Source organism: Burkholderia sp. 22088 (assembly GCF_052045915.1).
GTDB lineage: Bacteria > Pseudomonadota > Gammaproteobacteria > Burkholderiales > Burkholderiaceae > Burkholderia > Burkholderia cepacia.
In genome coordinates, this window is the sequence record NZ_JBQEPY010000031.1 from 1 (window position 1) to 57,144 (window position 57,144).

The window sequence follows — 57,144 nt, forward strand, 5'->3', positions numbered from 1 at the left end:
CGATCCATCGACTTTTCGGTGATGGTTTCCGCGTGATCGAAGAACCAGTTCAGCCCTTCGAGCGGGATGTCCTTGTTCACCTTCTCGAACACGTCGAGCGCGCGGCTGATCGTTTCGTCGTACGTCGCATGCATGCGCCACGGCCAGCGGTTCTGCGCGAGCACGCGCACGACGCCCTCGAGATCGTCTTCCATCTGCGCCGGCAGGTCCGGACGCGCGACGCGGAAGTCCTCGAAGTCGGCCGCCGAGAACACCAGCATTTCGCCCGCGCCGTTGTTGCGGAAGTAGTCGGTGCCGTCGTGATACTTCGTGCTCTTCGTCCAGTTCACGAAGTCTTCCTTCTCGGCGTTCGGCTTCTGCGTGAACAGGTTGTACGCGATCCGGATCGTCATCTCGCCCGCGTCGTGCAGCTTGCGGATCACCTCGTAGTCGTCCGGATAGTTCTGCGAACCGCCGCCCGCATCGATCACGCCGGTCACGCCGAGACGGTTCAGTTCGCGCATGAAGTGGCGCGTCGAGTTGTACTGGTATTCGAACGGCAGCTTCGGCCCCTTCGCGAGCGTCGCGTACAGGATCGTCGCGTTCGGGTTCGCGAGCAGCAGCCCGGTCGGGTTGCCCGCGGCATCGCGCAGGATCGTGCCGCCCGGCGGCTCCGGCGTGTCCTTCGTGTAGCCGACCACGCGCAGCGCGGCCGCGTTCAGCAGCGCGCGATCGTACAGGTGCAGGATGAACACCGGCGTATCGGGCGCGGCCGCGTTGAGTTCGTCGATCGTCGGCAGGCGCTTCTCGGCGAACTGGTGCTCGGTGAAGCCGCCGACCACGCGCACCCATTGCGGCGCGGGCGTGATCGCCACCTGCCGCTTGAGCATGTCCATTGCAACCGCGAGCGACGGCACGCCGTCCCAACGCAGTTCCATGTTGTAGTTCAGGCCGCCGCGAATCACGTGGCAGTGGTTGTCGATCAGGCCCGGCAGCGCGCCGCGGCCCTCGAGATCGACGACCTTCGTCGCGCGGCCCGCGAGCGGCATCACGTCCGCGTCGTGGCCGACGGCGACGAAGCGGCCGTCCTTGATTGCGACGGCGGTCGCGACGGGGTTCGCGCGGTCGAGGGTCGTGAACCTTCCGTTGTGAAGGATCAGATCCGGTTGGGACTCGGTTGCGGTCATGTGCGTCACCTCGTATCGATCAGAAGCCAAAAAGCTGTTTGACGGCGGGAATGGCCTGCACGCCGATCACCATGCCGAGCAACCCGACAAGGGCAATCAGCGGCGGCGCCGGAGAACGGACCTTGATCGCGCTGTAGATCACGCCGATCAGCAAACCCGCGCCAAGGGAAACCAGATAAGGTTCCATACGATCAATGTCCCGGTCAGGTTGAAATGCAGGCTTTACGTCCTGGAAAACAGGCGCGGGCGACATCCGTGAGGCAGTCACGGCAGCCGCCCGCGATTTTCATGGAGCCGATGGCGCGTATTCGTGCAGAACACGCGGCATCGGCACGGGCAGTCGCAACTGCCCGCGATTACTTCGCCGGAACCGGCGGAATCGACTCGTGCGGCGTCGCCGTGCGCGGTGCAGTCTTGTGGACCATCGTGTACGCGTAGTCGACACCCATCCCGTACGCGCCCGAGTGTTCCTTCGCGATCGCCATCACCGCGTCATAAGTTTCGCGGTGCGCCCAGTCGCGCTGCCATTCGAGCAGCACCTGCTGCCAGGTCACCGGCACGACGCCGGCCTGCACCATCCGCTGCATCGCGAAGTCGTGCGCGTCCTTCGACGTGCCGCCCGACGCATCGGCGACCATGTAGATCTCGTAGTCGCCTTCGAGCATCGCGCAGAGCGCGAACGTCGTATTGCAGACTTCCGTCCACAGGCCCGACACGACCACCTTCTTGCGGCCGTTCGCGGCCAGCGCGTCGCGCACCTTCTGGTCGTCCCACGAGTTCATCGACGTACGTTCGAGCGTCTTCTGGTTCGGGAACACGTCGAGCAGTTCGGGGTAGGTGTAACCCGAGAAGCTGTCGCTCTCGACCGTCGTGATCGTGGTCGGGATGTTGAACACCTTCGCGGCCTTCGCGAGCCCGACGACGTTGTTCTTCAGTACCTGGCGGTCGATCGACTGCACGCCGAACGCCATCTGCGGCTGCTGATCGATGAAGATGATCTGGCTGTTGTGGGGAGTGAGAACTTCAAGTTTCGGATTGCTCATGGCGGTCATATCCTTTGACGCGGGAAAAGAGAGAGCCAGCCTCACCGGCCAACCGGGAGGCGCCCACTGCGCTGTGACGGGAGGTTCGCCTACCAGCCGGTGTCATTCAACACGCGAATTCATCGTAGCGCCAATTAATCGATTTGATTAATAAAAACCCTAAATTCAGGCCTTAAAAGATCTTAAAACCGCCGAATTAAATACGCGCCTCCGGAGCAGACCTGCTACGCTCCAAATTGATTTTCCGATCATCGACCGATCGGTATTTATCCGTATTTTTCACACGGTTGTCATTTCCCTTATTCGAATCATGACGTCCTATATTGCATCGTTATTGGCCGGCATCCTCGCGGGCGTCGTCTACGCGCTGATCGGGGTTGCATCGCCGGCGCCGCCCACCGTCGCATTGGCCGGCCTGCTGGGCATCCTCGCCGGCGAACAGATCCTGCCGGTCGCACGCCGCGTGCTGTCCGGGATCCAGCTGAAAACCGCGTGGAGCGACGCGAAGTGCGGCCAGCACATGTTCGGCACGCTGCCCGGTGCGCAGGCCACCCGGGCCGCCGCGAAGAAAGGGCCGTCGACGCCAGCCTGATGCGCGCCGATCGAGGGCGCTCCGATCGCGTACGCGGCTGAATTGTCGTGAATCGTGTTGGAGCCGGGCGTGCTTGGCGATAACATGACAGCCCGATGCCCCCGTGGAATTCATCATGAAGCTGTCATTCGAAGCGCTTGAGGCACTGGACGCGATCGACCGCACCGGCACGTTCGCCGAGGCCGCCGAGTTGCTGCACCGCGTACCGTCCGCGCTGACCTATCTCGTGCAAAAGCTCGAAAGCGATCTCGGCGTCGCGCTGTTCGACCGCAGCGGACGCCGCGCGAAGCTCACGCACGCGGGGCGCGTGGTCGTCGAGGAAGGCCGCCGGCTCCTGCATGCGGCCGAGCAGCTCGAACTGAAAGCGCAGCGCGCGCAGCAAGGCTGGGAAACCGAGGTGCGCATCTGCATCGACGAGATCCTGCCCTTCGAGGCATTGTGGCCATACGTGCATGCGTTCTACGGGCTCGAGATGGACACGCGGCTGCGCCTGTCCACCGAAGTCCTCGGCGGCACCTGGGATGCGCTGATTTCGCGGCGCGCGGATCTCGTCGTCGGCGCGGCAGGCGAGCCGCCTGAACTGCCGGACATCGTCGCACGGCCGATCGGCTCGCTCCGTCATGTATTCGCCGTCGCGCCCACCCATCCGCTCGCGGCATTGCCCGAGCCGCTGTCGATGGCGTCCGTCGTCGAGTATCGCGGCGCCGTGATCAGCGATACATCGCGCGAGCTGCAGCCGCGCTCGGTCGCGATCGATGCCGGGCAGCCGTATCTCGCGGTCCCCACTCTCGCCGCAAAACTGGCCGCGCAGTGCGAAGGGCTCGCGGTGGGCACGCTCCCGGATTGCATCGCGGCACGCGCGATCGCGCAGGGCAAGCTCGTCGCACGCGAGGTGACCGGCATGCGCGACACGACGCAGTGCTATCTCGCGTGGCGTGGCGACGAAGCCGGACGCGCGCTGCACTGGTGGGTCGACCAGCTCGATCAACCCGATCTCGTCGACCGGTTTACCGCGCTCGTCTGATGCCGCCGCCCGCCGCCCGCCGCCCGCGGCCCGCGTTGGCCCCCGGCCGCAGGCAACCGCCCCGCATCAGCCGAACGAATCGTGCAGGCGCTTCATCTCCTTCTCGAGCCACTCGATCAGTTTGAACGACGCATGCGCACTCGCGGCCGGCGGGATCATCATCTTCTCCTCGGTCGCGATGTGTTCGGACAGCGATTCGCACATCAGCCGCCCGAGCTCGGGCTTGCGCGCGATCAGCGGCGACAGGTCGCCGCTGCTCAGCTGAAACGCCGTCACCGTCGTCACCGCATGGACGCTCGCATGCAGTTGCGTGCCGGCCAGCACGACGGACTGGCCGATCGCGTCGCCCGGCGCCATCCGCCTGACCTCGATGTCCCCCGCCGCGCCCGGCACGAACACCGACGCGACGCCGGCCCCGACGATCGTCAGCAGGCGCGTATCGGCATTCGACGCATAGATCACGTCCCCTTTGTGAAACACGCGTGACGCGAGCGCATCGGCGAGCACCGCCAGATCGTCGTCGCCGAGCTGCCGGAAGAGTTCGACCGCGCGCAGCAGCCGTTGCCCGCGCGATACCGGCCGGTGCGTCGCGGCCGTCCCGCCCAGCGGGCGCAACGCGATGTCCGCGGCGGCCAGGTGCCGGTGGGCCAGGTCGTAGAGTTGGTTGCGCACGGCGATCTTCTTCTGCAGCGCATCGACGTAGCAGACGAGCTCGTATTCGACGGAATTGGTACGGAACGCCTTGACGACCGAAACCGGTGCGGGACGGGGCAGCACGTCCAGCGAGCTGGCGGCGGCGCGGTCGAGCGCATCGACGACGATGGCCGGCCGCACTTCCGGATCGATCTCGATCGTCAACGTCACGCCGTGCACGTTCTCGGGTTCGCTCAGGTTGACGATCGTCGTCTTCGCCGCCGTGCTGTTCGGCACGACGACCAGATTGCCGAGGCCGTCGATCAGCTTGGTCGCGCGCCAGTTGCTTTCGACGATGCGCCCTTCCAGCTCGCCGATGGCCACCGTGTCGCCGAGCCGGAACGGCTGGGTGGTATTCAGCACGAGGCCGGAGAACACGTCGTTCAGCGTGTTCTGGACGGCCAGCCCGAGGATCACGGCCACCGCACCCGACGTCGCGACCAGCCCGCTCAGCGGCAGGCCCAGCACATAGCCGAGCGCGGCCACCGCGGCCGCGCCGAACACGGCGCCGGCGGCGATGTCGTGAAACAGCCGTTGGGTGCGCCACGCGCGCGGCAGCAGCAGATGGTCGAGCATCAGGCTGAACACGAGCGCGCACTGCAGCCACCACGCGACCCCGATCACCTGGATCGCCAGCCGGTCGAGCCGGTCGGGCGACGGCGGCACCGCGAGCGGGCTCACGCCGGTCGCGAACAGCACATAGGTCAGCGCGGCGAACGACGCGCAGCGCCCTATCGCCTTCGCCGTCGAACGGCCGGGCCCGAGCAATCGCCATGCGACGAGATCGGCAATGACGATCGGTGCGCCGTAAGCGACGGTGGCGGAAAGGTTCAGCATGATGGAGCGGGCGGCAAGCGTGACAAGCGACGCGCGCGGAACCCGCGCGCGCACATCGCCCACGGCCCGATCCGGCGTGTGGCCGCGGGCGGTGAATCGTGGCGCGAAAGGTCGGACTGGACAGGTTTCATGCGGTAGTCGTTCGATGACGCGCGAAGCCGCCGCGGCCGCACGTGTGGCGACCGCCGCCCCGCGCCGGCGTTCAGCGGCGTCGCGACCGCGCGTCGCCGCAGCGCGAGCCGGTGGCGTGCCCGCCTGCCCGCGTATCGCCGACGATCCGTGCGTCCGATCAATGTAGACGCACCGGCCGGCCCGGTCATGTGTTCAGCCTGAAACGTTCTGAAGCCGCGACGGCCGCGCGCCGCTACGATTCGCGCGGCGGCAGCTCGCTCTCGCCTGTGTCGAACCCGAGCGCGTGCACTTCCGACCACGCGTCGTGCGCGACCTGCGTCGACCCGGCGGTATGGGCAAGCGCGGCCGCATACGCGGCGAGCAGACGCACGCGCGCGTCGTCGCGCGTGCGCGTCTCGTCCATGTCGCGCATCGAATCGAGCGCCGCGCGCGCGCGTTCGCGACATTCGTCGACCAGCGACAGGTCGAACAGGCATGGCACCGCCACGGCCGCCAGCGCGATGCCGATCTCCGCATCGCCGTTCGGCGAAAACGCCCAGTCGAGCGCCGCGCGCAGGTTGCCGAGCTCGCGCCGGATCACGTCGAGCCGCGATTCGGCGAGCGGCCCGCCGTCGTCGACCGGCGCGAGCCGGAACAGCGCGTGGAAGTAGTTCGCGTGAGCGCGGGCGGCGGCCGCGCATTCGCCGTTGTTCTCGAGCTGCTGCAGCGCGTACGCACGCGTCGTCGTCAGCAGACGGTAACGCGGTGCGCCGTGCGCGCTTTCGAGACTCAGCAGCGACTTCGATACGAGGCCGGCGATCGTGTCGAGCAGGTCCGCATCGGCCAGCCGCGTGGCCCCGACGATCTCCCGCACCGCGTCGATCGAGAAGGTGTCGCGGAATACGCCGAGCCATCGCAACAGCAGACGCTCCGCATCGCCGAGCAGGCGGTAGCTCCAGTCGTACATCGCCTGCAGCGTCTGATGACGCGGCAGCGCCGTGCGAAACCCGCCGGTCAGCAACCGGAAATGGTCGTCGAGATGCGCGGCCAGCACGTCGATGCCGAGCACGGCCGCGCGGGCCGCGGCCAGTTCGATCGCGAGCGGCAGGCCGTCGAGGCGCCGGCACACCGACGCCATCAGCGACACGCTGCGTTCGTCGAGCGGGAAACGCGGATCGGCGGCCTGCACACGCGCCGAGAACAGCTGCACCGCGCTCGCGCCCAGCGTTTCGGCATCGTCGGCACCTTCGCGCGGCACCTCGAGCGGCGGGATCGGACACAGCCGCTCGCCCTGGATACGCAGCGCCTCGCGGCTGGTCGCGAGGACGCGCAAGCCGGCGTCGGATTCGGTCAGCGCGCTCGCGATCCGCGCGGCCGCGTCGAGCAGATGCTCGCAATTGTCCAGCACCAGCAACATCCGGCGGTTCGCGACGCTGGCCAGCACCGCCTCGAGCGTCAGCGATCCGGCGGACTGTGCGATGCCGAACGCCGCCGCCAGTGCGTCGGGCACGAATTGCGGACAGGCGACCGTGGCCAGCGACACGAACGCGGCGCCGTCCGGAAAACTGGCTTCGGCGCGCATGGCCGCTTCGAGCGCAACCCGCGTCTTGCCGATGCCGCCCGCCCCGACCAGCGTCACGACGCGCGCGGTGTCGAGCGCCGCCAGCACCTCGGCGACGGTCTGCTCGCGGCCGACGAGCGCGGTCGGCGCGGCCGTCAGCCGCGATGTCACAGCGCGCACGGGGGCCGCGACTTCCGCCCGGCCGCCGACCAGCCGATAGCCGCGCCCCGGCACCGTCACGATCAGGTTGCGATCGTCGGCGAGCGCCTTGCGCAACGCGGCGACGTGCACCTGCAGGTTGTTTTCCTCCACGACCGTGTGCGGCCACACGCGCTGCATGATCTCGTCTTTCGAGACCAGGGCGCCGTTTGCCCGAATCAGGAGTTCGAGAATTTCGAATGCGCGACTGCCGATACGCAGCAGTTTGCCGTTCGAGCGAATTTCACGCCTGTCAAGAAATACGTGTAGCGTTCCAATTCGGATCATGAGAATTTTCAATCGATAGCGTGCATCGATGCCCTGTCAAAAATGACATCGATTGGACGCTCATGCTACGGCATTTGCCTCTTGAGATGATTCAAATTATCAGAAGCTATTGAGCAAATTTTTTGAATCGATGAAAACCACGATTTCCCCGGCGTCTCCGCGTACGGGCGCCACTGCCCCAGTGCGGTGCGGCATCCCGCGCTCACTGCACGCGAAACAGTGATTCATCCATGAATCTGTTTCGTAGGATAAAACCTGCAATTTGCCGGAATTAACTTCTTCGACTCATCAATTAAATATAACCGCACGCCGGATTTGCGGATAAGACCGGGAAAAAAAAGACATGCCGGACGTGGTGTAACCGATTTCGCGGGCGGCGGTCGGTCGGATTTTCCGTTCATAACGATTCAGGCGCCGCTCAGGACATTCAGCGGCGCGGCGCGCAACGATGGGTCGATGGCGCCAGCGTCGAGCGACTTTCACCACGCCGTGAGGAACACGACCATGGGCAACCGTATCGCCGGCATCAGGATTCCCGACGCCCCGCTCGCACGGGACGCCGCCGACACCGTACGCGCGTGCGAACCGGAACTGCTGTTCCGGCACGCGATGCGCGTGTTCGCGTTTGCATCGATCATCGGGCTGCGTCGCGGCATCGCGTTCAACGCCGAGCTGCTGTACGTCGCCGCGCTGTTCCATCACTTCGGCTTGACGGAGCGCTACCGGCATTCGCGCCGGCGCTTCGAGATCGACGGCGCGAATGCGGCGCACGCATTCCTCCGAGGATACGGCGTCGCCGACGACGACGCGGCGGAGGTCTGGCGCGCGATCGCGCTGCATGCGACGTTCGGGATCCACCCGTACATGACGCCGTTGACGGCGTTGCTCGGCGCCGGCGTCGAGACCGACCTCTTCGCGCATCACTTCGACGAGGTGAGCCTGTCCGAACGCGATGCGATCGTGCGCGCATGGCCGCGCGGCCCTTGCTTCAAGGACCTGTTTCTCGAAGCGCTCGCCGCGGGCACCGCGCATCGCCCCGCTGCCGCGTTCGGCAACGTGTCCGCCGACGTGCTCGATCGTTGCGACCCGGACTATCGTCGGACGAATTTCTGCGGACTGGTGCTCGGGTCGAAATGGGCAGAGTGAGCCGGCCGTCCGGCCGGCCCCGTGCGGCCGCGTCACCGCCGCCATCGCCGGATCATGCGCGCGCGAACGCCAGCAGTTCGTCGTTCAGGCGTTGCGCATGCGTCAGGTACAACGCGTGCGGGCCGCCCTCGTAGATGCTCAGCGTCGCATGCGGCACGCGCCGCGCCGTGACGGCGCCCGTGAGCGCGAGCGGTGCCGTCTGGTCGTCGTCGCCGTGAATCACGAGCGTCGGCACGTCGAACTTGTCGAGATCCGCACGGAAATCGGTTTCGGAAAACGCGCCGACGCAGTCGAGTGTCCCCTTCAACCCGGCCTGCAGCGCCATGAACGACGTCCAGTCGAGCGCGGCGCGCGAGATCGTCGAAGCGGCCCGGTTCGACCCGGTGAACAGCGGCCAGAATTGCTCGAAGAACGCCGCGCGATCGGCCACGATACCCGCGCGAATCCCGTCGAACACGGCGACGTCGACGCCGTCCGGATGATCGTCGCGCCGCGCGACCAGCGGCGTCACCGAGCCGATCAGCACGGCTTTCGCGATGTGCCGCGTGCCGTGCCGGCCGATGTAGCGGGCCAGCTCGCCGCCGCCCATCGAGAAGCCGACGAGCGTCACGTCGTGCAGCCCGAGCGTGTCGATCAGCGTCGCGAGATCGTCCGCCAGCGTGTCGTAGTCGTATCCCGTCCACGGCTGGCCGGAGCGGCCGAAGCCGCGCCGGTCATAGGCGATGCCGCGCAGGCCGTTCGACGCGAGGTGATGCATCTGGACGTCCCACATGTCCGCGTTCAGCGGCCAGCCGTGAATGAACACGACCGGGCGCCCGGCGCCCCAGTCCTTGTAGTGAATCGACACGCCGTCGCGGGTCGTGAACGTGCTCATACGGATTCCTCAGTGGTGAAAAAGCAGCGCGCGCCGGCGTCGGCCGGCGGACGGGGTATCGCGTCCGCAGTCACGACCGGGACAGCCGGCCGATGAACCGGTCCATCTCGGACGCGAGGATCACTTCCCGGTAGTTCGCGGGACGCTTGGCCCCGCGCCATTGCGGCTTGTAGATCGCGTCGCCGGGACGAATCGTCGTGCCGGTCAGCGCGCAGCGCGCGAGTGCGCGCGACTTCGCGCTGATCCAGCGCTGCTCGTCGTAGCGGCAGCGCGTCGGGTCGCTCCACGACACCAGGACCGACGAATCGGTCTGCCGCTCGGCGGCGATGATCGCGCAACGACGGCGCACGCCGCCGCTCGACGCGGCCGATGCGTCGTTGCAATGGCGGCGGCGCGCGGTGTCCGGGTCGCGCACAAGCGACGGCGCGCAATGGCGTGCGGCCGGCGACGGGTCGAGCAGCGTCATCACGTGCTCCCAGCGATCGAATGCGTCCATGGCAGATCCAGGCAGGTGAGGCGGGCCGGATGCCTTGCACCCGCCCGCTACGCGATCGTCATCCGCCGCGCGAGCCGGCACCGGCCCGCGACGGGATGACCTGACACTGACGATAGCGGGCCGCCGCTGAAGAGTCTTGATGCGAGACTTAATTTTTCTGGCCGGTGCGCACACGCGTCGCGCGGCGTGCACCACATACGGCTTCACGAAAATTCAGCGCGATTTCAGTACAGCGCGCATGGCCGCGGGATAGGCTCCTGTCGGCTTTCGTTCACGACGTTCGCGCGCCGGCCTGCGCGCGGCCGCTCGAACGCACGCCGGCTGCCCGCGGGATTGCCGCCTGCGGGCAGATCCGAACCCACCATCCAACGCGGCATCGTTGTACCGCACGTTCAAGGAGACTTCATGCGTCCCGCAGATACCGACGCCGTTCCCTCGGCACGCCGCCGAGACATGCTGCTCGCCGGCGCGACCGCCGTTGCAGCCGCCGCGCTGCCGGCAGCCGCCGCGGCTGCCCCCAAGCATGCCGCTTCCACCCATCCAGGAGCCCATACGATGAATACGATCACCACGAAAGACGGTACCCAGATTTACTACAAGGACTGGGGCAGCGGCCGTCCGGTCGTGTTCTCGCACGGCTGGCCGCTGTGCGCCGACGCGTGGGATTCGCAGATGCTGTTCCTCGTGCAGCACGGCTTCCGTGTGATCGCGCACGACCGCCGCGGTCACGGCCGCTCGAGCCAGCCGTCGCAGGGCAACGACATGGACACGTATGCCGACGATCTCGCCGCGCTGATGAACGCGCTCGACCTGCACGAAGCCACGCTCGTCGGCCATTCCACCGGCGGCGGTGAAGTCGCGCACTACATCGGCCGGCACGGCACGAAGCGCGTCGCGAAGGCCGTGCTGATCGGCGCCGTACCGCCGCAGATGGTGAAGTCGGCGACCAATCCCGGCGGCCTGCCGATGGACGTGTTCGACGGGATCCGCAAGAACGTCGCGGAAAACCGCTCGCAGTTCTACAAGGATCTCGCGGTGCCGTTCTTCGGCTTCAACCGGCCGCAGGCAAAGGTGTCGCAAGGCACGATCGATGCGTTCTGGGCGCAGGGCATGATGGGTGGCGTGCACGGCCAGTACCTGTGCGTGAAGGAATTCTCCGAGGTCGACTACACGGAAGACCTGAAGAAGATCGACGTGCCGACGCTGATCCTGCACGGCGACGACGACCAGATCGTGCCGATCGACGATTCGGCCCGGCTGTCCGCGAAGATCGTGAAGCACGCGGAACTCAAGGTGATCCCGGGCGGCTCGCACGGCATGTGCGTCGTCGATGCCGCACGGATCAACGCCGAACTGCTCGCATTCCTGAAGGCGTAAGCCGCGCGACACGGCGCGCCTGGCCGTCATACCGTCACGCCGGCGCGCCCTTCAGCATTTTTCAGGAATTTTCAGGCCGACGCGATTCCGCATGCCGCATGCGCCGTCGCCAGGATCGCCGCCGCGGCGGCGGGCGCTCACGGCGTGCGCGCCGGCCTGAGCAGCAAGCCGATCAACGCACCCGCGATCGCGAACGCCATCGCCACCCTGAAGTTGTCGGCCAGCGCGAGCGTGGTCGCCTGGACGCGAACCGCCCGGTCGAGCAGCGCGTAAGTCGCCTGGTCGCCGGCCGCGAAGGTCGCACCGTGCGCGACCAGCGACGCCGCGCCGGCCCGCAGCCGCTCCAGCGTTTGCGGATCCGACAGCGTGACATGCAGACCGACGAGATTCGAATGGGTAGCCTCCATGATGCGCTGGATCACCGCGATCGACGTCGTGCCGAGCTGCCCGCTCAGCAGGCGCGTCGTCTGCACGACCGCGCCGAACGTCAGCGCGTGCTCGGCCGTCACGTGCTTGCCGAAAAAGAAGATCACCGACGTGAGCGCCATCGTCTGGCCCAGTGCCTGCAGCAGCTGCGACGGGATGAAATCGGGTTCGGCCCACACGGGCGTGAGGCGCGCGCCGAGTGCGAACGCGAACGCCACCATCACGAAGCCGGTGACGATCAGCCGGCGCGGATCGACGCGTTGCAGCAGCCATGCGACGCATGGCGCGAACAGCAGCTGCGGGATCGCGATCCAGCGCAGCGTGTCGCCGATCTGCAGCGGGCGCAGCCCGTAGGTGCTCGCGAGAAACGCCGACGGAATGAAGCTCGTGTTGAGCACGGTGAAGCGCACGAGGCCGACCAGCACGATCAGCCACGCGATGTTGGGCCGCGCGAGGTAACCGAGATCGAGCCCGGCGCTGCGCGACGCCAGCTCGTGGATCAGGAACGCGGCCACCATCACGATGCCGACACACAGCAACGTGACGATCAGCGGCGACTGGAACCAGAACAGCCGTTCGCCCTGGTCGAGCGCGACGCACAGGCACGCGCACCCGCCGGCGCCGAGCACCATGCCGCGCGTGTCGATACCGGACGCGAAGCGCTTGACCGGTTCGTTGGACAGCGACAGCATCAGGCACACGATGAACGGCACGGTCAGCAGCGCGTTCTGCCAGAACAGCCAGCGCCAGCTCAGGTGTTCGCTGTACCACCCTTCGAGCGTCGCCGACAGGTTCAGCGACATCTCGAGGTTCATCGCATACGCGGCGATGCCGAACGGAATGAGCCGCGGCGGCAGCGTGCGGACGACGAACCCGACGGTCAACGGCACGAACACGCCGGACGCGAAACCGGCTACGCTCTGCAGTGCGATGAACGTGCCGAAGTCGGTGCACAGCGGCAGCATGCTTTCGACGACCAGGAATACCGCGGCGCCCGCCAGCAGCACGCGGCGCGTGCCGAACACGAAGGCCGCCGCGATCGCGAGCGGCCCGACGAACATCTGCGACGCGGTGAACGCGGTGTTGATCCACGCACCCTCGTCGAAGCCGACGCCGAGCGCGCCGCGTACGTCGGCGAGCCCGAGCGACGTGATGCGCGAGGTCAGCGTCGAGATGATCGCGCCGAGCAGTACGGCCGCGATCGCGGCGATGGAACGAAACGTCGGTATGTCGGTGGTCGGCGCGGCCGGCCCCGGTGTCGCGCCACCGGGGGCGAACGTGGTATTCATCGTCGTGCTGCTCCCGTATTTGAGGCTCGCGCAAGCATAGCGCGATGTGAAGAAACCTGTCCGTTCGATGGAGTTACCCGATTGTGAGCACGAACCCGACGAACGCGTCGAACCCGCCGCCCGCCTCCCCCGCACGCTCGCGCAAATGGCCGATCGTCCTGATCGCCGGCGCCGCGTTGGGGCTCGTCGCGCTGCTGGTCTACGAATACGATGCGCATGAACGCGGCACCGACGATGCGTACGTGACGGGCCACCTGCACGTGATCTCGCCGCGCGTGGCCGGTACCGTCGAGCGCGTGCTGGTGGACGACAACCAGTTCGTGCATGCGGGCGACCCGCTCGTGCGGCTCGACCCGCGCGATTTCGACGTGCGCGTCGCGCTGCAGCGTGCGCGCGTCGCGCAGGCGCGCGCCGATGCGATGCGCGCGAAGGCGCTGGTCGAGCAGGCCGACGCGACGCTCGTGTCCGCGCACGCCGACGCCGAGAAGGCCGAACTCGACTACGCACGGGCGCGCGAGCTGACCCGCGAGACGCCGCGCGGGTTGTCGCAACAGGAATTCGATGCGGCCAACGCGGCGCGCAAGTCCGCGCGTGCCCGCATCGACGCGGCGCAAGCGCAGCAGCGCAGCGCGCAGGCCGCATGGCAGGCGGCCGACGCCGTGTCGCACCAGGGCGACGCCGACTTGCGCGATGCGGAGTTGCAGCTGCAGTACACGACCGTCGTCGCGCCGACGGACGGCCGCGTCGGGAAGAAGACCGTCGAGACCGGCGAGCACGTCGCGCCGGGCCAGGCGCTGCTCACGCTGGTCGAACCGCACCCGTGGGTCGTCGCGAACTTCCGCGAAACGCAGCTCAAGCACGTGCGCGCCGGCGATGCCGTGCGGCTGCGTTTCGACGCGCTGCCGGACCTGACCTTCAACGGGCACGTCGACAGCCTGTCGCCCGCGACCGGCGGGCAGTTCGCGCTGTTGCCGCCCGACAACGCGACCGGCAACTTCACGAAGGTCACGCAGCGGGTGCCGGTCAAGATCCTGCTCGACGGGCAGGCGTCGACCGAGCCGCGCATCCGGCCCGGCCTGTCGGTCGTCGTCACGCTGCAAGCCGGCCGGGAACAGCCATGAGCCGCCTCGTCGCGCTGCTCGCCGCCGGCCTGCTGGGCGCCTGCACGATCGCGCCGCAGCCGCTCGCGCCCGTCCCGGTCGGCACCGACCGGTTCCGCCACGCGGATGCGCCCGGCGAACCGGCCGCGTCGCTCGCGGGATGGACCGCGTCGTTCGGCGATGCGCCGCTCGTCGCGCTCGTCGATGCGGCGCTCGCCGGCAACTTCGACATCCGTGCGGCCGCCGCGCGCGTCGACCAGGCGCAGGCGCTGCTCGGCGTGCGCGAAGCCGTGCTTTCACCCACCGTCGGCGTCGATCCGTCGTTCAACCGTTCGCGGGTGTCCGGCACGGTCGACAATGCGTTGCCGAAGCGTCTGATGCACAACTGGTCGGTGCCGTTCAACGCGAGCTATGAAGTCGATCTGTGGGGCCGCCTGCGCGGCGACGCGGAAATCGGCAGGCAGAACGTGCTGCAGGCCGACGCCGATCGCGCGGCCGTGCGGCTGCGCGTCGCGACCGAGGTCGCGAGCGACTACCTGACGCTGCATTTCGTCGAGGAAGATCTGGCGACGCTCGCCCGCGCGATCGAGCTGCGCCGCACCGCGCTCGACGTGATCGCCGCGCGCGTGCGGGCCGGCGCGGCGAGCGATCTCGACGCGCTGCGCGCGGCGGCCGATCTCGATACCGCGCGCGCCGATCTCGCGGACAGCCGGCGGCTGCGCGAAAACCTCGTCGATGCACTCGCGGTGCTGACCGGCGTGTCGCCGACCGGCTTCACGGTCGCGCCGACCGCCGCCGCGATTCGCGTGCCGGCGGTGCCGCCCGGCCTGCCGTCCGTGCTGCTCGCGCAGCGGCCGGACGTCTACGCGGCGGCACGCCGTGTCGACGCGGCATCGCTCGAAACCGGCGTTGCCCGCACCGCATGGCTGCCGACGCTGACGCTGACGGCCCAGGGCGGGTTCGCGAGCCGCGACCTCGGCTCGTTTCTCGAGCGCAACAGTTCGCTGTGGGGCCTCGGGGCGAGCGTGGCCGAAACGCTGTTCGACGGCGGCAAGCGCGACGCCGCGGTAGCCGCCGCGACGGCCGGCACGGCGCTCGCCGACGCGAACTATCGGGCGACCGCGCTGGGCGCGCTGCGCGAGGTGCAGGACGCGCTCAACGACATCGCCGCGCAGAACGAGCGGATCGTGCGCTACGACAGCGCGGCGCGCTCGACCGAAGCGGCCGCGCGGCTGTCGCTGAGCCGCTACGCACATGGCTACGTCAGCTATCTCGAGGTCATCGACGCGGACCGCGACGCATTGAACGCGCAACGCCAGTTGATCCACAGCCGCCAGGCGCTCGCGATTGCGACGGTCGATCTGGTGCGCGCGCTGGGCGGCGGGTGGACGCCGCCCTCCGTCGCACCGCAAAACGTCGCGCAACGCGACGACCGGCTTTGAAAGATACCCGTCGTGCGGCCGACCGGTCATTCTGGCGGCCTCACGAATTTTCAAGTTGCTCTTAAGCTTACCTAACGTTTTTTGTGTTGCCCGGTGCCGGCGCACTGCCTACATTGAGCGTATCGAATTCACCGGAGCGAGACCCGTCATGGATCGCCTGAAAACGCTCGAGATACTCAAGACGGTTGCCGAGCACGGCAGCTTCACGAAAGCCGCCGAGCTTCACGGGCTCGGCGTTCCCTGCGTCAGCCGCTCGATCCAGTGCCTCGAAACGTCGCTCGGCGTGCTGCTGTTTCACCGCACGACGCGCAAGGTGACGCTGACCCGCGTTGGCCACGACGTGCTCGAACAGGCGCTCGCGCTGCTGGAGCAATACGAGCACTTTTCCGTCTGCTGTCACGCCAATGCAAGCGAGATGCAGGGCGAGATCTCGATCGAGGTGTCGAACCTGTTCGGCGCCGACCGGCTGGTGCCGGCGCTCGCCGATTTCAACCGGCAACATCCGCTCGTACGGGTCCGGATCGACTGGACCGATCATCCGAGCGCGGCGTTGAACGGCGCGACGGACCTGTCGATCGTCACCTCACGCACGTCGAGCCTCACGTGCGTCGAGCGGCGCCTAGGGCGCATCCCGATGGGCCTGTACGCAAGCCCGCGGTATCGCGCCGCCTGCGGCGACGCGCTCACGCCGCAGGCGCTCGAACGCATGGCCCCGCACGGTGGCAAGACGGGCGCCGCCGGGTCGGCATGGCCGCTGCGGCATCGGCGCAGCGGCGCGATCGCCGAGATCCGTCTTGCCGGCGCGATCAGCTCGAACTGCCTCGACACGCTGATTCTCGCGACGGCCCGCGGCACCGGTTTCGCGGTACTGCCCGAGCATCTTGCCCGGCCGCTCGAGCGCGACGGCGCGCTCGTTCGCCTGCTGCCCGACTGGCAGGTCGGCGATCTCGATGCATCGCTGCTCTATCACTCGCGCCGCAACCTGCCCGCGCGCATCCGTGCACTCGCCGACCATCTCGTTGCCGCGTTCGACGATGCGCCCGCCGCGCGGCCGGCCGTGCAACGCGACGTGCGTGCGGTCACGCAAGCCACGGTCGCAGGCAACACGGTGGCCGCGTGAGCACCGTCGTCGTCGCCGTCGTCATCGTCGCGACGCGGCCCGCCACATCGAAGCCCGCACCGTTGCGCCGCCAGGCCGGGCCCGCGCGCTCAGTCGCGCGCGCCGGCCGGGCGCACGCCCAGCGCATCGGCCTGCCGCACGAGATCCGGCAGCGTGCGCACCCGCATCTTCTTCATCACCTGGGCCCGATGCACCTTCACCGTGATTTCCTGAAGGCCGAGATTCGCGGCAATCTGCTTGTTCATCAGGCCCGCGACGACCTGGCTCATCACTTCGCGCTCGCGCGGCGTCAACGACGCATAGGCGCCGCGCACCGCGTGAAGCGTGCGGTCGCGCTCCAGCGCGCGGCCGACGGCATCGAGCATCGCCTCGTCGTCGAACGGCTTCGTCAGGAAATCGAGCGCGCCGCCCTTCATCGCCTTGACCGTCGTGGCCACGTCGCCGTAACCCGTCATGAACAGGATCGGCACGTTCAGGCCCGCGCGCACCGCCGCCTCCTGGACAGCCAGCCCGCTCTCGTCGGCGAGCCGCACGTCGAGGATCAGGCAGCTCGGCACGTCGGGCCGCTCGAACGCGAGAAACGCACGCGACGACGCGAAGGTCTCCACGCGAAATCCCGCCGAACGCAACAGCGCGCTCAACGCGCGCCGCAACGTTTCGTCGTCGTCGACCACATAGACGATCGGCGCGGGCTCTCCCGCGCCGCCGTTGCCGCTCGACGTCATGTCCGGCGTACTCGCCATTGCATTCCCTGTGTAGGCATCCGCTTCATTATCAAATGATAAACTAACAAAATGCCGGGCGGAACCGCCACGCTTCGGACGGCGCGGCCGGCCGGTGGAGCGCCGTTCACGCGGGCGGCGTACCGGATGCGATCTGGTCGATCAGGTTGAGCATGTCGTCTGACGGAAACGGCTTGCGCAGGAACGCGATCGCGCCTTGCGCCAGCGCGCGGCGGATCGATTCGTCGTCGCCGTGCGCCGACATGAAGATGACCGGCAGCGTCGCGTTGCGCTGAATCAGCTGACGCTGGACGTCGAGCCCGCTCATCCCTTTCATCTTCAGGTCGACCAGCACGCAAATCGCGCCGGCCGGCGCATCGGCCGCCAGGAATTCCTCGCCCGACGCAAACGGCAATGCAGTATGGCCAGCCGATTTCAGCAGGCTGGCGAGACTCTTACGGACCGACGCATCGTCATCGATGATGCAAACAATGGCCATGAAATGAGAACCTGAAAATTGTGTCAATCCAGTACAGCGTGATGCAACGCGGGGCCGCGTCGACGGGCGTCGCCCCGCCCCCGCGATCCGTGCGTCATGCCCACGGCGCCGCGGCCAGCCGCGGCTGCGCGGGCGCGGCCGGCGCCGGCGGACGCGAATCCGCGCGTTCGGCGGCGGTGAACGACGCGCACCGCGCATGCACGCGGCCCGCTTCCCCCGATTCCGCCAGCTTCTCGAGCGCGTACGCGCGCACGACCCCGAGCAGCGAATAACGCTTCGACAGCCCGACCGAATGAACGACCAGCAACGATTTCGACGCGAGACTGACGAGACAGTCGAGCACGCGTGCGCCGCCGAGTTCGTCGCACGCGGCGAGCGCGCACGCCGCGTCGAGCGGGAACGCATCCGGAAACACCGCGAGGCGGCACAGCACGGTGCGTTCCGCGTCGTCGAGCAGCCGGTAGCTCCACTCGATCGTGGCCCGCAGCGTCTGCTGGCGCGGATGGGCGGTCCGCAGGCCGCCGGACAACGACAGCACCGACTTGTCGAGATCGGCGGCCAGCCCCTGGATCCCGAGCAGCGCGACGCGTGCCGCGCCGAGTTCGAGCGCGAGCGGCAGGCCGCTCAGGCGCCGGCAGACGGTCGCGATCGCGTCCAGCGTCTTCGCATCCGCGGGCACGTCGGTGCCCATCGCGCGCGCCCGCGCCAGGAACATGCGGACGGCCCCGCACGCGACGATCTCGCCTTCGGTCGCGCCGGCCGGCGGCACGGGCAGCGGCCCGACGCGATACACGCGCTCGCCGGCGACCCGCAGCGGCTCGCGGCTGGTCACGACGAGGATCGCGCCGGCATTCTCGTCGGCGATCGCTTCGCACAGGTCCGCCAGTTCGCCGACATGCTGCTCCGCGTTGTCGAACACCAGCATCACGCGCTGCCCGCCGATCGCGCGCACGACGTCCGCCTGCCCGGCGGCCGGGGCGCCCGGCAGGCCGAGCGCGCCCAGCACCGCGGACTCCAGCGTCGCGCCTCCCGGCCAGCCGGCCAGGTCGATCCGGACCATCTCGATGCCGCGCACGGCCGACCACGCGGCGGCGACCTCCAGCGCAAGATGCGTCTTGCCGACGCCACCGGGGCCGACCAGCGTGACGAACGCCTCGCGTTCGAGCAGCGCGTGCAGCTCGGCCGCTTCCGGCTCGCGGCCGATCAGCGGACACTTGCGCGGTGCGGCACCCGTGCGGACGCCGCGCACCGGCTCGAGCGCGTCCGGCACGCGGCCGGCATGGGCTGCATGGGTGGCATCGACCGGCGGCGCGAGCCGGTAGCCGCGGCCCGACTCGGTCCGGATCCAGCCGTGCTTGCCGCCGAACAGCTTGCGCAGCGTCGAGATGTGCACCTGGATGTTGTTCTCGACGACGATCGTGTCCGGCCACACGGCCTCCATGATCTCGTCCTTCGACACAAGCTTGCCGGCCGCCTTCACCAGCAGCTCGAGAATCTCGAATGCCCGGGCACCGATATACCGGGGCTGCCCGTCGACGCAGACTTCGCGGCACTCAAGGGAAACCGTCACCCGCCCGAACGTATACATGATCCGCACCCGCCTTATGCTGCTCCGCATCGTGCGCCGCCCAGCGAGGCGACACCCCCTGTTCCGCCCGTCCGGTCGCATCGATGCGGGCCGGCAGGCATGACCCTATCGTATGGGGTGGCGCGCGTGCCGGCCATTATCTATTGGTTTAGTGGGACGCTACCCGCGCGCCGGCAACCCCGGGAGGGGGTACTGCAGATTTCCGCGGGCTGTCGGACAATGCCCGGGCATGCCGCGCGTGCGATCGTGCCCGGCCGCTGCCTGCCGACATGCCGTTGCGTCCCGTTCCATCCAGCCTGCCCTCATCGTGAACCAACCCTTGCGTAAGCCCGACGACACGAACCGAATGGATGCCGACTGGCTGGCACGCGCCCGCCTGTCGAACGCAGTCCGTGCAGACGACGTGCTGTACTTCGACCTGACCGACGCCGAGACCGGACGCGTGTGGTCCGCGTGCCGGACCGGCTGGGAATCCGACGGGCGCTGCCGGCAATTCGAGCGCGAGTACGCATTGAACGGCGTGCTGGATCCGGCATGGGCGCTGCTGCCGGCCGCGCTGATCCGCGCGGCGGACGGCCCGGTGCTCGTCTTTCCGCGTGTCGACGGACGCGCGTTCGACACGCTCGCCGGCGCGCAGCTGCCGCTCGACGCGTTTCTCGACACGGCGATCCACGCGGTGCGCACGCTCGGCGCGCTGCATCGGCTCGGCTGGCTGCACGGCGACCTGCAACCGGCCAGTTTCGTCGCCCTGCCCGACGGCACGGTCATGCTGCGCGCGTTCGCGCATGCGCGAAATCGTCGGACGGAACACGCCGCGGCGGAGCCGCTGCGCGCGGAATTCGCCGCGTATGCGGCCCCCGAAGTCTCCGAGGGGGCGGACATCGACGAGCGCTCCGACCTGTATGCGCTCGGCATCACGCTGTTCCGCCTGCTGACGGGTGCACTCCCGTACAAGGCGGCGTCGACGTCCGAATGGGTGCACGCGCACGTCGCGATGCAGCCGTCGCCGGCCACGGGGCTGCGCAACGACCTGCCCGCGATCCTGAGCGACCTGCTGCTGAAGCTGATCGCAAAGGAGCCGGCCGAGCGCTACCCGTCCTGCGACGCGGTACAGCACGATCTCGAACGCATCCGGCGCGACTGGCTGGCAGCCGGCCGGGTCGAGCCGTTCACGCTCGGCGGCAGCGATCCGCTCGCCGGTTTGCGCACGCCCGACCGGCTGGTCGGCCGGGAAGCCGAATCGCGCCGGCTCGCGGCCGCGCTGGCCGCGGTCCTGCAGACCGGCGAGGCGGCCATCGTCCTGGTGGACGGGCCGCCCGGCGTCGGCAAGACCGCGCTGACCGAGGACTTCATGCGCGCGTCGCGCGCGACATCGCGTACGGCCTGGTGCACGTCGGCGAAGGTCGACCAATTCCAGCCGGCCCGGCCCTACGCGCCGGTGCTGGCGGCGCTGCGCGCACTGTTCGGCAGCGTGCTCGCCCGGCGCGACGACGAAATCGCCGCGATCGTCGCACGGCTGCGCGCGTGCATCGGCGCCCAGGCCAGCCTGCTGTCCCGCATCTTTCCGGAGATCGCGTGGCTGCTCGATGTCGAGCCCGTCGCGTTCGGCCATACCGACGCGATCCCGGAGTTTCATCTGTGCCGGATCGTCGTGAACGCGTTCCGCGCCTTCGCGACACCGGCCGAGCCGCTGGTGATGACGCTCGATGACGTCCAGTGGGCCGACGACGCGACGCTCGCGTTCCTCGCGTCGGTCGCGCTCGATCCGCCGCCCCACGTCTGCATCGTCGCCGGTTATCGCAGCGGGTCGCAGCACGATCACCCGCCGGCGTTCCGCCGCTTCCTGCAGCAGCTCGCCCCCGCGCGCGTGTCGGCGCTGACGCTGGCGCCGCTCGACGCGCCCGGCGTCACGCACATGCTGGCCGGCCTGCTCGGTGAAGCGCCGGACCGGCTGTCCGTGCTCGGCGACATCGTGACGCGGCGGACCGGCGGCAATCCGTTCTACGTACAGCAGTTCGTGCGCACGCTGATCGACGAGCAACTGCTCGCCTACGACCCGGTGCGGCGGACATGGCAGTGGCAGCCGGCCGACCTCGACGCGCACCACCTCGCCGAGAATGTCGTGAGCCTGCTTGCCGTCCGCATCCAGCGGCTGCCGCACGAATCCAGAACGCTGCTGTCGCTGCTGGCCTGCATCGGCACCGATGCCGACGTCGCGCTGTTGTGTGCCGCCGCCGGGAAGACGCGCGCCGAACTCGCGTTCTGGATGGACCCCGTGCGCCACGCCGGCCTCGCGTCGCACGCCGATGACCGCTGGCGTTGCGTGCACGACCGCGTCATCGAGTCCGTTCACGCGCTCGCCGGGCGGGCGGAGCGCGCGCAGTGCCACGCCCGGATCGCCGCCGCGATGCTGGCGCGCCCGGGTGCCCGAGCGACCGAAGCGCTGCTGGAACTGGCCGCCCAGATCGAGCAGGCGCGCACCGCGCCGCTCGACCGCACGCTCGCGCTCGCCTTCGCGGACGCGCTGGTCGCAGCCGCGGAAGCGGCGGCCACGGTCGCCGCGCGCGATCGCGCGCTGTCGTTTCTCGCGTGCGCGCAGACGCTGCTCGGCCCGCATGCGTGGGCGCAGCATTACGGCCTCGCGAGCCGCATCGGCATGCTGCGCGGCGGCCTGCTGCTCGCGACCGGCGCGACCGCGCAGGCATCGAGCACGATCGACGAGCTGATGGCGCGCACGCGCACGCCGGCCGACCGCGCCGAGGCCCACCGGCTGAAGGCCGCGCAGCTCACGGTCGAGTCGCGCTACCGGCAGGCGGTCGACGTCGCGCTCCAGGGGCTGGCGCTGCTCGGCGTGACGCTGCCGGCCGCGCCGACCGCCGCCGATCTCGCGGCGGCCGGCGACGCCGTGCGCGACGCGCTCGCCGGCCGTGCGATCGGCGATCTGGTCGGGCTGCCCGTGATGACGGACTCGCGCGTCGAAGCGACGATGGCCCTGCTGACCGCGCTCGAAGCCGCGATGTTCTACCCGAGCGGCGGGCTGCCGCTGCTGCATTTCGCGACGATGGTCCGGCTGACGCTGCAGCACGGCGTCACCGCCGCATCGGTGCAGGGGCTCGCGTGGTACGGCGTGAGCATCGCCGAGCATCACGGCGCGTATGAAGACGGCTTCGAATTCGCGAAGGTCGCGCTCGCGCTGGTCGATCGCCACGGCTTCGAGCGTTACCGCTCGGCGACGCTGATCGCGCTCGACCAGGTGAGCGTGTGGACCCAGCCGCTGTCTTACGCGCTCGAACGCGCACGCGAAGCGAAAGCGGCCGGCAATGCGAGCGCCGAGCTGCGCTGGATGTGCTACAGCTGCAACCACATCGTCAGCGACCTGCTGTCGATGGGCGAAGCGCTGCCGGCGATTCGCGACGAGATCGATCCGTTGCTCGCGATCGCGCGCGGCGCGCGTTACGACGACATCGTCGACCTCGTGTCCACCCAGTCGGAATTCGTCGACGCGCTGCAGTTCGGCTACGACCGGCCGGTCGGCACGTGGCGCATGCGCGTGTCGACGAAAACGCCGATGTCGGTCCTGCAGTTCTGGACCGACGTGCTTGCGGGCCAGGCGGCGTTCATCTTCGGCGATGCACCCGCGGCACGCGCGTCGCTCGACGCGGCCGCGGCAAGCGCGTGGTCGACGCCCGCGCACATCATGACGTCCGATTTCCACCTGTTCAGCGTGCTCGCCGGCATCGCGGCCGACGGCGGCGCGACGCCGGCCGGGCCGCTGCTCGAACGCTTCGCGCCGCAGCGCGCGCGCTTCGCCGGCTGGAGCGAGCGGAATCCGGCGACGTTCCGCAACAAGCTCGCGCTGATCGACGCCGAATTCGCGCGCGTGCGCGGCGACCACGTCGCGGCGATGCAGCAGTACGACGCGTCGGCCAGCCTCGCCGCGGAACGGGGTTTCGTGCACGAACAGGCGCTTGCGCACGAACTGGCCGCGCGCCACGCGATGTCGCTCGGGCTCACCGGCCCGGCGCGCCATCAGTGGCGGCTCGCGCATGCGTGCTACCGGCGCTGGGGCGCGACCGGCAAGGCGCAGGCGCTGGAAGCGCAGCACACGTTCCTCGTGATGGAGCCGCCGCCGGGCGGCGCGGCCGTGCCCGCGCGCGAAGACCTCGATTTCGCGCTCGCGATGCGCGCATCCCATTCGTTATCCGAGGAAATCGTGCTGGAGCGCCTGATCCAGACGCTGATGCGCAACATGATCGTGTACGCAGGTGCCGGCTACGGCCTGCTGCTGCTCGCCCGCAACGACCGGCTGACGATCGAGGCCGCCGCGCGGATCGTCGACAGCGACGTGGTCGTCGAGATCGCCCGCAGCGAACCCACCGAGCACGATGTCCCGCTGTCGATCCTGAACACCGTCGCGCGCACCCGCAAGCCGGTCGTGCTCGCGAACGCGCAGCGCGAGGGCCTGCCCGACCACGTCGACAGCCTGCGCGCGCACCCCACGCGTTCGCTGTTCTGCCTGCCGCTGCTGAAGCAGGGTGTGCTGATCGGCGTGCTGTACCTGGAGAACGCGCTGAGCAACGGCGTGTTTTCGCCGCGCCGCATCGCGATGCTCGAAATGCTCGCGCCGCAGGCGGCCAACGCGCTGGAGTCCGCGCGGCTGTACGCGGAACTGATCGACGAAAACGCGCGCCGGCTCGAAACCGAGGCCGCGCTGCGGCATGCGCGCACCGAGCTCGCGCGCACCGCGCACATGACCGTGATGGGCGAGCTGGCCGCGTCGATCGCGCACGAGATCAACCAGCCGCTGACGAGCATCGTGTCGAGCGCCGGCGCGGGCATGCGCTGGCTGCGCGGCACCCCGCCCGATCTCGACGAGGCGCTCGCGAGCCTCGACGACATCCGCGCGTCCGGCGTCCGCGCGGCCGACATCGTGCGCGCGCTGCGCTCGCTCGCCCGCCAGGCGCCGCCCGCGCTCGCGCCGCTCGCGATCGACGACCTGATCCGCGACATGCTGCACCTCACCGCGACCGAAATCGACGCGAAGCAGGTCGCGCTGCGCGTCGACCTGCATTGCGCCGCGATCCGCGTGATGGCCGATCGCACGCAGATCCAGCAGGTGATCCTGAACCTCGTCACCAACGCGCTCGACGCGATGGACGGGCAGGCCGCATCGCGCGAACTCGACATCGCGTCGCAGGCCGGCGACGGCTACGCGACCGTCTCCATCGCCGACCGCGGCGCGGGCATCGACGCCGGGATCGCGAACCGGATCTTCGACGCGTTCTTCACGACGAAATCGAACGGCATGGGGATGGGTCTCGCGATCTGCCGCTCGATCGTCGAAGCGCATGGCGGCACGCTCGAAGCCGCGCCGCGCGGCGACGGCGGGTCCGTGCTGACGTTCCGGCTGCCGGTGTCGACGGCGGGCTGACGCAAGCGACCGGCGCGGGCCGGCACCCGCGCCGCGCGATTCAGGTTCCGCTCGGGCGGTGCGCGTCCTCGCCGAGGAACCGGTGCACGAACGTCACGGCCATCGCCCCTTCGCCGACCGCCGACGCCACCCGCTTGACCGACCCCGAACGGACGTCGCCCGCCGCGAACGAGCCGGGCACGCTGGTTTCCAGGTAGTACGGCCGGCGCTCGAGCGGCCACACGCGCGCGAAGTCCGGACAGTCGTACAGGTCGCTGCCCGTCACCAGGTAGCCGCCTGGATTGCGGATGATGTCGGTGTCGCGCGCCCATTCGGTGTTCGGCGCGCCGCCGATGCAGACGAACAGGTGCGTGGCCGGCAGCACGTCGCGCGCGCCGTCTTCCGTGCGCAGCACGATCGCCTCGAGCCGGCCGTCGCCCTGCAGTGCGTCGACGGTCGTGCCGTAGCGTACCGTCACGTTCGGCATGCGCTCGATCCGGTCGATCAGATAGCGCGACAGCGTCGCCGCGAGCGACGCGCCCCGGACGATCATCGTGACTTCGCGCGCGTGCCGCGCGAAGTTCATCACGGCCTGCCCGGCCGAATTGCCGCCGCCGACGATGAACACGTGCTTGCCCTCGCACATCGGCGCTTCGCTCGATCCCGCGCCGTAGTACAGGCCCGCGTTGAGAAACCTCGATTCGTCGGGCAGGCCGAGACTGCGGTATTCGATCCCCGTCGCGCAGATGTTCGAGCGCGCGGTCAGGATCGAGCCGTCGGCCATGTCGACGCGGATCTTGCCGTCGACGAACGTCGCATGCACGCCCTCGCGCATCATCAGCAACTCGACGCCAAACTTCACCGCCTGCTGGCGCGCGCGTTCCGCCAGCTCGGCGCCCGGGATGCCGTCCGGAAAGCCCATGTAGTTCTCGATCAGCGAACTCGTGCCCGCCTGCCCGCCGATCGCGTCGCGTTCGATCACGACGGCCCGCAGCCCCTCGGACGCCGCATAGACGGCCGCCGACAGGCCGGCCGGGCCGGCGCCGTAAATCGAGACGTCGTACTCGATGAAGCGCGGCCGGGAGACCCAGCCGAGCTTCGCGGCGATCTCCGGCAGCGTCGGCTGGTAGATGCACGTGCCGTCCGGAAACACGACCACCGGCAGCCGGACGTCGCGCAGCGGCGCGATGCCCAGCTCGCGCACGCAATCGGTGTCGGACGTCAGCTCGCACCATTCGTACTCGACCACGCCGCGCTTCAGGAAGTCGCGGATCGCGTAGGCCTCCTTGCTGTGAGGCAGGCCGATGACCTTGACATGCTGCGACTGCGCCATGAGCGTCTCCCGGTGACCGCGTGTCGGATCCCGGCCGGCTCCCGCGCCGGCCGTACGCGTGACTGTACGTCGTCATCGCCGCCGCGGCCGCCGCATTTCATAAGAATTAAGGTCCGCGCGCGATGCGCGCCGTCCACAATGAATCGGGTTTCCCCCGCTCGCAGCTTCGCGCCGGCCGCGCTGCGAGCGCCCCCCGGCGCCGGCATCGGAGCGACAGATGGCCACGACCTGCACCCATCTCGGTGAAGCGCGCATCCTGAACACCGACAAGGACTACTGCGAGGAATGCGTGAAGTCCGGCAGCCGATGGGTGCATTTGCGCCTGTGCCTGAGCTGCGGGCATGTCGGCTGTTGCGACTCGTCGCCGAACCGTCACGCCAGCCGGCATTTTCATGAAACGACACACCCGCTCGCCCGTTCGATCGAGCCCGGCGAGCGCTGGGTCTGGTGCTATGCGGACGACGTGATGGCCGGCGAAATCACGCCGTAACCCGCCGCGCACCTCTATCCGGCACCGTTTTCGACCGAGGGTATACACGGTTCGATCGCGGCTTCTTCTCGCCGCTTTTTTCGACTAGTATTTATCGAACGATAACTTATCTATCGATAAACAAGAGGTTCGTCATGACGGTATCCAGACTCGCGCACTACTCGATCCGCACGCTCGATCTCGAGCGATCGTGCCGGTTCTACGAACGTGTGCTCGGCTTCAAACGCGGCTACCGGCCGCCGTTCGATTTTCCCGGCGCATGGCTCTACAAGGGCGGCGACGAAAGCGATTACGGCACGGTCCACATCATCGGCGTCGACCCGGCCAACCCGGACGGGCTCGCGGCCTACCTCGGCGACAAGACGCTGCCGGCGTCGGGCACCGGCACGGTCGACCACATCGCATTCCTCGCGACCGGCGTCGAGGCGATGTGGGACACGCTGCGCGCCGAACACGTCGCGTGGCGCGATCGCACCGTGCCGAGCCTCGGGCTGCACCAGGTGTTCATCGAGGACCCGTCCGGCGTGACGATCGAACTCAACTTCCCCGCCGCCGAAGTCGCGGGGTTGGCACTGCCCGCCGCCGTACCGGCCGGCGGCTCGCAAGCACACGGAGACTGACATGAACCACGGCACTTCGACCAAACGCCGCGCCGCGATCGTCGGCGGCTCGCTGGGCGGCCTGTTTGCCGCGAATCTCCTGCTGCGCAACGGCTGGGACGTGGACGTGTTCGAACGGGTGCCCGACGCGCTGTCGGGCCGCGGCGCCGGGATCGTCACGCACCCCGAACTGTTCGACGTGATGCGCGCCGCGGGCGTGCGCATCGACGCGTCGATCGGCGTGAAGGTCGAGTCGCGGATCACGCTGGGCCGCGACGGCACCGTCGTATCGGAACGCCGGATGCCGCAGACGCTCACCGCCTGGAGCAAGATGTACCACGTGCTGCGCGCGGCGCTGCCCGACCAGCATTACCGCGCGGGCGCGGTCGTCACCGACGTCGCGGACGGCCCCGGGCACGCGTCGGTCACGCTCGCCGACGGCTCGGTCGTGCATGCCGACCTCGTCATCGCGGCCGACGGCTTCCGCTCGGCGATCCGCGAGAAATTCCTGCCGGACGCGCGGCTGCAATATGCGGGCTACGTCGCGTGGCGCGGGCTGGTCGACGAACCCGGGCTGTCGGAGTCCACCCACGCGACGCTGTTCGGGAATTTCGCGTTCGGCCTGCCGCCGCACGAACAGATCCTCGGTTATCCGGTCGCCGGCCAGGGCAACAGCACGAAGCCGGGCGAGCGCCGCTACAACTTCGTGTGGTATCGCGCGACCCGCGAGGAGACCGACCTGCCGAACCTGCTGACCGACGCGACCGGCAAGCTGTGGGCGGGCGGCATTCCGCCGACGCTGATCCGGCGCGAGGTGCTCGACGACATGGAAGACGCCGCGCACGCGCTGCTGGCGCCGCAGTTCGCCGAGGTCGTCGCGCGCGCGACGCAGCCGCTGTTCCAGCCGATCTACGACCTCGAAGTGCCGAACATGGCGTTCGGCCGGATCGCGCTGCTCGGCGACGCCGCGTTCGTCGCGCGGCCGCATTGCGGGATGGGCGTCACGAAGGCCGCTGGCGATGCCCTCGCGCTCGTCACGGCACTCGCCAAACGCGCCGACACGCTCGACGCGCTGTGCGAATACAGCGAGACGCGCACGGCATTCGGCGCGGCGATCGTGGAGCACGCGCGTCACCTCGGCGCCTACATGCAGGCGCAACTGAAGAACGACACCGAGCGCGAAATGGCCGAGCGCTATCGCACGCCGGAAGTCGTGATGCGGGAAACCGCCGTTCCGCCGCATTTCTGAGCACGCACGGCGCCCGTCGCCAAGCCAAGCCATGCCAGGCCATTCCAGACGAGAAGGAGACACCGTGAACCACCCGCTTTCGGCTACCGCCGGCACCGCGCCCGAACCGGCCGCACCGTCACATGCCACGCATCCGCTGCTGCGCGATGCCCGCTTTCGCGAACACGTCCGGCGCAGAAGGCTGTTCGCCTGGTCGCTGACGTTCGTCATGCTCGCCCTCTATTTCGCGTTCATCCTGACGCTGGCGTTTTCGCCGACGCTGCTCGGCGCGCCGATCGTGCCGGGCCGGCCGACTCCGTGGGGCATCCCGGTCGGGTTCGGCATGTTCGTCGCAACGTTCGCGCTGGTCGCGCTTTACGTGTTCCGCGCCAATGCGGTGCACGACACGGTCGTCGCGGCCCTTCGCCACGGAGACGCATCATGAAACGCCTGCTCCCCGCACTGCTCGCCGCTTGCAGCTGTGCACCGGCGTTCGCGGCCGGCCCCGCCGCGCTCGCGCACGGGCACAATCCGGTCGCGATCGGCATGTTCGTCGTGTTCGTCGCGTCGACGCTCTTCATCACGCGCTGGGCCGCGCGCAAGAACCACAGCGTGGCCGACCACTACGCGGCGGGCGGCAAGATCACCGCGTTCCAGAACGGCTGGGCGATCGCCGGCGACTACATGTCGGCCGCGTCGCTGCTCGGCATCTCCGCGCTGGTGTTCACGAGCGGCTACGACGGGCTGATCTATTCGGTCGGGTTTCTCGCGAGCTGGCCGATCATCCTGTTCCTGATCGCCGAGCCGCTGCGCAACCTCGGCAAGTACACGCTCGCCGACGTCGTGTCGTATCGCCTGCGGCAACGGCCGATCCGCGCGTTCGCGGCGTCGAGCTCGATCGTCATCGTGCTGCTGTATCTCGTGTCGCAGATGGTCGGCGCGGGCAAGCTGGTCGAACTGCTGTTCGGCCTGAACTACACGGTCGCGGTGCTGATCGTCGGCGTGCTGATGGTCGTCTACGTGTTCTTCGGCGGGATGCTGGCCACCACCTGGATCCAGATCATCAAGGCCGTGCTGCTGCTCGCCGGCGCGGCGTTCATGGCGATCATGGTGCTGAGCCGTTTCGGCTTCAGCCTCGACGCGCTGTTCGCGCAGGCGATTCTCGTTCACCCGAAACACGCGGCGATCATGCGCCCTGGCGGGCTGGTGTCCGATCCGGTCTCGGCCGTGTCGCTCGGCCTCGCGCTGATCTTCGGCACCGCGGGCCTGCCGCACATCCTGATGCGCTTCTTCACGGTCGGCGACGTCAAGGCGGCCCGCAAGAGCATCCTCTACGCAACCGGGATCGTCGGCGCCGGCTACGTGCTGATCGTCGTCATCGGCTTCGGCACCATCGCGCTCGTCGCGTCGGACCCGCAGTACCACGACGCGTCCGGCGCGATCGCCGGCGGCGCGAACATGGTGGCGATCCACCTCGCGCACGCGGTCGGCGGCAACGTGTTCCTCGGCTTCATCTGCGCGGTCGCGTTCTCGACCATCCTGGCCGTGGTCGCCGGGCTCACGCTCGCGGGTTCGTCGGCGATCTCGCACGACCTCTACGCGAACGTGCTGCGGCGCGGGCAGGCGTCCGACCGGGACGAAATGCGCGTGGCGCGCGCCACGACCGTCGTGCTCGGCGTGCTCGCGATCCTGCTCGGCATCGCGTTCGAGAAGCAGAACATCGCGTTCATCGTCAGCCTCACGTTTTCGATCGCGGCCAGCTCGAATTTCCCGGTGCTGCTGCTCTCGATCTACTGGCGCGGGCTGACGACGCGCGGCGCGGTGCTGGGCGGCCTGCTCGGGCTCGCCACCGCGGTGACGCTCACCGTGCTGAGCCCGACCGTGTGGGTCCAGGTACTGGGCCATGCGCACGCGGTCTATCCGTACGAATACCCGGCGCTGTTCTCGATGGCGGCGGCCTTCGCCGGCGTCGTCCTGTTCTCCGTCACCGATCGCTCGGCGCGTGCGCAACGCGAACGCCAGCAATTCGACACGCAACTCGTCGCGTGCGAGATGGGCCTCACGGCGGGCACCACCACGACCATCACGCAACGCGGCTGAACCGCACGTCACGCACCCCCGATACACCATGAGAGACACCATGCTGAATTGCACCTGCTGCCCGTCGCCGGGACGCCGCCGCCTGCTCGGCGCGCTTGCCGCGTTCGCGGGCACCGCCGTCGCCGGACAGTCCGCGTCGGCCGCCGGCAGCGCCGGCACCCCGGCCGCGTTGCCGCCGCACCGGCCGCGCTCGATCGACATCCACGCGCATTACTACCCGGAGAGCTTCTGCGACCTGGTCGGTGGCGAAGGCAAGCGCTTCGGCGGCTCGTTCGTGTGCGACGACACGTCGTTCACGTTCCGCACGCCCGCCGGCGGCCTCGGCCCGCTGCCGATGAAGTTCATCGACGTCGACGCGCGGCTCAAGGACATGGATGCGTCCGGCGTCGACGTGCAGGCGCTGTCGCTCAGCGTGCCGATGGCGTACTGGGGCGACCGGCCGTTCAACGCGAAGCTCGCGCGCGACTGGAATGCATCGGCGTCGCGCGTCTACCAGCGGCACCCGACGCGCTTCGTCGTGCTCGCGACGCTGCCGATGCTGAACGCGGCCGACGCGATCGACGAACTCGAACGCGCCGCGCAATTGCCGGGCGTGCGCGGCGTGTACATGGGCACCAACATCGACAACCGCGATCTCGACGATCCGCTGTTCGCGCCCGTGTTCGCCCGCATCGAGCAGTTGGGCCTGCCGGTGTTCCTGCATCCGCAGCAGACGGTCGGCGGCGCGCGGCTCGGCGATTTCTACCTCAGCAACCTGCTCGGCAACCCGTTCGATACCGCGATCGCGGGCTCGCACCTGATCCTCGGCGGCGTGCTCGACCGCTACCCGACGCTGGAAATCACGTTGCCGCACGCGGGCGGCGCGCTGCCGATCCTCGTCGGGCGCCTCGACGCGGGCTGGACCGTGCGGCCCGAAACGCGCCGGCTCGCGCAGAAGCCCAGCAGCTACCTGCGGCGCTTCAGCTACGACACGGTGTCGCATTCGGGCCCCGTGCTGAACTTCCTGATCGAGAACGTCGGCGTGGACCGGCTCGTGCTCGGCAGCGACTACTGTTTCGACATGGGCTACGAGCAGCCGGTGCGCTTTCTCGACCGTGTCGACCTGAGCGCGCAGCAGCGCGCGATGATCCTCGGCGGCAATGCGGGCAAGCTGCTGCGGATCTAGCGGGCCGGCGCGCGGCGGCCTGCCCGCCGCGCTTGCACCGTCGGCGCAGCCCGCGGCCGGACATGGCAAGATCCGCAGCAGCCGTGGCCGCAGGCGCGCGGCGCCGTGCATCACGACGCCTGGCCGGCGGCGCACGCCATCGGCCGCACACCGGAGTCACCCACGATGAAGATAGTCATTGCAGGCGGATCGATCGCCGGTCTCGCGGCCGCGCTGACGCTCGACTGCGTCGGACACGACGTGACGGTCTGCGAACGCTCGCCGTCGCCGCTGCGCGGCCAGGGCGGCGGCGTGGCCGTGTTGCGCCGGATGATGGCGTTTCTCGAACAGCATGGCCGGCATTGCCGCCACGCGATCAGCGTGCCGACACACCGGCGGCGCTGGATCGATCGCGACGGCATCGTCACGCGCGACGAGCCCGAGATGCTGCCGTTTTCGTCGTGGGACGCCGTCTACCGCTCGCTGTGCGAAACGCTGCCGCACGGGCGCATCCGGTACGGCCGCACGGTCACCGGCTTCGACCAGGACGCCGACGGCGTCGACGTCCACCTCGGCGACGAACGCCTCCGCGCGGACGTGCTGATCGCCGCCGACGGGGCCGGCTCGACCCTGCGCGCGCAGCTCTTTCCCGGTTATGCGCCGTCGTTCGCCGGTTACCTCGCGTGGCGCGGGATCGTCGACGAAGCGGCTTTCGACGCCGCGTCGATCGCGCCGCTGGTCGAGAACATGACGCTGCACAAGGCGCCGGGCGAGCTGTTCATGGCGTTCCTGATTCCCGCGCTCGACGGCTCGCTCGTGCCGGGCACGCGCCGCTTCAACTGGCTGTGGTATCGCAACGAAGCCGATCGCGACGCGCTGCGCCACCACCTGACCGATCGGGCCGGCCACGTCCATCACGCGTCCGTGCATCCGGGGCAGCTCGCCGACGACGTCGTCGCGACGCTGCGGCAACTCGCCGGCGAACGCCTGCCGGCCCCGCTCGCGCAACTGGTGCACGCGACGCGCATGCCGTTCAACCAGGCGATCTTCGACGCGTTGAGCCCCGCGTTCGTCGATGGCCGCGTCGCGCTGATCGGCGATGCGGCGTGCACCGTGCGCCCGCATACCGCATCGGGCACGTCGAAGGCCGCGAGCGATGCGGTGTCGCTCGCCGAAGCGCTGCCGGCGGACGCGACCGACGTCGTCGCGCGCCTCGCGCAATGGTCGGCGCGACGGCGCGACGAAGTGACGTCGCTGCTCGAGAAGGGCCCGCAGCTGGCCGCGGCGTTCGGCCTCGGCACACCGCGCTGACACGGCGGCGCCCGCGCCGGGCCGCGTCGCGGCGGAGTTCAGAACGTTTCAGCGCAGTTTCAGGAAATGCCGCCGACGCCCACGTAGACTGCCCTCCATCATCCGCCTCGCACACGATGACGCGATTGCGCCATTGCCCGCGCGGCCTCCCCATACCTGGAGCAACGACATGATCTCCGCCGCGAACCGCTGCCACCGGGCCGCCTCGCCATGGCCGGATCGCCCGGCGATGCGCCGCCGTCATCCGGCCGCGTCGACCGGAACGACCGCCGCCGGCACGCGCGAGCCCGACCTTCCATCCTGCCCCGCGTGCCGCGGCAGCCGAAACCGCGCCGTCGCGCGCGGCCGGCATCCGCGCCATTGCCCCGCCGCTCGAACGATCGCCGGCGAACCGGTTCGCGTGGAGCGCGCATGAAGCACAAACGACTCTGGTTCGGCGCGGCCGGCATCGCGGTCGTCGGCCTGGCGGTCGCGATCGGCATCATGGTCAAGCCGTCGATCGCGCCGATCGATCCGCCCGCCCGCGCGTCGTTCGATCCGCAACTCGTTCGCGCCGGTGCGCGCGTGGTCGCGCTCGGCGATTGCGTCGTGTGCCACACCGCGAACGACGGCAAGCCGTTCGCCGGCGGGCTGCCGCTCGCGACGCCGTTCGGCACGATCTACGCGACCAACATCACGCCGGATGCCGACACCGGCATCGGCCGCTGGTCGCGCGACGCGTTCGCACGCGCGCTGCGCAGCGGGATCGCCCGCGACGGCCATCCGCTCTACCCGGCATTTCCGTACATCCACTTCACGCGGATGTCCGACGACGACATCACGGCCGCCTATGCGTACCTGATGACCCGCGAACCGGTGCGGACGAAAACTCCGTCGAACGACCTGATCTTCCCGCTGAACTTCCGGCCGCTGGTCGCGTTCTGGAACGTGCTGTTCCTGCGCGAAGGCGCGTACCGGCCCGACCCGTCGCAATCCGCGCAATGGAATCGCGGCAAGCTGCTCGTCGACGGCCTCGGGCACTGCGCGTCGTGCCATTCGCCGCTCAATGCGATCGGCGGCGAACAGGCCGGCAAGGCGTTCGACGGCGGCATCGTCGACGGCTGGGAGGCGCCGCCGCTCAATGCGCTCGGCAGCGCGGTCAAGCCGTGGACGCAGGCCCAGCTCGTCACCTACCTGCGCACCGGCCGCGCGAGCGAGCACGGCGCGGCGGCCGGCCCGATGCTGCCCGTCACGCGCGATCTCGCGACCGTGCCGCAGGAGGACGTCGAGGCGATCGCCGCGTACATCCTGTCGATCCAGAAGCCGGCGCCCGCCCGGCCCGCGACGGCCGGTGCCGGACACGGCCCGACGACGCCCGCCGGCCAGCGCGGCGCGGTGCTGTTCCAGGCGTCGTGCGCGCAGTGCCACGGGCCGGCAGCGCCGATGCAGTCGATCGGCGAGCGGCCGACGCTCGCGTTCAGCACGGCCGTCGCCGCCGATACGCCGCGCAACGCGATCCAGATGATGTTCAACGGGATCGGCTGGCAGGGCGAAGACACGCTGAACTACATGCCGTCGTTCATCGACCAGTACGACGACGCGCAGATCGCGGACCTCGCCGCGTACCTGCGGGAAACGTATTCCGATCGTCCCGCGTGGAGCGGCGTCGACACCCTGGCCGCGAAGCTCAGAAAGGAGGACAGCGCGCGATGATCACCCTCACCGTCAACGGCGTGCGGCACACGCTCGACATCGATCCGTCCACGCCGCTGCTGTACGCGCTGCGCAACGACCTGCACCTGCACGGCGCGAAGTTCGGCTGCGGCCTCGGGCAATGCGGCGCATGCACCGTGATCGTCGACGACAAGCCGATGTTCTCGTGCCTGATTCCGGTGTCCGCGCTCGGCGAGCGCCGCGTGCGGACCCTCGAAAGCCTCGGCACCGCCGGGCATCCGGGCAAGCTGCAGCAGGCGTTCATCGATCACCAGGCCGCGCAGTGCGGGTATTGCATCGCGGGCATGATCATGCGCGCGCAGGCGCTGCTTGAGCGCAACCCGAAACCCACCGAACACGAACTGCGCACCCAGATGGAACCGAACCTGTGCCGCTGCGGCACGCACATGCGGATCCTGGCGGCGATCCGCCAGGTCGCCGGCCTGCCCGACCCGGAGCCGGCCGCCGCGCCCGTCATGATCAGCAAGGGACTCTGATGAACCCACCCGACGACATCGACGAAAGCCGCCGGCACTTCATGGTTTCCGGCGCGCTCTTCGTCGCGTTCAGCCTCGCGCCGGTCACGCGTGCCGCCGCGCAGCTCGTGATCGCGGACGAAGGCGCCGCCGTTCACGTCGCCAAGGCGACCGAAACGCTGGCCGGTAGCCTGAAGACCAACCCGCTGCTGGACGCATGGATCAGGATCACGCCCGACGGCAAGGTCACCGTGTTCACCGGCAAGGTGGAGCTCGGCACCGGCGTGCGGACCGCGCTGCTGCAGGTGGCGGCCGAGGAGCTGAACATGAAGCCCTCGCTGATCACGTTCCTGACGGCCGACACCGGCGCGTCGCCGGACGAGGGCCTGACGGCCGGCAGCCACACGATGGCCGACAGCGGCTCCGCGTTGCTGAACGCGGCCGCGCAGGTGCGCGGGCTGCTGGTCGACGGCGCGGCGAAACAGTTTGGCGTCGAGGCGCGCACGCTTACCGTCGCCGACGCGGTGATCAAGGCGCCGGACGGCCGCACGATGCGCTACGGCGACGCGGTGCGCACGGTCGACCTGCACCGCAACGCGACGCCGACGTCGCCGCTGAAGCCGCCGGCCACGTTCTCGGTGATCGGCACGTCGCTGCCGCGCGTGGACATTCCGAACAAGGTCACGGGCGGCGTCAGCTACGTGCAGGACATGGAGCTGCCCGGCATGCTGCACGCGCGTGTCGTGATGCCGCCCGTGTACGACGCGAAGCTGCTGTCGTTCGACGAAGCCGCGATCCTGAAGATGCCCGGTGTCGTGCGGATCGTGCGCAACGGCAGCATGCTCGCGGTCGTCGCGCAGGGCGAATGGCAGGCGGTCGTCGCGCAGCGCGCGCTGGCCGCCGGCAGCCGCTGGTCGCCCGGCCGCGCGCTGCCCGAGCGCGGCACCGTGCACCAGGACCTGAAGCGGATCGCGACGCAGCGCATCGAGATCGCGAACACGAAGGGCAACACCGCGCCGGCCACGAAGACGCTGTCCGCGACGTTCCTGAAGAACTACCTGCTGCACGGCTCGATCGGGCCGTCGTGCTCGGTCGCGCATCTCGAGAACGGCATGCTGACCGTGTGGACCCACTCGCAGGGTGTGTATCCGCTGCGCGACGCGCTCGCCGAGATGCTGTCGATGCCGAAGGCGAGCGTGCGCTGCATCCACACCGAGGGTTCCGGCTGCTACGGGCACAACGGTGCGGACGACGTGGCCGCGCACGCGGCACTGATCGCTGCGGCGCTGCCCGGCAAGCCGATCCGCGTGCAATGGATGCGCGAGCAGGAACATACGTGGGACCACTTCACGCCCGCGATGGTCACCGAGCTCAGCGCGTCGCTCGACGCGAGCGGCCATATCGTCGACTGGAACTACGCGCTGTGGAGCAGCTCGCACAACGAACGGATCGTCAATGCGGGCCGGCTGCTGCCCGCGCGGATGCTCGAGCCGCCGTTCGTGCCCGCGCCGTCGACGCCGATGCTGCAGCCCGAGGGCGGCGGCGATCGCAACGCGATCCCGCTGTACGCACTGCCGACCATGCACATCGTCAACAACTTCTCGCCGACGATGCCGCTGCAGACCTCGGCGATGCGCTCGCTCGGCGCGCACACCAACGTGTGGGCGATCGAGAGCTTCATGGACGAGCTCGCGCACGCCGCCGGCGTCGATCCGGTCGAATTCCGGCTGCGGCACTTGCAGGATCACCGCGCGAGCCAGGTGATCAAGCTCGCCGCGACGAAATTCGGCTGGCCCCGGCCGCCGCGCGAACGCAACCGCGGCGTCGGTTTCGCGTTCGGCAAATACAAGAACCTGATGGCCTACGTCGCGATGGCGGTCGAGATCACGGTCGTGCCGGAAACCGGCCACGTGACGCTCGAGCGCGCGGAAGTGGCCGTCGACGCGGGCCAGGTCGTGTCGCCGGACGGCATCCGCAACCAGATCGAAGGCGGCATCGTGCAGGCCGCGAGCTGGACACTGTACGAGGCGCTGAAATACGATACGCAGCGCATCCGCAGCTTCGACTGGAGCAGCTACCCGATCCTGCGTTTCGGCACGGCACCGCAAAGCATCAAGGTGCACCTGATCAACCGCCCGGGCGCGCCGTTCCTCGGCGCGGCCGAGGCGTCGATGGGGCCGACCGCGGGCGCGCTGGCCAACGCGATTTTCGATGCGACGGGCCAGCGGATGCGCGAAATGCCGTTCGCGGGCGACGGGCTCAGGAAGCGCATCGACGCGTAGCGGCGGTACCCCGACATAAAAGCCGCGCCGGCATGCACCGGCGCAGGCAACGAACAGGCTGGAGATTTCCGAACGATGGATACCTTGCTTTCGATGCGCGTGTTCACGCGCATCGTCGAAACGGGCAGCTTCACGCGCGCGTCCGACACGACCGGGCTGACGACGCCGCGCGTCTCCGCGCTGCTGAGCACGCTCGAACAGCATCTCGGCTGCCGGCTGCTGAACCGCACCACCCGCCGGATCTCGCTGACCGAGGACGGACAGGCCTACTACGAGCGCTGCATCGGCGTGCTGCGCGAGATCGACGACATGGAGGCGGCCGTCTCGCAGGCGCGCAACGTGCCGCGCGGCCGCCTGAAGGTGAACCTGCCGCCGGCGATGGCCAAGCAGATCATGGTGCCCGCGCTGCCCGAGTTTCTCGCCGCGCATCCGGGCATCTCGGTCGAACTCGGCGTGACCGACCGGCAAATCGACCTCGTCGGTGAAGGCGTCGATTGCGTCGTGCGCATCGGTGCGCTCGACGACTCGGGGCTGGTCGCGAAACGGATCGGCAGCCTGACCACCTGCACGTGCGCGGCGCCCGCGTATCTCGAGCGCTGCGGCGCACCCGAAACCGTCGACGATCTCACGCAGCACATCGCGGTCAGCCACATGTCGGCCGATACGGGCCGGCCGCGGCCGTGGGACTACGTGGTTGATGGCGAAACGCGCATCATGCAGATGTGCGGCACCGTCGCGGTCAACGATGCCGACACCTACATCGCATGCGGCCTCGCCGGCATCGGCCTGATCAAGACCTCGCTGTACCTGGTCGAGCCGTACCTGCAATCGGGGCGCCTGCGCGAGGTGCTGACCGATTTCAACACGCCGCCGCGGCCGATCTCGATCCTGTATCCGCCCAACCGGCATACGCCCGTCAAGCTCAAGGTGTTCGTCGACTGGCTCGCCGGGCTGTTCGCGCAGATTCCGACGCTGCAGGGGCAGCGCCGCTGACGCCCGCCGTCGATGCCCGTCGCTGAAACCGCGCGGCCGCGCCCGCGCGCGCACCGCATCGATCAAGTGAATTAAGACGCGGTTTAGGACTATTCAGTCCGCCCGATCCAGACTGCTCTCAGGGGCCTTGCGATCCGCGATATCCGCGCCGGAGGCCCGTTTCGAGAGGCCCGACATGACGATCGCGACCGCCGGCCCGTCCGTCCAGGACGTTTTCGATGTCCTCGACCCCGCGTTTGCGCACGCGCCGCGTCGCAGCGGCCGCCCTCGCCCTCGCCGGCATGCGGCTCGCGACCGGTCTCGGCCTCGCCCCCTCACATGAATCCGCACGCGCTCCGACCCCTTTGCGTGGCACGCAAAGCTCGATTGCGCGCCGGCCGTATTCCCTTGTTATCGCTCGATCAATAACCTTGACGGCAATGCGGCGGCTTGCGTTTCGCCGCGGTGAACACCGGAACAACCGAACACCCGTATCCCATCACGCCCGCCCGACGACCGGGCACCCGACATCTCTTTCGAAGGAGTCGACCATGTCAGCAGAATCCACCCCGCTCGCGGCCCACGGGCACGCAGCCAAGCTCACGCAGGGCCTCATCCTGCTGTTCGCGTTCAGTTGCGGCGCGATCGTCGCGAACCTGTACTACGCACAGCCGATCACCGAACTCATCGCGCCCAGCCTGCACATGTCCGGCGCAACCGCGAGCCTGATCGTGTCGCTGACGCAGATCGGCTATGCGTTCGGCCTGTTCTTCATCGTGCCGCTCGGCGACCTGCTCGAGAACCGCAAGCTGATGATCGTCACGGCCGTCGTGTCGATCGCGAGCCTCGCGGCGGCGGCCGTCGTGCAGACGCCCGGGCTGTTCCTCGCGATCTCGCTGCTGATCGGCTTCAGCTCGGTCGCGGTGCAGATCCTGGTGCCGCTCGCCGCGCACCTCGCGCCCGATCATTCGCGCGGCCGCGTGGTCGGCACGATCATGGGCGGGCTACTGCTCGGCATCCTGCTCGCCCGCCCGCTGTCGAGCGTGGTGGCCGACGCGTTCGGCTGGCGCTTCGTGTTCGCGGCCGCCGCGGTGCTGATGACGCTCGTGACCGCCGTGCTCGCGCTGACGATCCCGTCGCGCCAGCCCGATCACCGCGCGACCTATTTCGAGCTGATCGGCTCGCTGCTGCACCTGGTCCGCACGATGCCGGTGCTGCGCCATCGCGCGTTCTACCAGGGCCTGATGTTCGCGTCGTTCAGCCTGTTCTGGACCGCCGTGCCGGTCGAACTCACGCGCCACTACGGCCTGTCGCAATCGGCCATCGGCCTGTTCGCGCTGGTCGGGGCGATCGGCGCGACGTCGGCCCCGGTCGCCGGCCGCCTCGCCGATGCCGGCCACGGCGTGCGGGCGACGCTGATCGCGCTGGTCGCCGGCGCGCTGTCGTACGCGGTCGCGCTGATCCACGGCGCCGGCCTGTACGGCCTCGTCGTCACCGGCATCGTGCTCGACTTCGCGGTGCAGATGAACATGGTGCTCGGCCAGCGCGAGATCTATGCGCTGCACGCGGCAAGCCGCAACCGGCTGAACGCGCTGTACATGACGAGCATCTTCGTCGGCGGCGCGATCGGCTCCGCGCTCGCGAGCCCGCTGTACGAACACGGCGGCTGGCCGCTCGTGGCCGCGGTGGCCGGCGCGTTCCCGGTCGTCGCGCTCGCCCACTACCTCGCGATCGGGCGTCCGCACGCACGACGCCACGCCCAGTCCTGAACCGGCGCCGGCACCGGTTCACGCGCGGCGCCCTCCGGGCCGCTCGCGCGCCGGAACGCTGCCGGCACGTTACCCCCGTCTTTCTTTCCCGAACTTTCCGCAGGGCCCGCCGCCTGACCGGTCGCCACCACGCGACACGCGGCGCCGCCCTGCCTCACACAAAAAGGAATCCATCATGTCTTCCCTGCTCAGCCACTACGACCTGCGCGGCCTGCCGCTTCCCAACCGTGTCGTGATGGGGCCGATGACGCGCTCGCGCGCGCCGTCGCGCGGCCAGCCGACCGAACTGATGGCCGAGTACTACGCGCAGCGCGCGTCCGCCGGCCTGATCGTGACCGAGGCGACCAACGTCAGCCCGGCTTCCGCCGCGTTCGAACTGACGCCGGGGCTCGTCACCGACGAGCAGGCGGCCGGCTGGAAGCAGGTCACCGACGCCGTGCATGCGAACGGCGGCCGGATCTTCGCGCAGCTGTGGCACGGCGGCCGCGTGAGCTCGCTGACGCTGCTCGGCGGCGACGCGCCGCTGTCGCCGTCCGGCGTGAACGACGATCTCGAGCAGTTGCAGGTGTGGGCGCAGTTGCAGAACGGCTATTACACGAAGATTCACGCGACGCCGTCGCGCGCGATGACGACGGACGAGGTGGCCGACACGGTCGACGAATTCCGCGACGCGGCCGTACGCGCGATGGCGGCCGGCTTCGACGGCGTCGAGATCCACGCGGCCAACGGCTACCTGCCGCACCAGTTCCTGTCGTCGACGCTGAACCGCCGCGACGACCGATACGGCGGCTCGGTCGCGAACCGCGCGCGCTTCCTTGAGGAGATCGTCGACGCCGTCGGCGCCGTGATGCCGCTCAGCCGCGTGGGCGTGCGCATCTCGCCGTACGCGAAATACAACAACGTGCGTGACGCGGATCCGGATACGACGTACGCGTACGTCGGCCGCATGCTCGACGAAGCAGGCGTCGCCTATGTGCACGCGGCGGACACCAACGGCTGGAGCGGCGAGCCCGACCTGCCGCGCATCGTCGCGAACACGCGCAAGCATTTCGGCGGCACGCTGATCGTCAACGGCGGCATCGCGCCGGATGCAGCGAACGCGCTGATCGACGCGGGCGACGCCGATCTCGTCGCGTTCGCGCGGGCGTACATCGCGAACCCCGATCTGGTCGAACGCCTTGCGGCGAATGCACCGCTCGCCGCGCCGAAGGCAGTCGGCTGGTACGGCGGCGACCGCGCGGGCTACGCCGACTATGCGCGTCACGACGCGGCGGGCGTGAGTGCGTAAGCGCCCGGGTGCGCAGGCGCGCGAGCGCCTGTGCACCCGGCTCACGCCGCCGGAGTCAGCCGGAACCCGCAGGACGCCGTCAGGCGTCCTGCCAGCGTGCGCCGAGCACGCGCCCGCAGAAATTCAGCCGGTGGAAATCCGGATCGGCGCGTTCGAGCACGTCGGCGCTCCAGGTGCCGAACGTCGACGCCGGCCGGTGCGCGACGCCGCGCGCGACCGCATCGAGGAACGCGTCGCCGAAGCCTTCGCCGCGCGGGTAGGCGGCGAGCAGCGCGCGCCGCTCGTCGGCCGAATACGCGTCGAAATCGGTGGCCATCAGGTCGGTCGAGACGGCGGCCGCCAGCACGCGCGCGAGCGGCGACACGCGCGCGGCCACGCCGGGCGTCGTATGCAGCGCGATCGCGTGCCACACGTCGTCGCGCAGGCGCTGCGACGTCTGGTGGCGCAGCAGGAACGTATCGGCGGCATCGGCGCTGTCGAGCTCGTAGCGCGCGGCCGAGCGGCCATACGCGGTGCTCAGTCCCATGTTCGCGTACATCGCGGCCACGTACAGCGCATCGGCATCGCAGGTCTCGCCGGCACGCTGCGCGGCCAGCGACGCAAGCACGAACACCCGGCTCGCATGCCCGGTGATCGCCCGCGGCAGCGACGCGCGGGCTGCTTCGGCCGCTTCGATCGCCATCGGCGTCCGCGGAATGCGGACACCGGCGACTTCGTCGTCGGCCGACGCGCACGTGTGCGCAGAACTCATCTCGTCTCCTTCTGCCCCTCGCCGGGGGCGGAAAATTGTCCATGCCTCGCGCGGCCCGCGCCGACGCAGCCGGCGCGGGCTCGCCGGCGGCCGGTACGGCGTCGGCCTAGTACGCGAAACCGGGGTAACACGATGCTTCGCACTGCTCGGCGGTTTCCATCGCGGCCGCGTGCAGGCGCTGCACGAACGTGCGCCCGAGCCCGCGCGCGGCACCGGCCGCCAGCAGGCCCGCGCCGGCCGCGGCGCGCAGCGAAGCCGACTCGGCCGAACGACGCCGGCCCGCACCGCCGAATTCGGCGACCGGCGACCACGCGGGGCTGACCGCCGGCGGCGGCGGTGCGAGCGACGCGAACTCGTCGTCCGCATGCACGATCCTGCCGCCGACGACCGTCAGCACCGACGACAGCGACGTGATCCGCGCTTCGTCGATCGTGAAGTAGTCGTCCGTCAGCACCGCGAAATCGGCGTAGTGGCCGGGCACCAGCGCGCCCTTGCAGTCGTCCTCGCCGGAAAACCACGCGCTGCCGACCGTATAGCAGCGCAGCGCTTCCATCCGGCCGAGCCGGTTGCGCTCCGGATACAGCGCCGTGCCGCCGACCGTGCGCCCCGACACCATCCAGTACAGCGACACGAACGGGTTGTAGCTCGCGATGCGCGTTGCGTCGGTGCCCGCGCCGACCGGCAGCCCGGCCGCCAGCATCGCGCGGATCGGCGGCGTGCGCATCGCGGCTTGCGCGCCGTAACGCGCGATGAAGTACTCGCCCTGGAACGCCATCCGGTGCTGGACCGTCACGCCGCCGCCGAGCGCGGCAATGCGCGCGATGTTCGCATCGGTGATCGTCTCGCAGTGATCGAAGAACCAGCGCAGGCCGTCGAACGGCGTCTCGCGGTTCACGGCTTCGAGCACGTTCAGGAAGCGGCCGATCGATTCGTCGTAGGTCGCATGCAGCCGGAACGGCCAGCGGTGCCGCACCAGCAGCCGCACCACCGCGGCCAGTTCGGCCTCCAGTGCCGCCGGCAGATCGGGGCGCGGTTCGAGAAAATTGCCGAAATCGGCGGCCGAATACACCAGCAGCTCGCCGGCGCCGTTCATCCGCAGGAACGCGTCGCCGTCGCCGGGTTTCGCGAGCGTCACCCAGCGCGCGTAGTCGTCGAGCTCCCGCCCCGCATGCTGCACGAACAGGCTGTACGCGACGCGCACGGTCATTTCGCCGCGCCGCGCGAGTGCCAGGATCGCGCCGTAGTCATCCGGAAAGGCCTGGAAATCGCCGCCCGCGTCGATCGCGCTCGTCACGCCGAGCCGGTTCAGCTCGCGCATGAAATGCCGCATCGAATTCATCTGGTCGTCGTGGCCGAGCTTCGGGGCCCGTTCGAGCGCCTCGTGCAGCACGGCCATGTCCGGGCGCGCGATCAGCAGGCCGGTCGGCCGGCCGAGGCGATCGCGCTGGATCTCGCCGCCGGGCGGGTTCGACGTGTCGCGGCCGTAGCCGATCGCGCGCAGCGCGGCCGCGTTCAGCAGCGCGCTGTCGCCCAGGTGCATGATGAAGACCGGCGTGTCGGGCGCGATCTCGTTCAGTTCGGCCGCCGTCGGCCCGCGCTTTTCGGCGAACTGGAATTCGGTCCAGCCGCCGACCACGCGCACCCAGTGCGGCGCGGGCGTGCGCAGCACCTGGCGACGCAGCATCGCGAGCGCGTCGGCCAGCGTCGGCACGCCGTCCCAGCGCAGTTCCAGGTTGAAGTTCAGGCCGCCGCGGATCATGTGCAGGTGCGAATCGTTCAGCCCCGGGATCACGGTGCGGCCGTTCAGGTCGATGCACTGCGTGCCGGCATGCGCATGCCGCATCACGTCGTGCCCGCTGCCGGCCGCGAGGATCCGGCCGTCCTTCACGGCGAGCGCGGTCACGAACGACTGCCGGTCGTCCTGCGTCGCGATCTTGCCGTTGCATACGATGAGGTCCGCCGCCGCGGCGGATGCCGTCGCCCTAAGCACCGTCATGCCCTCCGCTTGTGCCGTGAGCCGGCACGCGGCCGCCTGCCGCCTGCCTCCGGTTCGACGATACACGGACCATCCACTCCCCCTTGAACATTGAACGATCGGACCGACGGGCCGCGGCGCGATGGCGCGGTGTCGTCCTGCGCGAACCGGGCATGCCGTTACGCCACCTGCTGCATCGCATCCGCCGCCTCGTGCCGCATGCGCGACCGGCCCGCCGGCAGTGCCGGCTCCGGGCGCACGAAGTTCTGCAGACGCGCGAGCCGGCGCACGTCGAACGCGCGCGATTGCGGGTCGAAATGCCCCGACAGGTTCGCCACCAGCGACGACGCCTGGCCCGTCCGCCCGCGCTCGATCAGGTGATCGGCGAGATCGAGCGTGCCGCGCAGCGCCCACATCGCGGCGCCTTGCCCGTTCGCGGTATGGATCCCGGTCAGCAGATGCCGGTGCCCTTCGACTTCGTACGCGAGCGCGGCATCGGGCTCCGCGGTGCGGGCCTGCTCGAGCATCGCGAGCCCCCGGACGCGCAGCAGTTCCGGCACGAACAGGTGCTCGCCGTGCGCGCGGCAGCGCGCGAGCGTCGCGTCGAGTTTCACGCATGCCTCGGCCGCGCGGCCGGTGCGCGTCAGCCCTTCCGCGTACGCGACGACCAGCGGCGCGAGCAGGCGCCGGAACCCGCTCGCCTCGATGCGCCGCAGCGCGGGTTCGAGCCGCGCGAGACCGGCGCCGGGATGCCCGGCCTGCATGTCGAACTGCCCGGCGAGGCCTTCCGCGTGGCTGAGCCAGATGTCGAACCCGTTCGCCTCCGCGGTCGAGCGCAGCGTGCCGAGATAGTCGGAAATCACGTCGTGATCGCCGTAGCGCAGCGCGATCGGCACGGCCGCGGCGCCGAGCACGACGCACAGCGCCAGCCCCGACCCGGTGCGGCGCGCGGATTCGACCGCCTGCGCGGCCAGCCGCATCGCGTATTCCGGATCGCCCTGCATCCAGACGAGCCGCATCAGCATCGTGCGGCCGAGCGTCGCGACGTCGACCCCGAGCGCGGCTTCCGCGCAGGACGGCTCGCCGGCCACGGCCAGCCCGGCGGTCGCGGCCTCCAGCCGCTCGCGGGCCTGCGCGTGTTCGCCGAAGTAATGCAGCGACGTCGCGACCATCGCGTTCGCCAGCAGCCGCTGCGGCCGGTCGCCGCGCCGTTCGGCCGCGCGCTCGAAGCGCGTCGCGTAGCGCAGCGATTCGTGGATGTCGGAGCGCGTCAGCATCGTGTTCCACAGCCCGACCAGCGCGCACGCGTCGAACGCCTCGTCGCCGATCCGGCCCGCGAGCACGAGCGTCCGATCCCACATCGCGGCCGCCGCGTGCGTATCGCCGTCGGTATGCAGCAGCGCCGTCGCATAAGCGGCGCGCAGACGCAGCTCGCGTGCCGCGTCGATGCCGCCGGTATCGCCGGTTCCAGCGGCCTCGATCGCGTCGAGCGCCCGCCGCGCCGGATGCGCGCATTCGCGCATCCGCGCCGGTTCCAGCAACGCGAGCGCCAGTGCGTCCGCTTCGTGCCCTCGCGGCTCGACCGCGACGGGCTCGCGCGGCGCCGGCGCCGGTGCGTCCGCGGCGACACGCGGGCTCGCGAGATCCGCGGCCGGCGCCGGCGCCTGCATTCGCGCCTCCCCCTGCTCGCGCTCGTAGCACGCATGACGCTCGGCGACGAGGTCGAATTCGCCTTCGTTGCGCAGTTTCTCGAGCGCATACGCGCGCGTCGATTCCGTTAACCGGTAACGCGCGTGCGCGCCGTGGAACTCGACGGTCACCAGCGACTTCGCGACCAGTTCGCCGAGCACCGCGATCGTCTCGGCGGCCGACATCCCGGGATCCATCGCGACCTCGCGCGCGGCATCGAACGTGAACGGGCCGGTGAAGCACGCCATCCGGCGAAACAGCGCGCGCGCGGCCGCATCCAGCAGCACGTAGCTCCAGTCGAACGTCGCCCGCAACGTCTGGTGGCGCGGCAGCGCCGATCGCAGCCCGCCGGTCAGCAGGTTCAGCCGGTCGTCCAGACGCGCGGCGACGGCCTCGAGCCCGAGCGTCGCGACGCGCGCGGCAGCCAGCTCGATCGCGAGCGGCAGCCCGTCCAGGCGCCGGCAGATGTCGCCGATCAGCCGGATGCCGGCCGCATCGACCGCGCAGTCGGGCGTGGCGGCGCGGATCCGCGCGAGGAACAGCTCGACGGCCGAATGACGCACGATCTCGTCGAGCGGCGCGTCGCTGTCCGGCACCGCCAGCGGGCTCACGCGAAACACGGCTTCGGCCGAGATATGCAGGGGTTCGCGGCTCGTCGCGAGCACGCGCAGCGACGGCGCGCGCGACGTCAGCGTATCGACGAGATCGGCCACCAGATCGACGACGTGTTCCGCGTTGTCGAGCACGATCAGGGCCGGCGATGCGGCGAACGCTCCGGCGATCCGGTCGATGCCCGGCACGCCGTCGGTCTCGAGGCCGAGTTCCGCGGCGATCGCGAGCAGCACGTCGTCGCGCGTCGCGGCGCTCGCGAGCGCGACGAACAGCACGCGTTCGCCGGACCGCTCGCGCAGCTCGTGGGCGACGCGGCCGGCCAGGCTCGTCTTGCCGATGCCGCCCGCCCCGACGAGCGTGACGACCGGTGCGCGCTCGATCATGTCGACGATCTGCCCGATCTCCGCCTGACGCCCGACGAGCGAAACCGGGCGGGCCGCCGCGACGGGATCGGCCGGCAACGCGGCCGCGCGCGGCGCGGGCTCGTGCGCGACGGCGGGAGGCGCGATCAGCAGGTAGCCGCGGCCCGGCACCGTCTTGATCAGGTCGCGGTCCGCGCCCAGCGCCTTGCGCAGCGTCGCGACGTGAACCTGCAACCGGTTTTCCTCGACGATCAGGCCCGGCCACACGGCATCCATGATGTCGTCCTTCGACACGACGGAACCGTTGGCGCGATGCAGCACTTCAAGTATGTCAAGCGCGCGTGCGCCGATACGCAGCGACGCGCCGTGGTGGCGAATGTCACGCTGCTCGAAATCCACCGACAACGTCCCGATCTGGATCATGGCCGCCTCCAGGTTCCCCACGATGACCGCCATGTGAACACGGCCGTTCACCAGGGCGGGAATGCACACCCGTCCAGCGCTGCCGGCCGGGCGCAAAGTCTCAAAATGTGGACTGAGTGTAAACACCGAATTAACAAAAATCTTGAAGGAAAATGCGCTGGCCTCCCGCACACCGGCGCGCCCGCGGGCGGGCGCCGCGCCGAATGAAAATGGGGTGACATCGGCCCCGCGTTGGCCATGGCGGCGCGCTCGCGTGCCCGTCGAGGCCGGCGCGGTGCGGGTCGGGCCGCTGGCAAGCATTTCGTCAGCAAGTGGACATTTATTCAAGTTAACTTGGGCCGGTCGAGTGCACCGTTTAAACTTCGCGTAAATATGTTCGCGCGCCGCCCCCCATCGAAGGATTGTTCCGCCATGCCAGATTCCCTCGTCGCGTCCCCGGCCGCACGGCCGAAAGACACGCTCGGCTGCCTGTCGAGCCTGCTGTCCAAGGACATCGAACGCCCGGTCGGCGGGCTCACGCTCCATCGCAAATGCATGCGCGACGAGCACTTCGAGCGCATCGAGATGGCGGCCAGCGATCGCGGCTTCCTGATCGGCGTGTCGCTCAACGGCGGGCACCGGCGCACGATCTACGGCGGCACCGGCCAATCCCGCTCCGAGCGGCGGTTCCAGCACAACTCGATCTACATTCGCGACTTCTCCCGGAATTTTCGTGCCGACCTGTACGGCAAGTTCGACTTCCTGCTGGTCGAGCTGTCGCACGCGTATCTCGACGGCCTCGGCCGCGAGCACGACGGCACCGAAATCGGCGGCCTGACCTGCGCGCCCGACGTACAGGACGAAGTGCTGGGCCATCTCGCGCACGCGGTGGCCGACAGCCTCGACGAGCCCGGCGTGCTGAACGCGCTGTTCGTCGAGCAGATGGGGCTCGCGATCGGCGCGCATCTCGCGCGCCAGTACGGCAACGCGGACGCGCGCGACCTGCAGCACAAGGGCCTGCTGTCGCCGGCGAAGACGGCGCTCGCGAAAGAGCTGCTGATGGAGAAGGCCGATCTCGGCGTGTCGATCGAGGAAGTCGCGCGCGAGTGCGATCTGTCGCGCGGCTATTTCATTCGAGCGTTCTCGCGCACGACGGGGCGCACGCCGCATCAATGGCTGCTCGAACAGCGCGTGATCCGCGCGCGGCAACTGATCGAGACGACCGACATGTCGCTCGCGGAAATCGCGGCCGCCTGCGGCTTCGCGGACCAGAGCCACCTGAACCGCGTGTTCGCGCGCATCGTCGGCCATCCGCCCGGCGCCTGGCGGCGCGAACTGACGCGCTGACGCGGCCGCGCGCCACCGCTACGCGCGCGCCCCGCACCTCACTGCACGACACGGCACATCACGGCGCGCATCGCCCGTCGCTCACCGGAGCGGCGTCGCGTCGTAATTGACCGGCACCCAGTCGTACTGGTCCCCGTCCCTGCGCAAATGCCCGAGCCCGGGAAACGCGATGTGCGCGGCGCCGACGAGGTAACGCTTGTCCGCGACGCGCTTCAGCGTATCGCGCCGGGTGCGGCGCGCCGCGTCCGCATCGCTGTCGTACTGGACCGTCGCGTCCGGGTCCTGCAGCTGGATCGCCGCGACGTGCACGATGTCGCCCCACGCGAGCAGCCCGGCGTCGCCGCTCTCGATCAGGTAGGCGGTATGGCCCGGCGTATGGCCTGGCATCGGCACCGCGCGAATGCCGGGCGCGAGCGTCGCTTCGCCGCGAAACGTCTTGAAGCGGCCCGCCGCGACGTACGGCGCGACCGACGCGGCAGCCGCATCGAAGAACGACGCGAGGAACGCCGGCGCCTGTGCCTTGTTGTCCGGATCGAGCCAGTAGTTCGCTTCGATCTCGTTCACGCGCACCACCGCGTTCGGGAAGGTCATCCTGCCGTTCGTCACAATGCCGCCGACATGATCCTTGTGCAGGTGCGTGAGCAGCACCTCGTCGATCTGCTCCGGCGCATAACCGGCCGCACGCAGGTTCGCGAGCAGCTTGCCGCAGCAATCGCCGTACAGCACGCCGGCCCCCGAATCGACGAGAATCCGCTTCGTGCCGGTATCGACCAGGAACGCGTTGATCGAGCCCTGCACGGGCGGCTCGAGAAACGCGCGGTCGAGATCGCGCCGGATGTCGTCCTTCGAGATGCCGCGGAACACCGTATCGACCGGAAACGGATGCGTGCCGTCGGACAGCGCGACGATCCGCAGGCTGCCGAGCTGCTGCCGATAAAAGCCGGGCGCCTGATCCGTGCCGCCCGGTCCGGCCGCACACGCGGCCGATGCGAGGATGCCGAAGCACCACGCGATGACCAGCATGCCGCCGGTACGCCAGTTCAGGTTCTTCATGTCCGCTCCCCGGTTGCGTATCGAGATATCGCGCGCGGTGCCGGCCCGGCCGGTCAGGCGCGCGACACCGAGCTTACCGGCCGGTTTCGCAATAATCCTGAGCGCAACATGAATCGTTCTGAAAGCCGGCACCCGCCGGCGCCGGCCCGGCTTACGCGGCCCGATCCCGCGCGCGCTGCGCGTCGAGCAATGCGGCGCGAAACACGTCGGCCGGCTGCGCGCCGCTGACGACCGTCGACCCGATGCGCGTCGACGGCACCGACGCGATGCCGTCGCGCACCGCCGCCTCCTCGAGCGCGACCACCGCGTCGAGCCCTTCGCCGGATGCGAGGAATGCACGCACCGCATCGCCGGCCAGGCCGGCGCCGGCCGCGATCTCGACCAGCACGTCCGCATCGCCGATATCGCGGCCGTCGCGGAAATACGCGGCAAACAGCGCATCGACGAGCGCGACCGCGCTGCCGCGCTGCTGCGCGAACCAGACGAGCCGGTGCGCGAGCCGCGTGTTCGGCGTGCGCGCGATCCGTGCGTGGTCGAACACAAGGCCCGCCGCGCGGCCGGCGTCGGCCACATGCGCGTCGAGCGCCTGCGAACGCGCCCAGCTGCCGAACTTCGCGCTCCGGTACGCCTTGCGGTCGATGCCGCCGGCCGGCATCGTCGGGTTCAGCTCGAACGGCACGAACCGCACGTTCACGGCGCCGGCCAGGCCGGCTGCTTCGATCGCCTCCGCGAGCCGGTGCTCCGCGATCCAGCACCACGGGCAGATCAGGTCGTAGGTCACGGTTACTTCGACGGATTTCATCGTCATCTCCTGTACATTGCAGTCCGGAAGATAACGCTTGCGCGGCGACGATAGAATGCGAACGGCACGCAACGCATCGTTGCGGCCTGCACAAAGACACAAAGACTCGAAGAGCACGACATGGACAAATTCTCCGCGCTGCGCGCGTTCGTCGAAGTAGCGGAAGCCGGCGGCTTCTCGAGCGCGGGGCGCCGCCTCGACCTCGCGGCATCGTCGGTGGTACGCGCGGTGGATGCGCTCGAGGCGTCGCTCGGCACCGTGCTGCTGAACCGCACGACGCGCCAGGTCACGCTGTCCGACGCGGGTGCCATGTACTACGCGCGCGCGAAGCAGCTGCTCGAGGAACTCGCGGAAGCCGACGCGCTGGTGTCCGATCGCGGCGACGAGCCGTCCGGGCCGCTGCGCGTGTCGGTGCCGGTCGCGTACGGCGTGCGCCGCATCGCGCCGCACGTCGCGGCGTTCCTCGCGCGCCACCCGAAGCTCGACCTCGACCTGCAGCTCACCGACGAACGCGTCGATCTCGTCGCGGGCCGCATCGACGTCGCGATCCGGCTCGGCGAAGCGGCACCGTCCGCCGAAGTCGTCGCGCGGACGCTCGGCACGTTCCACCGCTACGTCGTCGCGAGCCACGACTACCTCGCCGCGCACGGCACGCCGGCCGAGCCGGGCGAGCTCGTCGATCACGCGTGCCTGCGCTTTCACTTCGGCGGCGACCAGCAGGCGTGGTCGTTCGTCGACGCGCACGGCACGGCGCAGGTGCGCGTCACCGGGCGCCTGAAATCGAACCACAGCGAAGTGCTTCGCGATGCGGCGCTCGACGGCGCCGGCATCGCGCTGCTGCCCGACTGGCTGGTCGAGGCCGACGTCCAGTCGGGCCGCCTGCGCCGGCTCTTCGAGCAATACGACGTGACGCCCGGCACGGCCCGCTCGGTCGTCACCGCGCTCTACCTGCCGACCCAGCGCGGCTCGAAACGCGTGACCGCGTTCATCGATTTCGTCGAAACGCTGGTGCGCGCGCCGCACTGAGCCGTCCGGCGGCGTGCCGCGCGACGCGCGGCCGCGCTACCAACCGAACTTCGCTTCGACGCCTACGTAGTCGGCATTGCGCGCGCCGAGCGCGCGGATCGAGTCGGCGATCTGGAAGTGCACGGCCTCGACGGCCAGCGCCATGTTCGGATTGACGAGCCAGTCCACGCGGGCCTGCGCATACATCCCCGTGTACGAACCGCCCTTGCCGGCCGTGCCGGGCACCGCCGACATCCCCTGCCCGTAGATCGCGTCGGCCGTCGTCTCGCGCCACTGGAAACCGACCGCGGTCAGCACCGTCACGCTGCTCGACGGCTTGAACGTCAGCGACGGCTTCACGTGAATCAGGTTGCTGTAGCCGGTGTAGCCCGCGAGCGTGAAGTAATAACCATTCGGGAACAGCGGGTTGAAGGTGCCCATGCGTCCGTCGCCGGGATGCTTGTCGCCCGATGCGCCGTCGACCTGGATGCCGACGCGCGGCGTGCCCGGCGTCTTCGCGAACGTGTAGCCGCCCAGCGCGCCGAACGCCCACGCACCGATCGTGTCCTGGCCGATGTGCCCGGTCTGGAGCATCGCCTCGACGTCCCAGTCGAACCCGCTGGACTTGCCCGCGTAGCGCATGTCGAACACGTCGCGCCGCTCGGTGCCGGCCCCCGCGACGTAGCGCGCATTGTCGCGCGTATAACGCGACCAGTACGCCGACAGGTCGCCGGGGCCCGTGTTGGTGCGCTCGACACGCACGCCGTCGAACCGCAGGTGCCGGTTCGACACGTCGTCGAACGCCGCGTCGTTGCGATACTGCACCGGGCGCGTCACATAGCCGATCAGCCGCCACTTGCCGATTTCGTAATCCGCCCACAGCGCGTCGAACGCCTGGCGCACGTTCGGGCCGTCGCGCACCGACACGAACCGCTGCAGGTCGTACGCCATCTCCTGCCGGCCGATCCGCGCCTTGAACGTGCCGCCGCCGATCTGGTCGACATACGCGACGAACGCCTGCTCGATGTCGAACTGATCCTTGTCGACGGGCGACACCGTGTCCTTGCCGAACGGCCGCGCATCGACGAACTGGACGAACGCCTGGAAATGCCCGGCGTAACGCAGGTCCGCATGCACCGTCGCACGCTGGATCACGTAGTTGTCGTCGTGCGCGGCGCCGAGCCCGAACAGCGGCGCGTTGTTCAGCTCGAAGCGCTCGCGCAGGTTCGCGCCGAGCGACAGGTAGGTCGACGGGTCGCCGCCGAGCGGGATGTACTTCAGCGCATCGCCCGGCTGGCGCGGCACGCACGGGTTCGCGAGCACCGACCAGTCCTCCTGCCAGCGGTTGAACAGCACCGTGGGCCGCTTCGCGGTACACGTCGTGCCGGCGGCCGGGGCCGGCGAAGCTGTCGAAGCGGCATCCTCGGCCCCGGCCGCCGTACCCGCATAGCCCGCGACGCCGCCCGCCAGCACGGCGGCCGGCAGCACGCGGCGCCAGGCGCGCCCCATCGACCCGCGCTCCATCACTTCGACCGCGCGTGGATCTCGGCGACGTAGCCGCCCGGGAACTGCACGAGCGCCGCATCGCGCCCGTCCGACGTGAACGTCGGCACCAGCACGGTCACGCCCGCGGCCTGCGCCTGCTTCAGCGTCGCGGCCAGGTCCGGCACTTCATAGCCGGTCATCTCGCGGCCGAACGGGTAAGGCAGATGGCCGTCGGTGGCGAGCACGGTCATCTTGCCGAAACCCGATTCGATGCGGATGCGGCGATACGTATCGTTCGGCCGGCCGATCTCGATGCCCGGCGCCTTGCGCACGTCGGACACCACCTTGCCGCGCGAGAACGCGACGAAGTCGTGTACCAGCTTGCTCGCGCTTTCCGGCGACACGTACACGCGGTTTTCCGGCACCGTCTGCAGCGGGTCGTATTTCGGCGCCTGCGTGTGCCAGTAGAGCTGCATGTTCACGCCGCCCGGCCAGCGGATGATCGCGTCGCGGCCGATCGGGTCGGGGAACGTGTCGACGACGACGTCCGCGCCGTGCGCACGCGCCGATTTCATCGCGACGTCCATGTCGGTGACGAGGTAGCCGGTGCGCTCCTCGCAGAACGGATAGGGGATCGGCGTCTTGAAGCCGAACACCGAGATCGTGCCGGCCGGCGTGAACACGAGCTGCGACATCGTCTGGCTCGGCGTCGGCGTGACCTGGAACACGCCCTGCTTCGACTTGCTGCCGCCGAACGTCGCGACGAAGCTGTCGGTGAAGCGGTCGAAATCTTCCGGCGCGACGCACACGTGCGTCGTGTCGTACTGCGGGCCGACCGCGACGGCCGGCACCTTCGCGGACGTCGTCTCGAGCAGGCGCGTCTCGTCGGCATGGGCCGGCGCGGTGGCCAGCAATGCGCCGAGCACGGCCGCCGACGCGGCCGTCAGCCGCCATGCCTGTTGCAATTTCAGTGCGATCATCGGGTTCTCCTTGAAAGTGGCACGCGCGGCCACATGCCGCGCGCGCATTCAGCGTGACGTCGGCCGCTCGTCGGGCCGACCGGATTGATAGGCGAGGAAGCACAGCACCGCGAGCGGCAGCGCGAGCGCCCAGAACGCCGCGAACAGATAGGCCATCGCACCCGCGCCGGCGCCGAGCGCGAAGCCCGCGACCGGAGGCAGCGTGCGCCGCAGCCGCACGCGTGCGGCTTCGCGTTCGGCCGGCGCGGCGAGCGGCACCAGCCAGTCGAATGCATCGATCACCGCCTGCGTGACGTTGCCCGTCATCACCGTGTTGGCGACGACCGAGCGGGCCGTCAGCCGCGCGTGCGCGTTCTGGACGCCCATCGCCGCGGCGCCGAGGAGGCCGCACAGGATCGTCCTCGGCGCGTCGGCATCGGCGATCGGCGAGGCCATCACGCCGGCCAGCATGAAGCCGGCCAGCAGCACGGCCTGCAGCGCATACAGCGAACGCGCACGCACGCCGTGGCCCAGCTGGCGCATCCGGTGGTCGAGCACGCGCGCGACGACGATGCCCGCGATGAAGGACGGAAACGCGAGCCACTTGATCGCGAGCCCTTGCCCGACGCCGGCCAGGCCCGAGCCGATCAGGATGAAGTTGCCGGTGACGTGCGCGGTGAACAGGCCGAACAGCGCGACGAAGCCGAGCGTGTCGACATATCCCGCGATCGACGCGAGAAACACGTCCTCGCCGCGCACGCGGTCGGGCACGGCGCCCGCGGTTACCGGCTGCGACGGCATGACCCGGTTTCCTGGATGGTGGCGCCGGCGCCCGGCGAGATCTGATAACGCATGTTCCGCTCCGGTTGCGCCGACCGGCCCGGCTTGCCGACTGGCATCCGGCCCGTGCGGCGGTTCGGAAGCCAGACTAGTGAAGGCTGACCTTAATGTCATGGCGGCCGCCTGAATTTTTCTGAATCGGCGGCGGGCTCGCGTGGCCGAGGGGGCCGGGCCGGCACGACGCGGTTTGCGCCCCGCACCGGCCCCGCAGCGCGCCGAAAGCCCCGCCGCGCGCGGCATGCGGCCCGTCAATCGTGCTATTTTTCGATCGATAGTTAACGCAGGCGCACCATCGGGAGCCGATGCATGACCGAAAGAAAACGCAGCACGCCGGCCCGCGAGCGCGGGACGGACGCCGACGGCAACGCCGTCACGCCGGGCCGCCGGCTCGCGCCGGAAGCGCGCGAGCGGCAGATCGTCGAGAAGGCGATCGAGCACTTCGCGACGCACGGCTTTTCCGGCAGCACCCGAGAGCTCGCGCGGCAGATCGGCGTCACCCAGCCGCTGCTGTACCGGTACTTCCCGAGCAAGGAAGCGCTGATCGACCGCGTGTACGACGAGATCTACACGTGGAACCCCGACTGGGAAAAACTGATCGGCGACCGCACGGTGTCGCTGCAGGAGCGGCTCGTCGCGTTCTATCGCGACTATGCGCAAACCATCCTGCGGCGCGAATGGATCCGCACGTTCATCTTCGCGGGGCTCAGCCGCGAGGGGTTCAACACGCGTTACCTGTCGCGGCTGCGCGAACGCGTGTTCCTGCCGGTGCTGCGCGAGCTGCGGCACGAATACGACATCGCGACGCCCACCACCGAGGCCCAGCGCAATGCGGAAGTCGAGCTGGTCTGGAGCCTGCACGCGAGCATCTTCTATTTCGGCGTGCGCAAGTGGGTCTACGGCCTGCCGGTGCCCGACGATCTCGACACCGAGATCGAACGGCTGATCGACGCGTTCCTGCACGGCACGCCCGCCGCGCTGAAGCAGCTCACGTCGGACGCACCCGCGCGGCGGCGCCGGCGCGGCTGACACGGGTGGCAGGCATACCGGACGACGACGGTCGCATCGTCGTCCGGCATGTTCACGCTCGTGCGTCTTCGTCAGGCCCGCACGCGACGGGATGCCACCGGCCGAGCGAATCACACGGGGATCGGCAACCGCCTGCCACGGCCGGCCCGTGACCGGGCAAGCCGGTTCCGGCCGTGCGCGCAATCACGCGAATTCAGAACAATTTATCCGGCGCGCCGCACGATTCGCCTATTCTCGAAAGGCATTTGCGGCCGCGCCGGTTTCGCGCGGGCCGAACCGAACAGCGACCGACCCATGACCCTCTCCATGCCTTCGATCACCCATCACACCGTCACCGCGAACGGCATCCGCCAGCACTACATCGACGCCGGCAGCGGGCCTGCCGTCGTGCTGCTGCACGGCTTCCCCGAGACCAGCTTCGCGTGGCGCTTCCAGATTCCCGCGCTCGCGCAGCGCTACCGCGTGATCGCGCCCGACCTGCGCGGTTACGGCGAAACCGACAAGTCGGCCGCCGGTTACGACAAGCGCAACATGGCGCGCGACGTCGCCGGGCTGCTCGACGCGCTCGGCATCGGCCGCATCGCGCTCGTCGGGCACGACCGCGGCGCGCGCGTCGCGACGCGTTTCGCGAAGGACTTCCCCGAGCGCGTCGACCGGCTCGTCGTGATGGACAACGTGCCGACGCGCATCGTCGCGCAGAACATGACCGCGCAAACGGCGCGCGCGTACTGGTTCTTCCTGTTCCACCAGGTGCCGGATCTGCCCGAGGCGCTGATCGCCGGCAAGGAAGCCGAGTGGCTCAGCCACTTCTTCTCCGACTGGTGCTACAACCCGCACGCGATCTCCGGCGACGCGTTCGACACCTACGTGCGCGCGTACCGGCGCCCGGGCGCCGTGCGCGGCGCGCTGGCCGACTATCGCGCGAACGCCGAGGACGTGCAGCAGGATCTCGTCGACGCGGACGTCAAGATCGCGTGCCCGACGATGGCGCTCTGGGGCGAGGATTTCTACGCGGTCGGCAAGATGTTCGACATGAAATCCGTGTGGGAAAGCATGGCGACGGACCTGCGCGCCGAGCCGATCGCACAGTGCGGGCACCTGCCGCAAGAGGAGCAGCCGGAGCGCGTGAACGCGCTGCTGCTCGACTTCC

The 57,144-nt window shown here is 69.5% G+C and carries 46 protein-coding genes (1 of these 46 only partly in view); 26 read left to right on the forward strand and 20 right to left on the reverse strand.

The window, feature by feature from the left end; genetic code table 11:
- The 3 genes from ACTJLD_RS39495 to ACTJLD_RS39505 form a co-directional block, all read right to left on the reverse strand.
- Positions 1-1,166 (reverse strand): amidohydrolase (locus ACTJLD_RS39495; RefSeq protein ID WP_440661527.1); only part of this gene is annotated, 1,166 nt, incomplete at its 3' end.
- Positions 1,167-1,185: 19 nt separating this feature from the next.
- Positions 1,186-1,353, reverse strand: a complete 168-nt coding sequence (locus ACTJLD_RS39500; RefSeq protein WP_009692709.1) for a DUF1427 family protein — start codon at positions 1,351-1,353, stop codon at positions 1,186-1,188.
- Between the two features lie 169 nt (positions 1,354-1,522).
- Positions 1,523-2,209, reverse strand: coding sequence for a hydrolase (locus ACTJLD_RS39505; protein ID WP_060194573.1), 687 nt, complete (start codon positions 2,207-2,209; stop codon positions 1,523-1,525).
- Positions 2,210-2,519: 310 nt separating this feature from the next.
- On the opposite strand from ACTJLD_RS39505, the gene ACTJLD_RS39510 reads away from it, so the two are divergent.
- Entirely contained in the window at positions 2,520-2,801 is a 282-nt protein-coding gene (locus tag ACTJLD_RS39510) for a XapX domain-containing protein (protein ID WP_027792644.1), read from the forward strand.
- Positions 2,802-2,916: 115 nt separating this feature from the next.
- Positions 2,917-3,825, forward strand: coding sequence for a LysR family transcriptional regulator (locus ACTJLD_RS39515; protein WP_060084585.1), 909 nt, complete (start codon positions 2,917-2,919; stop codon positions 3,823-3,825).
- Between the two features lie 66 nt (positions 3,826-3,891).
- On the opposite strand, the gene ACTJLD_RS39520 is transcribed toward ACTJLD_RS39515, so the two are convergent.
- Together ACTJLD_RS39520 and ACTJLD_RS39525 are read right to left on the reverse strand one after the other, a co-directional pair.
- Complete coding sequence (locus ACTJLD_RS39520; protein ID WP_027792642.1) at positions 3,892-5,355, reverse strand: mechanosensitive ion channel family protein; 1,464 nt, start codon at positions 5,353-5,355, stop codon at positions 3,892-3,894.
- Between the two features lie 364 nt (positions 5,356-5,719).
- The gene (locus ACTJLD_RS39525) at positions 5,720-7,513 is read right to left on the reverse strand and encodes an ATP-binding protein (protein ID WP_060317702.1); all 1,794 of its coding nucleotides are present in this window, start codon (positions 7,511-7,513) and stop codon (positions 5,720-5,722) included.
- 504 nt (positions 7,514-8,017) lie between these two features.
- On the opposite strand from ACTJLD_RS39525, the gene ACTJLD_RS39530 reads away from it, so the two are divergent.
- The gene (locus tag ACTJLD_RS39530) at positions 8,018-8,659 is read left to right on the forward strand and encodes an HD domain-containing protein (RefSeq protein WP_440661530.1); all 642 of its coding nucleotides are present in this window, start codon (positions 8,018-8,020) and stop codon (positions 8,657-8,659) included.
- A 52-nt stretch (positions 8,660-8,711) separates the two neighbouring features.
- Here ACTJLD_RS39530 and ACTJLD_RS39535 read toward each other — a convergent pair whose 3' ends face one another.
- A complete protein-coding gene (locus ACTJLD_RS39535; RefSeq protein ID WP_440661531.1) occupies positions 8,712-9,533 on the reverse strand; it encodes an alpha/beta fold hydrolase in 822 nt (273 codons plus the stop codon).
- A 70-nt stretch (positions 9,534-9,603) separates the two neighbouring features.
- Positions 9,604-10,029: a DUF3331 domain-containing protein gene (locus ACTJLD_RS39540; RefSeq protein ID WP_027792638.1), complete on the reverse strand. Its 426-nt coding sequence runs from the start codon at positions 10,027-10,029 to the stop codon at positions 9,604-9,606.
- A gap of 555 nt (positions 10,030-10,584) precedes the next feature.
- On the opposite strand from ACTJLD_RS39540, the gene ACTJLD_RS39545 reads away from it, so the two are divergent.
- A complete protein-coding gene (locus tag ACTJLD_RS39545; protein ID WP_027792637.1) occupies positions 10,585-11,406 on the forward strand; it encodes an alpha/beta fold hydrolase in 822 nt (273 codons plus the stop codon).
- Positions 11,407-11,543: 137 nt separating this feature from the next.
- Here ACTJLD_RS39545 and ACTJLD_RS39550 read toward each other — a convergent pair whose 3' ends face one another.
- Positions 11,544-13,121, reverse strand: a complete 1,578-nt coding sequence (locus ACTJLD_RS39550) for an MFS transporter (RefSeq protein ID WP_440661534.1) — start codon at positions 13,119-13,121, stop codon at positions 11,544-11,546.
- Positions 13,122-13,204: 83 nt separating this feature from the next.
- On the opposite strand from ACTJLD_RS39550, the gene ACTJLD_RS39555 reads away from it, so the two are divergent.
- The 3 genes from ACTJLD_RS39555 to ACTJLD_RS39565 all read left to right on the forward strand — a co-directional run bounded on the left by ACTJLD_RS39555 (position 13,205) and on the right by ACTJLD_RS39565 (position 16,783).
- Positions 13,205-14,242, forward strand: coding sequence for an HlyD family secretion protein (locus ACTJLD_RS39555; RefSeq protein WP_088611308.1), 1,038 nt, complete (start codon positions 13,205-13,207; stop codon positions 14,240-14,242).
- Entirely contained in the window at positions 14,239-15,663 is a 1,425-nt protein-coding gene (locus ACTJLD_RS39560; RefSeq protein WP_440661536.1) for an efflux transporter outer membrane subunit, read from the forward strand. Before ACTJLD_RS39555 ends, ACTJLD_RS39560 begins: the two co-directional genes overlap by 4 nt.
- A 148-nt stretch (positions 15,664-15,811) precedes the next feature.
- Positions 15,812-16,783, forward strand: a complete 972-nt coding sequence (locus tag ACTJLD_RS39565; RefSeq protein ID WP_440661537.1) for a LysR family transcriptional regulator — start codon at positions 15,812-15,814, stop codon at positions 16,781-16,783.
- Positions 16,784-16,872: 89 nt separating this feature from the next.
- Here the strand turns inward: ACTJLD_RS39565 and ACTJLD_RS39570 are convergent, their stop codons facing one another.
- The 3 genes from ACTJLD_RS39570 to ACTJLD_RS39580 all read right to left on the reverse strand — a co-directional run bounded on the left by ACTJLD_RS39570 (position 16,873) and on the right by ACTJLD_RS39580 (position 19,592).
- A complete protein-coding gene (locus ACTJLD_RS39570) occupies positions 16,873-17,526 on the reverse strand; it encodes a response regulator transcription factor (RefSeq protein WP_027792633.1) in 654 nt (217 codons plus the stop codon).
- A 106-nt stretch (positions 17,527-17,632) separates the two neighbouring features.
- A complete protein-coding gene (locus tag ACTJLD_RS39575) occupies positions 17,633-18,004 on the reverse strand; it encodes a response regulator transcription factor (RefSeq protein WP_059693306.1) in 372 nt (123 codons plus the stop codon).
- Positions 18,005-18,098: 94 nt separating this feature from the next.
- Positions 18,099-19,592 carry a winged helix-turn-helix domain-containing protein gene (locus tag ACTJLD_RS39580; RefSeq protein ID WP_440661538.1) on the reverse strand — a complete coding sequence of 498 codons (1,494 nt, stop codon included), beginning with the start codon at positions 19,590-19,592 and terminating at the stop codon, positions 18,099-18,101.
- Between the two features lie 346 nt (positions 19,593-19,938).
- On the opposite strand from ACTJLD_RS39580, the gene ACTJLD_RS39585 reads away from it, so the two are divergent.
- The gene (locus tag ACTJLD_RS39585) at positions 19,939-25,023 is read left to right on the forward strand and encodes a trifunctional serine/threonine-protein kinase/ATP-binding protein/sensor histidine kinase (protein WP_440661539.1); all 5,085 of its coding nucleotides are present in this window, start codon (positions 19,939-19,941) and stop codon (positions 25,021-25,023) included.
- A gap of 40 nt (positions 25,024-25,063) precedes the next feature.
- Here ACTJLD_RS39585 and ACTJLD_RS39590 read toward each other — a convergent pair whose 3' ends face one another.
- The gene (locus ACTJLD_RS39590; protein ID WP_060084575.1) at positions 25,064-26,335 is read right to left on the reverse strand and encodes an NAD(P)/FAD-dependent oxidoreductase; all 1,272 of its coding nucleotides are present in this window, start codon (positions 26,333-26,335) and stop codon (positions 25,064-25,066) included.
- Between the two features lie 217 nt (positions 26,336-26,552).
- Here ACTJLD_RS39590 and ACTJLD_RS39595 point away from each other — a divergent pair, with 217 nt between their 5' ends.
- The 14 genes from ACTJLD_RS39595 (at position 26,553) to ACTJLD_RS39660 (ending at position 41,686) form a co-directional block, all read left to right on the forward strand.
- Positions 26,553-26,825, forward strand: coding sequence for a ubiquitin carboxyl-terminal hydrolase 14 (locus ACTJLD_RS39595; RefSeq protein ID WP_027792630.1), 273 nt, complete (start codon positions 26,553-26,555; stop codon positions 26,823-26,825).
- Positions 26,826-26,959: 134 nt separating this feature from the next.
- A complete protein-coding gene (locus tag ACTJLD_RS39600; RefSeq protein ID WP_124536271.1) occupies positions 26,960-27,445 on the forward strand; it encodes a VOC family protein in 486 nt (161 codons plus the stop codon).
- 1 nt (position 27,446) lies between these two features.
- Positions 27,447-28,673 (forward strand): FAD binding domain-containing protein, encoded by a 1,227-nt coding sequence (locus ACTJLD_RS39605; protein ID WP_440661541.1) that lies wholly within the window; start codon positions 27,447-27,449, stop codon positions 28,671-28,673.
- A gap of 64 nt (positions 28,674-28,737) precedes the next feature.
- The gene (locus ACTJLD_RS39610; RefSeq protein WP_136470685.1) at positions 28,738-29,097 is read left to right on the forward strand and encodes a DUF485 domain-containing protein; all 360 of its coding nucleotides are present in this window, start codon (positions 28,738-28,740) and stop codon (positions 29,095-29,097) included.
- Positions 29,094-30,752, forward strand: coding sequence for a cation acetate symporter (locus tag ACTJLD_RS39615; RefSeq protein ID WP_440661543.1), 1,659 nt, complete (start codon positions 29,094-29,096; stop codon positions 30,750-30,752). The genes ACTJLD_RS39610 and ACTJLD_RS39615 overlap by 4 nt, the downstream gene beginning before the upstream one ends.
- A 28-nt stretch (positions 30,753-30,780) precedes the next feature.
- Positions 30,781-31,917 (forward strand): amidohydrolase family protein, encoded by a 1,137-nt coding sequence (locus ACTJLD_RS39620; protein ID WP_230950879.1) that lies wholly within the window; start codon positions 30,781-30,783, stop codon positions 31,915-31,917.
- A gap of 165 nt (positions 31,918-32,082) precedes the next feature.
- A complete protein-coding gene (locus ACTJLD_RS39625; RefSeq protein WP_440661544.1) occupies positions 32,083-33,207 on the forward strand; it encodes an FAD binding domain-containing protein in 1,125 nt (374 codons plus the stop codon).
- A gap of 169 nt (positions 33,208-33,376) precedes the next feature.
- Positions 33,377-33,622 (forward strand): hypothetical protein, encoded by a 246-nt coding sequence (locus tag ACTJLD_RS39630; protein WP_174394010.1) that lies wholly within the window; start codon positions 33,377-33,379, stop codon positions 33,620-33,622.
- Complete coding sequence (locus tag ACTJLD_RS39635; RefSeq protein WP_440661545.1) at positions 33,619-34,899, forward strand: c-type cytochrome; 1,281 nt, start codon at positions 33,619-33,621, stop codon at positions 34,897-34,899. The genes ACTJLD_RS39630 and ACTJLD_RS39635 overlap by 4 nt, the downstream gene beginning before the upstream one ends.
- A complete protein-coding gene (locus tag ACTJLD_RS39640) occupies positions 34,896-35,396 on the forward strand; it encodes a (2Fe-2S)-binding protein (protein WP_027792623.1) in 501 nt (166 codons plus the stop codon). Before ACTJLD_RS39635 ends, ACTJLD_RS39640 begins: the two co-directional genes overlap by 4 nt.
- Complete coding sequence (locus tag ACTJLD_RS39645; RefSeq protein ID WP_124840936.1) at positions 35,396-37,657, forward strand: xanthine dehydrogenase family protein molybdopterin-binding subunit; 2,262 nt, start codon at positions 35,396-35,398, stop codon at positions 37,655-37,657. The genes ACTJLD_RS39640 and ACTJLD_RS39645 overlap by 1 nt, the downstream gene beginning before the upstream one ends.
- 75 nt (positions 37,658-37,732) lie before the next feature.
- Positions 37,733-38,650 carry a LysR family transcriptional regulator gene (locus ACTJLD_RS39650; protein ID WP_059693325.1) on the forward strand — a complete coding sequence of 306 codons (918 nt, stop codon included), beginning with the start codon at positions 37,733-37,735 and terminating at the stop codon, positions 38,648-38,650.
- A gap of 530 nt (positions 38,651-39,180) precedes the next feature.
- Positions 39,181-40,398, forward strand: coding sequence for an MFS transporter (locus tag ACTJLD_RS39655; RefSeq protein ID WP_027792620.1), 1,218 nt, complete (start codon positions 39,181-39,183; stop codon positions 40,396-40,398).
- Positions 40,399-40,573: 175 nt separating this feature from the next.
- Positions 40,574-41,686 carry an alkene reductase gene (locus ACTJLD_RS39660; RefSeq protein WP_440661548.1) on the forward strand — a complete coding sequence of 371 codons (1,113 nt, stop codon included), beginning with the start codon at positions 40,574-40,576 and terminating at the stop codon, positions 41,684-41,686.
- Between the two features lie 79 nt (positions 41,687-41,765).
- Here the strand turns inward: ACTJLD_RS39660 and ACTJLD_RS39665 are convergent, their stop codons facing one another.
- The 3 genes from ACTJLD_RS39665 to ACTJLD_RS39675 all read right to left on the reverse strand — a co-directional run bounded on the left by ACTJLD_RS39665 (position 41,766) and on the right by ACTJLD_RS39675 (position 47,498).
- Complete coding sequence (locus ACTJLD_RS39665) at positions 41,766-42,437, reverse strand: hypothetical protein (protein ID WP_021158258.1); 672 nt, start codon at positions 42,435-42,437, stop codon at positions 41,766-41,768.
- A gap of 106 nt (positions 42,438-42,543) precedes the next feature.
- Positions 42,544-44,433, reverse strand: a complete 1,890-nt coding sequence (locus ACTJLD_RS39670; protein WP_440661549.1) for an amidohydrolase — start codon at positions 44,431-44,433, stop codon at positions 42,544-42,546.
- A gap of 158 nt (positions 44,434-44,591) precedes the next feature.
- The gene (locus ACTJLD_RS39675) at positions 44,592-47,498 is read right to left on the reverse strand and encodes an ATP-binding protein (RefSeq protein ID WP_440661551.1); all 2,907 of its coding nucleotides are present in this window, start codon (positions 47,496-47,498) and stop codon (positions 44,592-44,594) included.
- Between the two features lie 411 nt (positions 47,499-47,909).
- Between ACTJLD_RS39675 and ACTJLD_RS39680 the strand changes: the two genes are divergently transcribed.
- A complete protein-coding gene (locus ACTJLD_RS39680) occupies positions 47,910-48,824 on the forward strand; it encodes a helix-turn-helix domain-containing protein (protein ID WP_027792615.1) in 915 nt (304 codons plus the stop codon).
- Between the two features lie 81 nt (positions 48,825-48,905).
- Here the strand turns inward: ACTJLD_RS39680 and ACTJLD_RS39685 are convergent, their stop codons facing one another.
- Positions 48,906-49,877 (reverse strand): MBL fold metallo-hydrolase, encoded by a 972-nt coding sequence (locus ACTJLD_RS39685; RefSeq protein ID WP_416359943.1) that lies wholly within the window; start codon positions 49,875-49,877, stop codon positions 48,906-48,908.
- 151 nt (positions 49,878-50,028) lie between these two features.
- Entirely contained in the window at positions 50,029-50,679 is a 651-nt protein-coding gene (locus ACTJLD_RS39690) for a DsbA family oxidoreductase (protein ID WP_333998640.1), read from the reverse strand.
- Between the two features lie 120 nt (positions 50,680-50,799).
- Between ACTJLD_RS39690 and ACTJLD_RS39695 the strand changes: the two genes are divergently transcribed.
- Entirely contained in the window at positions 50,800-51,705 is a 906-nt protein-coding gene (locus ACTJLD_RS39695) for a LysR family transcriptional regulator (protein ID WP_027792612.1), read from the forward strand.
- A 36-nt stretch (positions 51,706-51,741) separates the two neighbouring features.
- Here ACTJLD_RS39695 and ACTJLD_RS39700 read toward each other — a convergent pair whose 3' ends face one another.
- From ACTJLD_RS39700 to ACTJLD_RS39710, 3 genes are read right to left on the reverse strand one after another with little or no spacing between them, the layout of a single operon-like run.
- Positions 51,742-53,193, reverse strand: coding sequence for an alginate export family protein (locus tag ACTJLD_RS39700; protein WP_440661553.1), 1,452 nt, complete (start codon positions 53,191-53,193; stop codon positions 51,742-51,744).
- A gap of 14 nt (positions 53,194-53,207) precedes the next feature.
- Positions 53,208-54,149, reverse strand: a complete 942-nt coding sequence (locus ACTJLD_RS39705; protein WP_027792610.1) for a glyoxalase — start codon at positions 54,147-54,149, stop codon at positions 53,208-53,210.
- A 48-nt stretch (positions 54,150-54,197) separates the two neighbouring features.
- Positions 54,198-54,929 carry a YoaK family protein gene (locus ACTJLD_RS39710; protein WP_027792609.1) on the reverse strand — a complete coding sequence of 244 codons (732 nt, stop codon included), beginning with the start codon at positions 54,927-54,929 and terminating at the stop codon, positions 54,198-54,200.
- A gap of 345 nt (positions 54,930-55,274) precedes the next feature.
- On the opposite strand from ACTJLD_RS39710, the gene ACTJLD_RS39715 reads away from it, so the two are divergent.
- Complete coding sequence (locus ACTJLD_RS39715) at positions 55,275-55,994, forward strand: TetR/AcrR family transcriptional regulator (protein WP_027792608.1); 720 nt, start codon at positions 55,275-55,277, stop codon at positions 55,992-55,994.
- A gap of 294 nt (positions 55,995-56,288) precedes the next feature.
- Positions 56,289-57,144, forward strand: partial view of an alpha/beta fold hydrolase gene (locus ACTJLD_RS39720; protein WP_440661554.1) — the 5' portion only. The gene runs 20 nt beyond the window's last position; only the first 856 of its 876 coding nucleotides appear in the window; the start codon lies at positions 56,289-56,291; the stop codon falls past the right edge of the window.

Excerpts from the sequence above, each read along its gene's own strand:
- ACTJLD_RS39500 (WP_009692709.1), bottom strand. The coding sequence starts at position 1,353 with ATGGAACCTTATCTGGTTTCCCTTGGCGCGGGTTTGCTGATCGGCGTG.
- ACTJLD_RS39505 (WP_060194573.1), bottom strand. The coding sequence starts at position 2,209 with ATGAGCAATCCGAAACTTGAAGTTCTCACTCCCCACAACAGCCAGATC.
- ACTJLD_RS39510 (WP_027792644.1), top strand. The coding sequence starts at position 2,520 with ATGACGTCCTATATTGCATCGTTATTGGCCGGCATCCTCGCGGGCGTC.
- ACTJLD_RS39515 (WP_060084585.1), top strand. The coding sequence starts at position 2,917 with ATGAAGCTGTCATTCGAAGCGCTTGAGGCACTGGACGCGATCGACCGC.
- ACTJLD_RS39520 (WP_027792642.1), bottom strand. The coding sequence starts at position 5,355 with ATGCTGAACCTTTCCGCCACCGTCGCTTACGGCGCACCGATCGTCATT.
- ACTJLD_RS39525 (WP_060317702.1), bottom strand. The coding sequence starts at position 7,513 with ATGATCCGAATTGGAACGCTACACGTATTTCTTGACAGGCGTGAAATT.
- ACTJLD_RS39530 (WP_440661530.1), top strand. The coding sequence starts at position 8,018 with ATGGGCAACCGTATCGCCGGCATCAGGATTCCCGACGCCCCGCTCGCA.
- ACTJLD_RS39535 (WP_440661531.1), bottom strand. The coding sequence starts at position 9,533 with ATGAGCACGTTCACGACCCGCGACGGCGTGTCGATTCACTACAAGGAC.
- ACTJLD_RS39540 (WP_027792638.1), bottom strand. The coding sequence starts at position 10,029 with ATGGACGCATTCGATCGCTGGGAGCACGTGATGACGCTGCTCGACCCG.
- ACTJLD_RS39545 (WP_027792637.1), top strand. The coding sequence starts at position 10,585 with ATGAATACGATCACCACGAAAGACGGTACCCAGATTTACTACAAGGAC.
- ACTJLD_RS39550 (WP_440661534.1), bottom strand. The coding sequence starts at position 13,121 with ATGAATACCACGTTCGCCCCCGGTGGCGCGACACCGGGGCCGGCCGCG.
- ACTJLD_RS39560 (WP_440661536.1), top strand. The coding sequence starts at position 14,239 with ATGAGCCGCCTCGTCGCGCTGCTCGCCGCCGGCCTGCTGGGCGCCTGC.
- ACTJLD_RS39565 (WP_440661537.1), top strand. The coding sequence starts at position 15,812 with ATGGATCGCCTGAAAACGCTCGAGATACTCAAGACGGTTGCCGAGCAC.
- ACTJLD_RS39570 (WP_027792633.1), bottom strand. The coding sequence starts at position 17,526 with ATGGCGAGTACGCCGGACATGACGTCGAGCGGCAACGGCGGCGCGGGA.
- ACTJLD_RS39575 (WP_059693306.1), bottom strand. The coding sequence starts at position 18,004 with ATGGCCATTGTTTGCATCATCGATGACGATGCGTCGGTCCGTAAGAGT.
- ACTJLD_RS39580 (WP_440661538.1), bottom strand. The coding sequence starts at position 19,592 with ATGTATACGTTCGGGCGGGTGACGGTTTCCCTTGAGTGCCGCGAAGTC.
- ACTJLD_RS39585 (WP_440661539.1), top strand. The coding sequence starts at position 19,939 with ATGGATGCCGACTGGCTGGCACGCGCCCGCCTGTCGAACGCAGTCCGT.
- ACTJLD_RS39590 (WP_060084575.1), bottom strand. The coding sequence starts at position 26,335 with ATGGCGCAGTCGCAGCATGTCAAGGTCATCGGCCTGCCTCACAGCAAG.
- ACTJLD_RS39595 (WP_027792630.1), top strand. The coding sequence starts at position 26,553 with ATGGCCACGACCTGCACCCATCTCGGTGAAGCGCGCATCCTGAACACC.
- ACTJLD_RS39600 (WP_124536271.1), top strand. The coding sequence starts at position 26,960 with ATGACGGTATCCAGACTCGCGCACTACTCGATCCGCACGCTCGATCTC.
- ACTJLD_RS39605 (WP_440661541.1), top strand. The coding sequence starts at position 27,447 with ATGAACCACGGCACTTCGACCAAACGCCGCGCCGCGATCGTCGGCGGC.
- ACTJLD_RS39615 (WP_440661543.1), top strand. The coding sequence starts at position 29,094 with ATGAAACGCCTGCTCCCCGCACTGCTCGCCGCTTGCAGCTGTGCACCG.
- ACTJLD_RS39620 (WP_230950879.1), top strand. The coding sequence starts at position 30,781 with ATGAGAGACACCATGCTGAATTGCACCTGCTGCCCGTCGCCGGGACGC.
- ACTJLD_RS39625 (WP_440661544.1), top strand. The coding sequence starts at position 32,083 with ATGAAGATAGTCATTGCAGGCGGATCGATCGCCGGTCTCGCGGCCGCG.
- ACTJLD_RS39630 (WP_174394010.1), top strand. The coding sequence starts at position 33,377 with ATGATCTCCGCCGCGAACCGCTGCCACCGGGCCGCCTCGCCATGGCCG.
- ACTJLD_RS39635 (WP_440661545.1), top strand. The coding sequence starts at position 33,619 with ATGAAGCACAAACGACTCTGGTTCGGCGCGGCCGGCATCGCGGTCGTC.
- ACTJLD_RS39640 (WP_027792623.1), top strand. The coding sequence starts at position 34,896 with ATGATCACCCTCACCGTCAACGGCGTGCGGCACACGCTCGACATCGAT.
- ACTJLD_RS39645 (WP_124840936.1), top strand. The coding sequence starts at position 35,396 with ATGAACCCACCCGACGACATCGACGAAAGCCGCCGGCACTTCATGGTT.
- ACTJLD_RS39650 (WP_059693325.1), top strand. The coding sequence starts at position 37,733 with ATGGATACCTTGCTTTCGATGCGCGTGTTCACGCGCATCGTCGAAACG.
- ACTJLD_RS39655 (WP_027792620.1), top strand. The coding sequence starts at position 39,181 with ATGTCAGCAGAATCCACCCCGCTCGCGGCCCACGGGCACGCAGCCAAG.
- ACTJLD_RS39660 (WP_440661548.1), top strand. The coding sequence starts at position 40,574 with ATGTCTTCCCTGCTCAGCCACTACGACCTGCGCGGCCTGCCGCTTCCC.
- ACTJLD_RS39665 (WP_021158258.1), bottom strand. The coding sequence starts at position 42,437 with ATGAGTTCTGCGCACACGTGCGCGTCGGCCGACGACGAAGTCGCCGGT.
- ACTJLD_RS39670 (WP_440661549.1), bottom strand. The coding sequence starts at position 44,433 with ATGACGGTGCTTAGGGCGACGGCATCCGCCGCGGCGGCGGACCTCATC.
- ACTJLD_RS39675 (WP_440661551.1), bottom strand. The coding sequence starts at position 47,498 with ATGATCCAGATCGGGACGTTGTCGGTGGATTTCGAGCAGCGTGACATT.
- ACTJLD_RS39680 (WP_027792615.1), top strand. The coding sequence starts at position 47,910 with ATGCCAGATTCCCTCGTCGCGTCCCCGGCCGCACGGCCGAAAGACACG.
- ACTJLD_RS39685 (WP_416359943.1), bottom strand. The coding sequence starts at position 49,877 with ATGAAGAACCTGAACTGGCGTACCGGCGGCATGCTGGTCATCGCGTGG.
- ACTJLD_RS39690 (WP_333998640.1), bottom strand. The coding sequence starts at position 50,679 with ATGAAATCCGTCGAAGTAACCGTGACCTACGACCTGATCTGCCCGTGG.
- ACTJLD_RS39695 (WP_027792612.1), top strand. The coding sequence starts at position 50,800 with ATGGACAAATTCTCCGCGCTGCGCGCGTTCGTCGAAGTAGCGGAAGCC.
- ACTJLD_RS39700 (WP_440661553.1), bottom strand. The coding sequence starts at position 53,193 with ATGGGGCGCGCCTGGCGCCGCGTGCTGCCGGCCGCCGTGCTGGCGGGC.
- ACTJLD_RS39705 (WP_027792610.1), bottom strand. The coding sequence starts at position 54,149 with ATGATCGCACTGAAATTGCAACAGGCATGGCGGCTGACGGCCGCGTCG.
- ACTJLD_RS39710 (WP_027792609.1), bottom strand. The coding sequence starts at position 54,929 with ATGCCGTCGCAGCCGGTAACCGCGGGCGCCGTGCCCGACCGCGTGCGC.
- ACTJLD_RS39715 (WP_027792608.1), top strand. The coding sequence starts at position 55,275 with ATGACCGAAAGAAAACGCAGCACGCCGGCCCGCGAGCGCGGGACGGAC.